Genomic DNA, 41,429 nt, shown 5'->3' with positions numbered 1-41,429 from the left:
CTTCAGCTACATCAGCGTTTGCTCGCTGTGTGGGGGCGCATTCTACAGAACGAAAACGCCCCGTCAAGGGAATATTTCCAAAATTTTCAAAAGCTTCATGCATGCCGGCGAAAGTGCTCGGTGATCACTGCCGAAGAACGCCATGCGCATGAATATATCCGCGTATGCGTCCGATCACCCTTCAAATGGCTCGCAAGGCCATTCTTGGCCGCAGGGCGATTGTTCAACAATACGCACGGTTTTATGCGATAAACGGCGTTCCGGAAAAGTGCGAACCCAATGATGGACAATAAAAGAGGCAAGGGACTTTCATTCGTAAGAAGGATCCATGCACCACGGACGATCGGCATGGGCATCGGCCTGCTCGGCGTCTATGCGGGCATGCTGCCTCTTGATCCCCCGACCTGGGTATGGGTTGCCATGTTCATCAATGGCCTGGCCTGGCCGCACATCGCCTATTTCGTCGGGCTGCGCTCGCGCTCACCCTACCAGACAGAACAACGCAGCCTGTTGATCGACTCCCTGACCGGCGGATTCTGGACCGCCGCCATGCATTTCAATCCCCTGCCCAGCATCACCATCCTGTCGATGATGACCATGAACAATGTAGCCGCTGGCGGACAGCGCCTGTTCCTGCGCGGTGCGCTCGCCCAGGTTTGCGGCATGTTGCTGGGCATGGCGCTGCTGGGTCCAGGCCTGCAACTGGTCAGCACGACCCAGCAGGTCTACGCCTGCCTGCCCATGCTTACTCTTTATCCACTGGCCTTGGGCTGGGTCTGCTATCGCCTTGCCATCCAATTGTCGGAGCACAAGCGCAGCCTGAGTGCCTTGAGTCGCACCGACAGCCTGACCGGCCTGCTCAACCATGGGTCCTGGAAAGACCTCCTGCAGCTCAAGTTCCAGAACTGCCAGCAGCAGCGACGCAGCGCGGTGATCGCGATCATCGACATTGACCACTTCAAGCGCATCAATGACAGCTATGGACATGTGGCCGGTGACGCCGTACTGCGCCACCTGAGCAAGGAGCTGAAGATCAGCCTGCGCGAGAACGACCTGGCCGGGCGCTACGGCGGCGACGAATTCTGCGTGATTCTGCCCGATACCACCCTGCCCCAGGCAGGACGCCTCATGGAACACCTGCGCGAACGGGTCGCGGCCTATCGCGACGACGCCCTGCCGGAATTGCGTATCAGCCTCAGCATCGGCCTTGCCCTTTGCCGCAGCGACTTCGACGACCCGGTCGCCTGGCTCAACGAGGCCGACCGGGCGCTCTACAGCGCCAAGAACAACGGTCGCGACCAGGTCAATTTCGCCGATGACAGCGGCGCAACCACAAGAGTCGCCTATCCTGAGTGAAGTTCGCCCGCGAGGCAGGCTCGCGAAGGCAGTGCAACAGGACCGGCACGCTTCATGGACAGTCCCGCCAGCGCTCACTCCCCTTCATCACGTCCCCGCCTGCATACGCGCAAACTGATTACAGGCATCTCGCTGCTGTTCGTCCTCGCCTGCATGATCGCCTTCGGCGCGTTGTTCAACATCGCGCAACAACTGAATGAGAGCGTCGGGCGCAAAAGCGTCTTTTATGTCGACAAGGCCCTCCAGCAGCGCCTTGAGTCCTCGCGCCGCTTTCTTTCCAGCTATGCGGTGTGGAACGCCGCCTACGAACACCTGGACGGCAAGGTCGACGAACAGTGGGCCTATATCGAAAAAAACGTCGGCGAATCGCTGTACACCGCCAGCGGTTACGAAGGTGTCTTCGTCATCGACGACAAGCGCACCAAGTACGGACTGTTCAAGGGGCAACCCAGCGCAGCGCCTATTGCCAGCTATATGGATGTCGCGGTGCAACCCATCGTCGAGGCCGCCCGCGCACTTGCCCCCGAACGCGGGCAAGCGAGCCGCTACGTCCTGTTCAACGGCTGGCCGGCAATACTGACTGCCGCGGCGATCCGCCCGGATGACGACGTGCTGGGCATCGATCCGCAAACCACCTCGGTGATGCTGTTCATCGACCAACTGACCCAGGCCAAGCTGGACAAACTGGCCGATGATGCCGGCCTCACCGGCTTGCACATCGCCAAGGCCAGTAACGAGGCCCCGCAACTGCCTCTCGACGACCTGGGCTATAGCCTGCAATGGACCCCGCCTCGCCCCGGCGACCAGTTGCTCTGGGGCGTATTGCCAGCCCTGCTCGGGGCCATGCTGCTCCTGGGCTTGCTGATGCTCGGGTTGTTCCGCTATGCCCTGCGTGCCTCACGCCAGATCAACGACAACCTCAGCGCCCTGCAAGCCAGCAACCAGGCCCTGGAAGCCAGCGAACAGCGTTTTCGTGCCGTGGCGGAGGCGGCGTCCGACTGGATCTGGGAAACCGACCGACAGCTGCGACTGACCTATCTGTCGCAACGCTTCGTCGACGTCACCGGCTACAAGACCAGGGACTGGCTTGGCCAGCCGCTGAACCTGCTGCTTGGTTGCGACACCACACCTCTCGGCGCCTGGCTCGACGACCTCGACGAAACCACGGGTCAGCAAGCGGCTCACCTGCGCTGCGTCTATCACGATAAGCACAACCTCCTGCGCTTCTGCCGACTGTCGGCACGCCCCATACAGGTCAAAGGCCAGCGTATCGGTTTTCGCGGCACCGCCAGCGATATCACCGACGAAGTCGCCGCCCATGCCCATATCCAGCACCTGTCGATGCACGATGCGCTGACCGGGCTGGCCAATCGCAACAAGCTCTCGCGCTTTCTCGAGCAGGCGCTGGTCAAGGGCGAGCAGGCTGCGCCACTGACCCTGATCCTGCTTGACCTGGACAGTTTCAAGCCGATCAATGATTCCCTTGGCCACGCTGCGGGAGACGCAGTATTGCTGGAGGTCGCGGCACGCCTGCGCGAAACCACCCGCGACGGTGACCTGGTGGCCCGCCTCGGCGGCGACGAGTTCATCCTGGTAATCGCCAACATGAACAACCGCAAGGAAATCGATCGGTTCTGCGCCCGCCTGATCGACAGCCTGCAGCAGCCTGTCGGCTACGAGGATCAAAGCCTGCACGTGGGCGCCAGCCTCGGCATCGCCCAGACCCGCCTGCAGGGCTACGATCCCGGGGAACTGATCCGCTGCGCCGATATCGCGTTGTACCAGGCCAAGGCCGAGGGCAAGAACACCTGGCGCTACTTCTCAGCGGAAATGAACCAGCAGATCCAGCATCGCCGGCAGCTGGAGAACGACTTGCGCCGGGCGGTGAAGAATCATGAGTTCGTCCTGCATTTCCAGCCACGCTATCACCTGCAAAGCCTGGAGATCGTCTCGGTGGAAGCCTTGGTGCGCTGGCAGCACCCGGTGGAAGGCCTGCTGGGCCCGGACACCTTCATCCCCCTTGCCGAGCAGAGCGAGCTGATCGTGCCCCTGGGGCTGTGGGTCCTGCGCAACGCCTGCGAGATCGCCCGCGACTGGCCCGCCCCGCTGCTGGTGTCGGTCAACCTGTCGCCGGCGCAGTTCTCGCGCAGCGATGTGGTCGGCGATGTACGGCGGATCCTTGTGGAAACCGGATTCCCGGCGCAGCGCCTAGAACTGGAGATCACCGAGAATGTCATGCTCAACGATATCGAAGGCGCGCTGGGGACCATGAATGCCCTGAAGGAGTTGGGGGTACGTTTGAACATGGACGACTTCGGTACCGGCTACTCATCCCTGGGTTACCTGCGCACCTATCCCTTCGATAGCATCAAGATCGACAAGCGCTTCGTCGCCGGGCTCAGCAGCGACAGCAACGACCGCGCCGTGGTCCAGGCGATCATCAACCTGGGCAAGGCCATGGGCCTGACCGTGACCGCCGAGGGCGTCGAGACCGAACAGCAATTGCGCGCGCTGGGCATGGAACAGTGTCATGAAGTCCAGGGCTTCTACCTGAGCCGGCCACTGGAACGTGCCGATTTCGAAGCCCTGCTGCACAGCCACCGGAGCAAGGACGGCCAGGCCGGGTAGCGCTCAGCCAAGCCGTCGACGTTGCGCCATGATCTGCGGCAGATCTCGCCTGCGCTGATAAACCCGAAGCGGCTCGCTGATATTCAAGCGATCATCGACATTCTGTTCCAGCAGTACGTCGATCAGCTCGCGGCTCAAGGTCATGAGCTCGCCTTCGCCGCGCTGCCAGACGAATTCGCTGCTGGGCGTGATGCTGTCGTCGGCCACGTCCATGCCGAACGAGTCTTCGCTGAAGCGCACGATGTGCTTGCCGAGCTTGCGGTGGAACCCGACGAAGCCCTTGAGCTGGTCGGCTGCGGCGCAGATGTCCTGGGAAGTGATGTGCATGTCAAACCTCGCTGAAACACCCATGTGGGTGCTGGTCAAAAGGAATTGGCACGCAGGCGAATGGGCAGACCTCTGACGGGAATGCTCGAGTTCCGAAAGATTACTGGAAATTGCCTACCGCTTGGGTGGAATTTTCTTCGTAGTCCCGGATGCTCGCTACACTAGAAATCCTTGTCGACGTTTCGGTGGCCGTTTTTCCGATGACTAATGCAGCACTTTCAGACAGCGCTACCATAGGCAGGATCAACGTGATCCCGGCCATCCTGCAGGTCATCAGTGAGACCACGGGGCTGCGTTTTGCGGCAGTCGCGCGGGTGACCGAAGCGCGCTGGACGGCACTCGCGGTACTCGACACCTTCGGTTTCGGCATTGCCGTGGGTGGCGAACTGGAAGCCTCCACCACCCTGTGCAACGAGATTCGCGCCGGGCAGAAAACCATAGTGATCGACCACGCCAGCCAGGACGAAACCTACCGCGACCACCCCACGCCACGCCTTTACGGCTTCGAGAGCTACATCGCGGTGCCGGTATTGCGCAGCGACGGCAGCTTCTTCGGCACCATCTGCGCCCTGGATCCCCTGCCCCGCTCGCTCAAGGGCAGTGCCATCCAACCCATGATGGAAGCCTTTGCCCGCCTGCTGTCGATCCAGATCGAAAGCGAAGAAAGCGTCCAGCGCACCGAGATCGCCCTGGAAAAAGAGCGGCAGATCGCCGGGCTAAGGGAAAAATTCATTGCCGTGCTCGGCCATGATCTGCGCAATCCGCTGTTCGCCATCACCGCCGGCGCCGAATTGCTGAGCAAGCGCCTTACCGACGAGCGCTCGCGGACCATCGCCGAGCACATCCTCACCTCCGGTCATCGTGCCACGCAACTGGTACGGGACGTTCTTGACTTCGCTCGCGGCCGCCTCGGCGATGGCATTCCCCTGAATATCCAGCCCTGCGCCGATCTGGACCAGGCGCTGCGCCATGTCGCGGGAGAATTGCAGCGGGTGCATCCGGCTCGACTGATCGAACTGGACATCGGCGACCTCTCCGGCATGCACTGCGATCGCGAGCGGATCTGCCAGGTGCTCTCCAACCTGATCGCCAACGCCCTGCAGCACGGCGACGAACAGGGAGTCATCCGGATTTCGGCGAGGATTGCCGACGATGATTTCATCCTCAGCGTGCACAACAGCGGCGAGCCCATCGCCCCGGCCATCATGGCGCAGATGTTCGAACCCTTTTCCCACCCTGCCTCGGATGCGCCGCAGGTTGGCCTTGGCCTGGGTCTCTACATCGCCAAGCAGATCGCTCTGGCCCATGGTGGCTACATGGATGTGCAATCATCTGCCGCGGCCGGCACCCTGTTCAGCCTGCATCTGCCGCTGGTTCGAGCTGCTCGCGCAGCCGGTCGGACAGCCAGCCCATGAACAGGCGCACCCGCGGCGGCAGATAGTGCTGACGCGCATAAAGCCGGCGCATTTCCCGGAGCACTCATTGTTCGGATCAGGCGAACAGTCTTTCCAATAAGCACGGATTTATCAGCACATAACCGACCAATAGACTGGCCTCACTCCCCGCTCCCAAAAAGAGGTAATGCACATGCCCCGCAAGATTGCACTTATCACCGGCGCCAGCCGCGGTCTGGGCAAGAACGCAGCGCAACACCTGGCGGCCCAGGGCTTCGATATCATCGGCACCTGGCACAGCAAGGCCGGCGAAGCGCAGACACTGGCCTCGACCCTGGAGAACTCAGGTGCCCGCGCCGTCATGCTGCAACTGGACGTTGGCGACAGCGCCAGCTTCGAAGCTTTCGCCAATACGCTGAAAGCCACCCTGAGCAAGGACTTCGGCCGCGACCATCTGGACGTGCTGGTGAACAATGCCGGGATTGGCCTGAACGTGCCTTTCGCCGAAACCAGCGAGGCGCAGTTCGACCAGATGCTGAACATCCAGCTCAAGGGTCCGTTCTTCCTCACCCAGCGCCTGTTGCCACTGATCGCCGACAATGGCCGGATCATCAATATTTCCACGGGCCTGACCCGCTTCACCATGCCCGGCCATGCCGCCTACGCGGCGATGAAAGGTGCGATGGAAGTACTGACCCGCTACCAGGCCAAGGAACTGGGGCCACGCGGGATACGCGTGAACATCCTTGCCCCGGGCGCCATCGAGACCGATTTCGGTGGCGGCCTGGTGCGCGACAACCAGCAAGTCAATGCGGGAATCGCCGGCAATACTGCGCTCGGACGGGTCGGGCTGCCGGACGACATAGGCGCGGCCATTGCCCTGCTCGCCAGCGACGGTGCCGGCTGGGTGACCGGTCAGCGCCTCGAGGCCTCCGGCGGCATGTTCCTCTGATCGTCAGCTTCACCCACCTGAACGCTGGCGGTCATGCCGGCGCTCAGGTTGACGCCTTCCGGCACCTTGTCGAGGCTGATGCGTACCGGGATGCGCTGGGCCAGGCGCACCCAGTTGAAGGTTGGCTCGACTTCGGCGAGCAGCTGGCTGTCGGGGTTGGCGTTACGGTCGGTGATGCCGCGGCTGATGCTCTGCACGTGGCCCTGCATCGGCTCGCCGGCACTCATCAACCAGATTTTCACCGGCGCGCCGACCTTGATCCGCGGCAGCTTGGTTTCCTCGAAGTAGGCCTGGACATAAAAGGTCGAATCATCCACCAGGGCCATCACCGACTGTCCTGCATTGACGTAATTGCCCTCGGCCAGGCGCAGGTTGGTGATATGGCCGTTGCGCGGCGCCTTGACTTTGCTGCGCTCCAGGTTGATCTGCGCCAGCTTGGCATCGGCCTGGGCCTGGCGCAGTTCGCCACGGGCCACGGCGGCGCCGATCTGGGCGTTCTCGCGCAGTTCGGCGCTGATGGCCTGGGGCCCGAGGGCGGCACGGCGGGAGGCCTCATGCTCGCGCAAGCGCAACTGTTGCTGACGGGTGTCGGCTACCGCATTGGCCTTGTCCAGCGCGGCTTCGAAACGGTCACTGTCGATCGACATCAGCAGGTCGCCGGCCTTGACCTCCTGGTTGTCCTTCACGTTCAGCTCGCGCACCCAGCCAGATACATCCGGCGCGACGATCACCACGTCGGCGCGGATCTTCGCGTCGCGGGTCCAGGGTGTGAGCATGTAGTACTGCCATAGTCGGGTGCCGGCGAAGATGGCCACGGCCACCAGGCACAGGGTCAAGGCGATACGCACGATGGTACGCATGAACGAACTCCTCAAAGGTACAGCGTGACCAGGGTCAGCACGCAAACGAACAAGGCACTGTCGAACAGCGCCTCGTGCCAGATCCAGCGCTGCAACGGGGTCAGGCGCAGGATGAAGCGCAGCAGCCCGGTAAGCAGCAACGCCAGCACTACATAAAGAAGAAACGGACTGAGCAGCACCCCGCCCAGCGCCCACTCACGCAAGCCCATGCAGATCCTCCAGGCGGCGGCACCAGCGGCCCCAGCTCTTTTGCAGTTGCACAACGGCGCCCACCGCCAGGCGCAGGGCGTCGCTGGCAGGTTGCTCGCGCAGGGCGGCGATAAAGGTTTCGCTGGCGGCATCCAGGCGCTGCTCGCGCCCAGGCCCCGGGCCTCGCGCCAGCACGTCCTGCAACCGCTCCAGGTACTCGCGTTCGGCCGACGCGAGCGGGGCCCGGGCGATCGCCAGGCACATGCGCAAATGCAGCAACTCATCCCCCATATCCAGGCCATGCAGGCCATCGTCCCAGCGGCTGCGCTCATGCTCCGGCAGGGCGTTGTAGTGCCGTGCCAATTGCAGCAGGCGATCGGCCATGCGCCCGCCGAACCAGGTTTCGGCGCCACGCAGGTCGCGCCGGGTCAGGCGTACCAGGTCGCTCTGGGTCGCGGCGCGCAAGCGCCGGCCATGCCAGGCCGGATTGCGCAGCACCAGCAGTTTGAACGCCAGCACCGCCGCACCGACGCCCATCAGCATGGCCTGGGCATTGTTGAGGAAGCTTTCGACACTGAAGGTCATGGTGTTCAGCGGCGAGACCAGCACGATGAAGTGCAGGCAATAGGACGTGGCCGTAGCGCCGATGCGTGGATTGGCCATGCCCAGCGCACCGAAGAACAGCGGCACGCCCATGCCCAGGCACAGCAGGGCAAAACTGCTCCATTGCGGCAAGAGGATCTGCCCGACCAGGAAGGCCACCGGTAGCGCCAGGAGAATCCCGCGCAGAAAACTCATACCGATCTGCGCGCCGTTTTCCCGGCTGGCGAACAGGCTGCAGACCACGCAGGTCAGCACCAGGCCACCGGGCGCCGCGCCCCAGGCCGTGGCCATCCAGAACGTCGCCATCGCCAGGAATGCCAGCGCACTGCGTGAGCCGAAGAGCAGGCCCAGGGGCACATCACGGTGTACCGCAAGGCTATCGGGAAGATCGGCCGGCGCCTGGCCCTGCTCCACCGCATGCAGTGCCTGCGTCGCGGCGACGGCGTTGTCCAGCAACAGGGTCATGCGCGCCAGGCAATAGTGTTCGGCGGCGCTGTCGCGCAGTTCCAGGGCGGCTTGCCAGACCCGCTCGCGTAAGGCTTGCAAGGCCTCGGTGTCGGGATTGGCCAGCGCGGCGCGGATTTCGTCCAGCCAGGGTTGCAGATGCGCCGCCTCGCGGTCGTCCAGTTGTCGCCACTGGCGCCGTACCGAACGGGCGATACGCAGCAGCACCAGGAGCTTCTGGCTCAGCCCGCGGATGGCCCGGGCGCGCTGGCGGCCAAGACTGCCTTCGAACCAGGCGTGTTCACGCTGGGAGTCCACGGCAACGATACGCCCGAGGATCTCCACGAGGCCCTTGCGCCCCTCCTCGTCGCCGCCGAGGGTCGCGCTGGCCGTCTGCAAACCGCTCTGCCAGGCCTGGCGCGCCTGCACCGCCAACTGTCGCTCGACGCGCAAGGGCCAGAGCAACGCACTGGCCAGGGTGGCGCAGACGATACCGAGACTGATCTCGGTGCAACGGGCCACGGCCTGGTCGAATATCTGCAACGGGTGGCTGATCGCCGGGAGCGCAATGATCGCCACGGTATAGCCGGCCAGGACGAAGGAGTAGGCCCAGGCGCTGCGCAGCAGGGTCGAGCAGGCGGTGCACAGGCCCAGCCATAGCGCCAGGCAGATCAGGAACAGCCAGGGAGTCTGGGCGAAAACGGCCATGAACAGCACCGACATGATCGTGCCGACCAGCGTGCCAAGCAGCCGCGCCAGGCCCTTTTGCAGGACCATGCCGGACAGTGGCTGGGCGACGATGAACGCGGTCATCAGCGCCCAGGACGGCTGTTCAAGGCCCCAGCGCAAGGCCAGCCACAACGCCAGGCCGCCACCGAGCAAGGTCTTGATGGCGAACTGCAAAGCCGCTTTGTCGGGGGCGAACAGCGCATGGAGGGTGATGGGCAATGGTGTGAACCTGAAGGTGGTGGAGTTAACGATAGACAGTGGAGCGAAAAAGATCCGAAACACAATTATTAGCTAGCTAACTATCATTAGTCCAGCACCTTTTCCTAGGGCAACAAAAAACCCTGTGGGAGCTGGCTTGCCAGCGATGACTTTGGTGAATTCACCATCGCAATCGCTGGCAAGCCAGCTCCCACAGGGTTCCGTGTCAAAGCGTACTGCTGGAAAAATAACAGGCAAAAAAAATGGGCGACCGAAGTCGCCCTAAATGCCTTGCGTGCTCGTTGTATCGGGAAGGATCAGCGGTCTTTGCGCTTCTGCGAGTCCTTCCAGATGAAAAGTCCGAAACCGGCGAAGAAAACAAACATCAATCCGACCGTGACGACGCCAGCGACAACCACATTATCGAAGAACATGTCGGCCTCCATTTGCCTGTGCCTGTCCGATGGGTGAACAGTAGCGAATGTGCCGGGAGGGAAAATTGACCGAGGTCAATGGCGCCCGGGGCGGGCGCCGGAGGGGGGGTGCAGGCTTGACCTGCATCAAGATTTTCAGCGTTTGCCGGGTTTGCCCTTGGGCTTTTTCTTCGACTTCTTCGCGGTACCGATCGGCATGGCCTGCTCGAAGGCCTTGCGCACTTCGTTCAGGCGCTTGTCATTGAGGTCATGGATGCGGCGGGCGCGCTCGGCGCCGAAATCGATCAGGTTGTCGTCTTGGCTCATGGTCGGGCTCGGAAGGCGGACAGCGGAGCACTCATCATGAAGGCTCGCGCCGATACTGCAAAGACCCGGCTCAGACTTCGATGTCCACCAGCAGCCCCTGGCGGTTCTCGCCGCCCATCAAGGGAGCGACCGGCACGGTATTGTCGGCGTTGAGGTCATCGCCGGGCGTCGGCAGGTAGGGATCATCGCCCTGCTCTTCACCAGGATGTTGCCCGCCGTGCTGGCCCTGGCGACGGCGCTGCTCTTCGCGCAGCAGGAGCGCAGCCTGCTCCGGGTCGCGGTGCTTGAGGTCGATCGCGCCCTCGCTGGAAGCCGGCTGGGTCGGCACCACGGGCTTGATGTCCGGGGTCGGCTTGACCGGGTCCATCTGCTGCGTAATGGGAGCAGCGCTCAGCGGGATCAGTGGTGGCAGCATGGTGTTCGGTCTCCTGTCACCCGTTTTATCGGCTCGATATCCCTATGCTTGAGCCTAGGACCGGCTTCCCCGGTCGATGTTGCAGGCCCCACCGGGCAATCGACGAACGGGACGCGTTGCCGTGTGGCCGGAATCTTTGGTTTGAAAGGCCGCTATCCGTTAAGATAGCCAGCTTTTTCATGGCGGGAGTCAGGCAGTATGGCGCAGCAGTATCAACCGGGACAACGCTGGATCAGCGACAGCGAAGCCGAGCTGGGTCTGGGTACCGTTCTGGCACAGGATGGCCGCTTGTTGACCGTGCTCTACCCGGCCACTGGCGATACCCGCCAGTACTCCCTGCGCAATGCCCCGCTGACCCGGGTGCGCTTTTCTCCCGGTGACCAGATCACCCATTTCGAAGGCTGGAAACTGACCGTACGCGAAGTCGAGACGATCGACGGCGGTCTGCTGGTCTATCACGGCCTCGACGCGCAGAACCAGGCGCGCACCCTGCCGGAAACCCAGCTCTCCAACTTCATCCAGTTCCGCCTGGCCAGCGACCGTCTGTTCGCCGGGCAGATCGACCCGCTGCCATGGTTCTCGCTGCGCTACAACACCCTGGAGCACACCAGCCGCCAGTTGCAGTCGTCTCTGTGGGGCCTCGGCGGCGTGCGCGCCCAGCCGATCGCGCACCAATTGCATATCGCCCGTGAAGTGGCCGACCGCATCGCCCCACGGGTTCTGCTGGCCGACGAAGTGGGCCTGGGCAAGACCATCGAAGCCGGCCTGGTGATCCATCGCCAGTTGCTCTCCGGTCGCGCCAGCCGCGTGCTCATACTGGTCCCGGAAAACCTCCAGCATCAATGGCTGGTGGAAATGCGCCGGCGCTTCAACCTGCAGGTCGCGCTGTTCGATGCCGAGCGCTTCATCGAAAGCGACGCCAGCAACCCGTTCGAAGACGCCCAACTGGCCCTGGTCGCCCTGGAGTGGCTGACCGAGGACGAAAAGGCCCAGGACGCCCTGTTCGCCGCCGGCTGGGATCTGCTGGTGGTCGACGAAGCGCACCACCTGGTCTGGCACGAGGACCAGGTCAGCCCTGAATACGCGCTGGTCGAGCAGCTCGCCGAAGTCATCCCCGGCGTCCTGCTGCTCACCGCCACCCCGGAGCAGCTCGGCCAGGACAGCCATTTCGCCCGCCTGCGCCTGCTCGATCCGAACCGCTTCCACGACCTGGCCGCCTTCCGTGCCGAGAGCGAGCACTATCGCCCGGTGGCCGAAGCCGTCCAGGAACTGCTCGACAACGGCCGGCTGTCGCCGAAGGCCCATGCCACCATCCAGGGCTTCCTGGGTGCCGAAGGCGAAGCCTTGCTGGCTGCCGTCAACGACGGCGACAGCCAAGCCAGCGCGCGCCTGATCCGCGAACTGCTGGACCGCCACGGCACCGGCCGCGTGCTGTTCCGCAACACCCGTGCCGCCGTCCAGGGCTTCCCGCAGCGCCAGTTGCACGCCTATCCCCTGCCCTGCCCGGACCAGTACATGGAACTGCCGGTGGGCGAGCACGCCGACCTGTACCCGGAAGTCAGCTTCCAGGCCCAGGGCGATGGCGACGAAGAAAACCGCTGGTGGCGCTTCGACCCGCGGGTCGACTGGCTGATCGATACCCTGAAGATGCTCAAGCGGGTCAAGGTCCTGGTGATCTGTGCCCACGCCGAAACCGCCATGGACCTGGAAGACGCCCTGCGCGTGCGCTCCGGCATCCCGGCCACGGTGTTCCACGAAGGCATGAGCATCCTCGAGCGCGACCGCGCCGCCGCCTACTTCGCCGACGAGGAATTCGGCGCCCAGGTGCTGATCTGCTCGGAAATCGGCAGTGAAGGACGCAACTTCCAGTTCGCCCATCATCTGGTGCTGTTCGACCTGCCGGCCCACCCCGACCTGCTGGAACAGCGCATCGGTCGTCTCGACCGGATCGGCCAGAAGCACACCATCGAGCTGCACGTACCGCACCTGCAGAACAGCCCGCAGGAGCGCCTGTTCCAGTGGTACCACCAGGCTCTCAACGCCTTCCTCGCCACCTGCCCGACCGGCAACGCCCTGCAGCACCAGTTCGGCCCGCGCCTGCTGCCGCTGCTGGAAGACACCGATGAAAGCCAGTGGGAAGCGCTGATCGCCGAGGCACGTGGCGAGCGCGAGCGTCTCGAAGCCGAGCTGCACAGCGGTCGCGACCGTCTGCTGGAACTCAATTCCGGCGGTGCTGGCGAAGGCCAGGCGCTGGTGGAGGCAATCCTCGAACAGGACGATCAGTTCGCCCTGCCGATCTATATGGAAACCCTGTTCGACGCCTTCGGCATCGACAGCGAGGACCACTCGGACAACGCCTTGATCCTCAAGCCGAGCGAGAAGATGCTCGATGCCAGCTTCCCGCTGGGCGACGACGAAGGCGTGACCATCACCTATGACCGCGACCAGGCCCTGTCCCGCGAGGACATGCAGTTCCTGACCTGGGAGCATCCGATGGTACAAGGCGGCATGGACCTGGTGCTGAGCGGCTCGATGGGCAACACGGCCGTCGCGCTGATCAAGAACAAGGCGCTCAAGCCGGGCACCGTACTGCTGGAACTGCTCTACGTCAGCGAAGTGGTCGCGCCGCGCTCGCTGCAACTGGGCCGCTACCTGCCGCCTGCAGCGCTGCGCTGCCTGCTGGACGCCAATGGCAACGACCTGGCGCCACGGGTGTCCTTCGAGACCATCACCGACCAGTTGGAAAGCGTGCCCAAGGCCAGCGCCAACAAGTTCATCCAGGCCCAGCGTGACGTGCTGGCGCCAAGGATCAACGCCGGCGAAGCCAAGGTCCTGCCGCGTCACAACGAACGCGTGGCCGAGGCGCAACGCCGCCTGGCGGCGGAAACCGATGAGGAGCTGGCACGCCTGACGGCCCTGCAAGCGGTGAACCCGACGGTGCGAGACAGCGAGATCGTAGCGCTGCGCAAGCTGCGCGAGGATGGCTTGGCGATGCTGGAAAAGGCCGCTCTGCGGCTCGAGGCGATTCGGGTGCTGGTCGCTGGCTGAGTCTGTGTCCGGGACGGCCTCATCGCTGGCAACGCCAGCTCCCACAGGTATAGCGTGCACCGCTGAACCTTGTGGGAGCCGGCGTTGCCGGCGATGAGGCCGGCACTGACACCCGGCTTAAAGAGCCTCGGCGGCCTTGCCCGCCTGCGCAGCCCCCTCCTCCACCATCCCGTCCTTCATCTTCTGCGCATCCCGGGCAAAGGTGCGCGTCGCGAACAGCAGGAATACCAGGGTCGCCGCCAGGGCAAACGGAATCAGCCCCATGGCGTTATGCAGGCCCACCGCCTTGAATGCCTCGGTCATGTCGACCGCACCCGCTTCCAGCATCGCCACCTGGGCGTAATGATCCGACAGGGTCCCGACCACCAGTGGCCCAAGCCCCCCACCCAACAGGTACAAGCCGGCAAAGAACAACGCCATCGCCGTCGCTCGCAGGCGCGGCTGCACCACATCCTGGATCGCGGTGTAGACGCAGGTGTAGAAGTTATAGGCAAACAGCCAGCCAATACCGAACAGGGCAATGAACACGCCGATCTCCACCCGTCCCAGATACAGCGCCGTTCCGGTCCCGACGGTCGCCACCAGCATGCTGAAGGCCCCGAACAGCAGGCGCCCGCCCGGCAGGCGCTGATGGATCTTGTCCGCGACCCACCCGCCCAGGGTCAGTCCGACCAGGCCGGTCACGCCGACTATCACCCCGGTCGCCACCGCCGCGTTCTGCAATGACAGGGAAAAGTAGCGTTGCAGCATCGGCACCATGAACGAGTTGCAGGCGTAGGTGGCGAAGTTGTAGGCCAGGCCCGCGAGCACCAGCCAGCCGAAGGTCGGGATGCTCAGCACCCGGCGCAACGGCCGGTCCAGCGGAGCCTGGGAGGATGCCACCGCTTCCGCCGCGCCGCGTGCCGGCTCGCGGATCATGAACATGAACACCGCCAGCAGCAGCCCTGGCACCGCCGCGATGAAGAACGGCGCACGCCAACTGCCGAAATACTGGACCATCGCGCCGATGGTGAAGAACGCCAGCAACAGCCCCAGCGGCAGACCGAGCATGAAGATGCCCATGGCCCGGGCGCGTCGTTCGGCCGGGAACAGGTCACCGATCAGCGAATTGGCCGCCGGCGCATAGCTGGCCTCGCCGATCCCGACGCCCATGCGCACCAACAGGAAGCTCCAGAAGCTGCCGACCATGCCATTGACTGCCGTCAGCCCGCTCCATACGGTCAGGCCCCAGCCCATCACCTTGCTGCGCGAACCGGTGTCGGCCAGACGTCCCAGGGGCAGGCCGGCAATCGCATAGACCAGGGTGAAGGCCGTGCCGATCAGGCCGATCTGCATGTCGCTGAGATGCCACTCCAGGCGGATCGGCTCGATCACGATGGCGGGAATGGTGCGGTCGAAGAAATTGAACAGGTTGGCCAGGAACAGCAGGAACAGAATGCGCCAGGCATTCGCCGCTTGAGTGGGGCTGTGCATCGGTCGATCCCTCTTTATTGTTGTCGGCGCGTACCGCACGCCGGACAAAATCTAGAGGGCCATTCCCGGTCTGTCTGCGATCATCCACGAGATTGATGGCAGGTAATTGTAACCATTTGCACCGTTATAACCCGTCGCGATAAAAACACCCTTCGATTCAGTGAAATCAATCTGCCATCCAAGCGGATAGCGCACCATACTCAAAACCAAAAGAGTCTCCAGGCGGTTTGGGGACGAGTGCAAACTCGGCTGAACTGAGAGGCGCGCTAATGGAATGGCTGCATATCATGCTCGCCGAGCATCCGGCGGGGCATTTTGCTCTGGCGGCGCGACACGACCCTTGGCTGATCCTCCTCGCCTACCTGGTGATGTGCGCCGGCAGCTTCGCCACCCTCGACATCATCGAACGCATCGGCGACGCCGAACAGGCCAGCGCCCGACGACGCTGGAAACTGCTGGGCGCCTGCTGCCTGGCCTGCAGCGTGTGGGCCATGCACTACATCGGCATGCTGGCCTTCGAGACTTCGCTGGAAGTCCATTACGACATGTTCCTCACCAGCGTGTCGCTGCTGATCATGCTGTTCGCTGCCCTCGGCGCCATGAGCTTCCTCGGCCAGAGCCAACCGAGCAACCGCCACTACACCCTGGCCGCGCTGTGCATCGCCTCGGGGGTGGCGATCATGCATTACACCGGCATGGCGGCCATGCGTTCCCGGGCCGTGCAACTCTACGATCCGACCTTGGTGCTGGGCTCGGTGGTAGTGGGGCTGCTCGCCGCGCTGCTGTCGATGATGATGGCCCGTCAGCTGCGCCAGGGAAACGTAGCGCGCCCGCAACTGTTCAAGTACAGCGCCGCGCTGATCATGGCGGCCGGCATCATCGCCACCCACTACGCCGGCATGCACGCATTGACCCTGGTGCTTCCCGACGGCGCCGCGCCGCAGATCGTGGTCACCGACAACAGCTTGCAACTGAGCCTGACCATCGCCGTGATCACCCTGCTGATCAGCGGCAGTTGCATCAGCGCCGCGCTCTCGGACAAGAAGCTGCAAAGCAAGGAACAGGACCTGCGCCGGGTCAACACCCTGCTCAGCCAGCTCGACCAGGCCCGGGTGTCGCTGCAACAGGCAGCGCACTACGATGCCCTGACCAACCTGGTCAACCGCCGCGGCTTCAACCAGATCTTCGCCGAGCGCCTGGCCGAGCGCACCCAGCAGGGTGGCATGCTCGGAGTGATGTTCCTCGATATCGATCACTTCAAGCGCATCAACGACAGCCTCGGACATGACGCCGGCGACCAGTTGCTCAAGGCCATCGCCCATTTGATCAGCGCCGCCACCCGGACCCAGGACGTAGTCGCCCGCCTTGGCGGCGACGAGTTCTGCATTCTTTTCAGCCTGAACAGCCCCGAAGAGGCGCGCGGCCTGGCCCAGCGCATCCTGAACAAGGTCCGCGAGCCCATCGACCTGGCGGGGCGACGCATGGTCATGACCACCAGTATCGGCATCAGCCTTTACCCCACCGATGGCAACACCTGCGATGAACTGCTCAAGCACGCCGACCTGGCGCTCTACCAGTCCAAGGGCGGCGGGCGCAACAAGGCGAATTTCTTCAGCGACAACCTCAAGACCCGCGCCACCCTGGAACTGCAACTGGAAGAAGAATTGCGCATCGCCTTGCAGGAAGACCATGGCCTGCGCTTGCACTACCAGCCGATCTACGAGTTGGCCAGCGGCAAGGTCAGCAAGCTCGAGGCGTTGATCCGCTGGCAGCACCCGCAACACGGCCTGCTCAGCCCCGACCGCTTTATCGGCATCGCCGAAACCAACGGGCTGATCGCCGACCTCGATCTCTGGGTGCTGCGTCGCGCCTGCCAGGACCTGGCCCAACTGAGCCAGCACGGCTTCGACGAATTGAAGGTGACAGTGAACTGCTCGGCCCTGACCCTGGGCCGTGACGAGCTGGCCAGGGAAGTCGAAGACGCGCTGCACAACGCCGGCCTGCCGGCCTGGCGCCTTGAGCTGGAAGTCACGGAAAACGCCCTGATGGCCAATATCCACAGCACCATCGAGTTGCTGCGGCGTATCCGCCAGCAGGGCGTGTCACTGTCGATCGATGACTTCGGCACCGGCTATTCGTCCCTGGCCTATCTCAAGCGCCTGCCCCTGGATACCCTGAAGATCGACCGCTCGTTCATCCAGGACGTGCCGCATTCCCGGGCAGACAACAATATCGTCCAGGCGATCATGGTGATGGCCCACACCCTGCACCTGAAGGTAATCACCGAGGGCGTGGAAACCGAGGAACAATACAGCTTCCTGCGGCGCCTGGGCTGCGACGCCATCCAGGGTTACCTGTTGAGCCGGCCGGTACCGCTGGAGAACCTGCACGCGGTGCTCGACAGCCTCAACCATCGCGAAGAGCGCCTTACGGCGTGCTGCGATACAGATCGATCAGCGTCGCCGGATCTTTTTCCAGATAGCCCTGACTGCCATGCAAGCGCATCAACTGCGCAGCCAGGCCGCTGACCGGCGTCGCCACACCCTGTTCGCGGGAAAACTTCACGGCGCTATCGAGATCCTTGAGCAACGTCCGCACATGCCATTTCACCGGCTCGAAGCGGCTTTCGGCCATTTGCGGGGCGAGGATCTGCAAAGGTTTGGAATCAGCGAAACCGCCGGCCAGGGCGTCGGCGATCAGGCCGGCGTCCACTCCCGACTTTTCCGCCAGGGCCACCACTTCGGCGATCACCAATGCATTGCAGGCGACGATCATCTGGTTGCAGGCCTTGGTGACCTGGCCCGCGCCCACGCCCCCCATATGGGTAACCCGCTGGCCCAGTGACAGGAGTGCCGGACGTACCCGCTCAAGATCGCTCGCGTCGCCTCCCACCATGATCGCCAGGGTGCCGGCTTGCGCGCCAGGCGTACCACCGGACACCGGGGTATCGAGCCAGCCCATGCCGGTCGCGGCCTTGAGTTGCGCGGCCATTTCCCGGGTGGCGGAAGGTTCCAGGCTGGAGAAGTCCACCAGCAATTGCCCGGGCCGGGCCTTGCCGGCAATGCCATCCGGGCCGAACACCACCTCGCGCACCACCGCAGTGTCGGCCAGGCACAGCATCACCACGTCGGCAGCCTCGCAGAGTTCGCCGGGCGCCTGCACCTGACGTGCGCCGGCAGCCACCAGGGGCGCGCATTTGTCCGGCGAACGGTTCCATACCGTCAGCTTGTGGCCCGCCGCCAGCAAGCGGCGACACATGGGCAACCCCATCAGGCCGATACCGGCAAAACCCAGGGACAAAGGCAATGAATTGCTCATCTACAGCTCCAGACAGTTAAAGAAGTTGACGGGTCGGACGATTCAGAAAAAGGCGCGACAGGAAAACCCCTAGCATTCATAGGGTAAAACCTGATCGCTTACGCCGGAGACGCACTGATACAGTCGCGAAACTTTCCAGGGATGGCTCAATGATATCGACTGCTGAAAAGCCTTCCCCCCAGGCACATGGCGCAAAATGACCTCCAAGAATACTCCTGCCAACGTGATTTCCGAGCTGCTTTCAGCCACTGCGCCCACCGCCAATGGCGCGCGCAGCTACTACAGCCAGCCAACCCTGAGCCCGCAGCAATACCTGTATTTCACCGAACCCGACACCCAGCGCATCCTCGATAACCTCGACGGCCTGCGCGACCTGGTGTTTCCGCCAAGCCTGCATGTCGAGGACGACGCCCAGCTGCGCCTCGACCAGCAGTTCCCCTCGGTATGCCTGATCGGCCTCGGTCGCTGCGGTTCGAACATTGCCCTGGATGTCGCCGAGCTGGTGTACAACGCACGGACGTTCTACCTCAACGAATTCAAGAGCGACGACCGGGTCGGCAACGATCCGTCCTACAACCCGGCGCGCTGGATCCGCAACAACCTGCGCCTGGTCCAGGCCAAGAGCGCCAAGCCGGTGTTCCTGGTGGAACCGCTGGTCATGCTCGGCGACCTGGACAAGGACATCGCCGGGCGCATCCGTTTCTCGCGCAAGGGCGAGAAAAGCGGCTTCCTGCGCGACTACAGCAAGATGAAGATCATGGACCTGTCCGAGGTCCATGCCGGTGGTGCCGGTAACGCGCCGATCCTTGGCCAGTACCTGGCGAAGATCATCCTCAACAAGGAAACCCACCGGTTCTCCAGCGCCGACTGGAAACTGATCCACTCGTACCTGATCGATTCCTGCGGGATCAAGGCCAACCAGTCGCGGCTGTACTTCTATATCTTCAGCGCCGGCGGCGGTACCGGCTCGGGCATGGCCTCGGAATTCGGCCTGGCCCAGCAATTCTCGTACATGAACAAGACCTTCGACACCAAGCCGGCCGACGAACAGGACGGCGAGGCCGGGCATTCGTTCGTCTTCGAACCGATCTTCACCAGTGGCATCTGCGTACTGCCGAACATTTCCGATCACCGCAGTGAAATGTCAGAAGCGCTACACATCAACGCCGGCAGGCTTCTGTGCAAATACCTGTCAGAGGAATGGGACTTCTCCTACAACTTCGACAACGAAGACAGCAGCGAAGCCAGCGTGATGGGGCGGATTCGCCCGTGGAACGCGATGATGCTGATTTCCAACGACATCATGCGCTACGCCGAAGAAAGCGACGACGGCAACATCCAGAATATCGACGTCAACGCCATGGAGAAGCACGCCAACCAGTACATCTCCCAGCAGATCTTCAACATCCTCACGGCCCAGGCGGTCACCACCGACTACGACCAGAACTACTTCCGGCGCGCCGGCATCGATATCGGCGAGACCATCCGCCTGGATGCCAACGACCTGTTCATGAGCCTGGCCGGCCCGGTGGCGATCGCCTACGCCGAGTCGGTAGTCCCGGAAACCCCGGGCAACAGTTCGGAGAAAGGTTTCAAGGTGTTCGAGAAGGAACCGCCGCGCCTGGACATCGACGACCTGTTCTTCCGCTCCATCGACCTGCCGCACTTCAACAAGGACACCCAGGCCATCGAGGGCATCAGCCTGTTGCCGATCGAGTCCAGGCGCTACCGCGCGGCCCTGGAGCAGTACCGCAAGTCCGGCTGCGACGCCGCGGCACTGCACGACCTGCATTTCTTCAAGAATTGCTCGTCGGTGGTGTCCATCGTTTCGCTGCCCAAGGACTACAAGCTGTCCTACATGGACCTGAACCGGCTCAAGACCCACCTCAACAGCCTGTTCCCCAACACCACGCTGAAACGCTATGCGCTGGTGATCGGTGCCTCGGCCAACCTGTCGCTGACCACCCTGATCGCCAAGAGCCCATGCCTGTCGGACGACTTCCTGACCTTGATCGTGGCCTTCATCAAGCGCTGCTTCGCCAGGATGCCCTATCGCTTCGACGACACCCTGGACAACGCGATTCTTGAATTCATTACCCGGGAAGAATTCGAGGAAGAGCGCATCGACGAATTGCTCAGCGAATTCGAGAACCCGGCGAAGATCCTCGACACCAACTGGTACGCGATCAAACCGATGTACGAGAAGAAGTACCGCGAACTCATCAACGACAAGAACAAGTTCGTTTCCATCAACGATATTCGCTTGTCGCGGGAGTGCGTGAAAAAGGCCATCAAATACTTGCGCGAAATTTATCGCCACCGGATTGGCAAGACCAAGGTCATTTCGCTCAATAGTCATACTGGCAAAGTCGACTACTAAAAAAGCGCGACGCGGACTCTGTGGGAGCTGGCTTGCCAGCGATGGCTTTAGTGAATTCACCATAGCTATCGCTGGCAAGCCAGCTCCTACAGGGTCCGCGTCGTTTTCAGGGCTCGGGAACTGTTACCGCCCCCAAGTGGTTCATCAGGCACTGTTACCAACCGTCACCCCACTTGATCGACCTCGCGCACCAAAATGGACTCGTTGTGCGTTTTTACGCACCCGATTGGCGCCGCCTCAGGCCGACGGCCGAACCTGAATCACGATGAACGGCTGCACCACCACCGCCCAGATCTCTGGATCGCGGCTCTGCAGGTCGAGGGCCTGCTCGGAGCTGACCGGGCCGACAGTGCCAGCATCACGCCACTGTGCAAAGGTTTCGCTGCGGTTCTCGGCCATCGCCTGTGCGACTTCGATCAGGTCAAGGGAAGGGTCGACCCAAATCAGGTCACCCTTTGCCCAAAAACGCTCCAGGGCTTTCCACTCGATTACCGCCGTCTCGCCGAGCAGTTTGGCATAGAGGGTGCTTGGTTCATCAGTCATGGGTTTCACCAAAAGTATTCAGGTCATTCGAAAGGCCGGTATTTTTGCAGAAAAACCCAGTTTCAAATAAGTAATTGGTCGACAGGTCCAGCAAAGCCAAACGTTTCCGGAACTTCCGGACAGCAAGAAGACGCTTTTTTGTATCTTTATGTCGATCAGGCGACACCCCTTGTTTTTGCCTCGGCGGGCCTGCTTTTCAAGCGATGAAGCGGCGCTCTACACTGTACCGGTACAGTTGCCAGGGCATTCACCGGGGATGAAACCGGAATGCGGGCTGCGATACGGCGTAGCCGTACCGGGTCCGTCGGGTCCTCTGCCATGGCGCAAGGACGATAAAAATTACAACAGAATGAGTGGAGCACTATGAGTAAAGTTTCCAAGCTGTTCGCCGCGATGGTCCTGGCCGGCGTTGCCAGCCATTCCTTCGCCGCCGATACCATCAAGATCGGCATCGCCGGCCCGAAGACCGGTCCGGTGACGCAATACGGTGACATGCAGTTCATCGGTGCCAAGCAAGCCATCAAGGACATCAACGCCGCTGGCGGTGTCGACGGCAAGATGCTCGAAGCCAAGGAATACGACGACGCCTGCGACCCGAAACAGGCCGTGGCAGTCGCCAACAAGGTGGTCAACGACGGCGTCAAGTTCGTCATCGGCCATCTCTGCTCCAGCTCCACCCAGCCAGCGTCCGACATCTACGAAGACGAAGGCGTGATCATGATCACCCCGGCTGCCACCAGCCCGGAAATCACCTCCCGCGGCTACAAGCTGATCTTCCGCACCATCGGCCTGGACAGCGCCCAGGGCCCGGCCGCCGGCAACTACATCGCCGATCACGTCAAGCCCAAGGTCGTCGCGGTACTGCACGACAAGCAGCAGTACGGTGAAGGCATTGCCACCGCGGTCAAATCGACCCTCGAGAAGAAAGGCACCAAGGTTGCCGTCTTCGAAGGCCTGAACGCCGGTGACAAGGACTTCTCCTCGATCATCCAGAAGCTCAAGCAGAACAACGTCGACTTCGTCTACTACGGCGGCTACCACCCGGAGCTCGGCCTGATCCTGCGCCAGGCCAAGGAAAAAGGCCTGAACGCCAAGTTCATGGGTCCGGAAGGCGTCGGCAACGACTCCATCTCGCAGATCGCCCAGGACGCGTCCGAAGGCCTGCTGGTGACCCTGCCGAAGTCCTTCGATGCCGATCCCGAGAACAAGAAGATCGTCGAAGCCATCAAGGCCGACGGCAAGGACCCTAGCGGTCCGTTCGTGTTCCCGGCCTACTCGGCTGTCGAGCTGATCGCCCAAGGCATCAAGAAAGCCGGTAGCGAAGATACCGACAAGGTGGCCGCAGCCATCCACGCCGGCACCTTCAAGACCCCGACCGGTGAACTGTCCTACGACGAAAAAGGCGACCTGAAGGACTTCAAGTTCGTGGTCTACGAATGGCATTTCGGCAAACCGAAAACCGAAGTTTCCCCTCAGTAACACCGTCTGATACTTGACCGAAAAGCCCACTGTGCGAGCAGTGGGCTTTGTTTTACGAGGTTCATGGGCCCGCTTCCCGCGATCCGGGATCGGGTTCACCTGAAAATCTTAAAACCGTCACCAGCGGTTCCCTGGCAACGCATCGGCCGAAGTGGCCCCAGACCACAAGGCCATGCCGGGCAAGCCCCGCCAGCGAAATGCATATTCAGGTTTTTAGGAGCGCTGTAATGCCTGAGATCTATCACTTTTTCCAACAGCTGGTTAATGGCCTGACCATTGGCAGCACCTATGCCTTGATAGCCATTGGCTACACAATGGTTTACGGCATCATTGGAATGATCAACTTCGCCCACGGCGAGGTGTACATGATTGGTTCCTACGTGGCCTTCATCGTCCTTGCCGGACTGGCCATGATGGGCATCCATTCGCTGCCGCTGCTGATGACCGCCGCGTTCATCGCGACGATCGTCGTTACCAGTGCCTACGGCTACAGTATCGAACGGGTCGCCTACCGGCCGTTGCGCAACAGCAACCGCCTGATCCCGCTGATTTCCGCCATCGGCATGTCGATTTTCCTGCAGAACACCGTACTGCTTTCCCAGGACTCCAAGGACAAATCCATTCCCAACCTGATCCCGGGGAGCATTTCCTTCGGTCCGGGCGGTGCGGAAGAAGTCCTGGTGTCCTACATGCAGATCCTGGTCTTCGTGGTCACCCTGATCGCCATGACCGGCCTTACCCTGTTCATCTCCCGCTCGCGTCTGGGCCGGGCCTGCCGGGCCTGCGCCGAAGACATCAAGATGGCCAACCTGCTGGGGATCAACACCAACAATATCATCGCCCTGACCTTCGTCATCGGTGCCGCCCTGGCAGCCGTGGCCGCAGTGCTGCTGAGCATGCAGTACGGCGTGATCAACCCCAACGCCGGCTTCCTGGTGGGCCTGAAGGCCTTCACCGCGGCAGTCCTCGGTGGCATCGGCAGCATTCCGGGCGCCATGCTCGGCGGCCTGGTGCTGGGTGTGGCCGAAGCCTTCGGCGCTGACATCTTCGGCGACCAGTACAAGGACGTCGTGGCGTTCGGCCTGCTGGTTCTCGTCCTGTTGTTCCGTCCGACCGGCATCCTCGGCCGTCCGGAGGTTGAGAAAGTATGAACAGAAACCTCAAATCGGCGTTCTTCAGCGCCCTGCTGGTCTGGGCCGTGGCCTTCCCGGTGCTCGGCCTGAAACTCAGCATCGTCGGCATCAACCTGGAAGTGCACGGCCAGGGTCCGTTCACCCTCGGCGTGATCGCCCTGTGTTCGGTGCTGATGTTCCTGCGCGTGCTGCTGGACAAGCAATGGAGCGCAATGATGCGCTCGCGTCGGGACGGCCCGCTGGTGCCACCCAAGGTCAGCAACTGGCTGACCCTGCCCAAGACCCAGCGCTACATCATCCTCGGCCTGATCGTGGTCGCCCTGGTCTGGCCGTTCTTCGGCTCGCGCGGCGCGGTCGACATCGCCACCCTGATCCTGATCTACGTACTGCTCGGCCTCGGCCTGAACATCGTGGTCGGCTTGGCGGGCCTGCTCGACCTCGGCTACGTCGGCTTCTACGCCGTGGGTGCGTACAGCTACGCGCTGCTCTCGCACTACTTCGGCCTGAGCTTCTGGATCTGCCTGCCGATCGCCGGCCTGATGGCGGCCACCTTCGGCTTCCTGCTGGGCTTCCCGGTGCTGCGCCTGCGCGGTGACTACCTGGCCATCGTGACCCTCGGTTTCGGTGAGATCATTCGGCTGTTCCTGCGCAACCTCACCGATATCACCGGCGGTCCGAACGGCATCAGCAACATCGAGAAGCCGACCTTCTTCGGCCTGACCTTCGAGCGCAAGGCTGCCGAGGGCATGCAGACCTTCCATGAGTTCTTCGGGCTGGAATACAACTCGATCAACAAGGTGATCTTCCTTTACCTGGTGGCCCTGCTCCTCGCCCTGCTGGCGCTGTTCGTCATCAACCGCTTGCTGCGCATGCCGATCGGGCGTGCCTGGGAAGCGCTGCGCGAAGACGAGATCGCTTGCCGCGCACTGGGCCTGAACCCGACCGTGATCAAGCTCTCGGCGTTCACCCTGGGTGCCTGCTTCGCCGGGTTCGCCGGCAGCTTCTTCGCCGCGCGCCAGGGCCTGGTGACACCGGAATCCTTCACCTTCATCGAATCGGCGATCATCCTCGCCATCGTCGTGCTCGGCGGTATGGGCTCGCAGTTGGGCGTGATCCTCGCGGCCATCGTGATGATCCTGCTGCCGGAGCTTATGCGTGACTTCAGCGAATACCGCATGCTGATGTTCGGCGCCCTGATGGTATTGATGATGATCTGGCGTCCGCAGGGCCTGCTGCCTATGCAACGTCCACATATGGAGCTGCGTCGATGAGCCGCGAAATTCTGAAAGTCAGCGGCCTGAGCATGCGCTTCGGCGGCTTGTTGGCGGTCAACGGCGTCGGCCTGACCGTCAAGGAAAAACAGGTGGTCGCCCTGATCGGCCCGAACGGCGCCGGCAAGACCACGGTGTTCAACTGCCTGACCGGTTTCTACAAGCCCAGCGGCGGCACCATCCTCCTCGATGGCCAGCCGATCCAGGGCCTGGCCGGTCACCAGATCGCCCGCAAGGGCGTAGTGCGGACCTTCCAGAACGTACGCCTGTTCAAGGAAATGACTGTGCTGGAGAACCTGCTGATCGCCCAGCACCGCCACCTCAACACCAACTTCTTCGCCGGTCTGTTCAAGACCCCGGCTTTCCGTCGCAGCGAGAAGGAAGCGATGGAGCGTGCGCAGTACTGGCTGGACAAGGTCAACCTGACCGAGTTCGCCAACCGTACCGCCGGAACCCTGGCCTACGGCCAGCAGCGCCGCCTGGAAATCGCCCGCTGCATGATGACCCAGCCACGGATCATCATGCTCGACGAGCCGGCCGCGGGCCTCAACCCCAAGGAAACCGAGGACCTCAAGGCGCTGATCGCGTACCTGCGCGAATCGCACAACGTCACCGTGCTGCTGATCGAGCATGACATGAAGCTGGTCATGAGCATTTCCGACCACATCGTCGTGATCAACCAGGGCACGCCCCTGGCCGATGGCACACCGGAACAGATCCGCGACAACCCTGACGTGATCAAAGCCTACCTGGGGGAAGCGTAAATGCTGCAGTTCGAAAACGTTTCCACCTTCTACGGCAAGATCCAGGCGCTGCACTCGGTCAACGTGGAAATCAACCAGGGCGAGATCGTCACCCTGATCGGCGCCAACGGTGCCGGCAAGTCCACCCTGCTGATGACCCTGTGCGGTTCGCCGCAAGCCCATAGCGGCAGCATCCGCTACCTGGGCGAGGAACTGGTCGGCCAGCCGTCCTCGCACATCATGCGCAAGAGCATCGCCGTGGTCCCGGAAGGCCGCCGCGTGTTCTCGCGCCTGACCGTCGAGGAAAACCTGGCCATGGGCGGCTTCTTCACCGACAAGGGCGACTACCAGGAGCAACTGGACAAGGTCCTGCACCTGTTCCCGCGCCTGAAGGAACGCTACAGCCAGCGTGGCGGCACCATGTCCGGCGGCGAACAGCAGATGCTCGCCATCGGCCGGGCGCTGATGAGCAAGCCCAAGCTGCTGCTGCTCGACGAGCCATCGCTGGGCCTGGCGCCGATCATCATCCAGCAGATCTTCGACATCATCGAACAGTTGCGCCGTGATGGCGTGACCGTGTTCCTGGTGGAGCAGAACGCCAACCAGGCGCTGAAGATCGCCGACCGCGCCTATGTGCTGGAGAACGGGCATGTGGTGATGCAAGGGACCGGGGAAGCGCTGTTGACCGATCCTAAAGTGCGCGACGCTTACCTGGGGGGTTGATCTCCCGGGCCCTATCGCTGGCAAGCCAGCTCCCACAGGGTGGGGACTGGCTTGCCAGCGATGAGCCTTACAGACACAGCAGATTTCCCTGACACAACTTCACTTGTAATCCCCCCTCACCCTGCATACCGTTGGAAACTTTTCAGGCCGAGATCCCGGAGTTTTCCTCGATGCGTATCGCCCCCTCGCTGTTCGTCGCCGCGCTGCTGCCGCTGTTCGCCGGTTGCCAGTTGCTCGCCGACCAGCCGGAAACCAGCGTCTCCACCGCCGGCATGACCCGCCTGCAAGGCGAGCTCAGCGCCGCCAATGGCCAGTTGCTGTTCAAACCCTGCACCGAAAGCCGCCGCTTCGTCGTCCAGGACGCCGGCAATACCGGCCTGCTCCAGGAAGCCGCGACCCTCGCCGCCACTCCGGGCGTACTTTTCGCCGACCTGCGCGGCACCCTTTCCTCCAGTAAAAGCGAAGGCGCCGACGGCCAGTTCAACGTGCACCAGTTGTACCGGCTCGATCACTCGGCCAGCGCCTGCAGCGACCCCAATTTCAAGCGCCTGACCCTGCGCGCCGCCGGCCACGAGCCATTCTGGAACCTCAATGTCAGCGGCCAGGGCATGGTCCTCAACCGTCCGGACCAGCCACCACTGGCCCTGCCCTATCTGGAAGAGCAGATGCCCGGCGGCGGTATCAGCGTCAGCAGCGAAGCCAACGGGCAAAAGGTCGAGCTGTGGCTCGCTCCGCAACGTTGCGTCGACAGCGCCACCGGCGGTGTCAGCCACCTGACCGCGCAATTGCGCCTGGACGGCCAGACCCTCCAGGGCTGCGGTTACTTCGGCGGGTCGCGCAACGACTGACCGCCGGCGCGCATTCAGACTGCCTGCCAGGCCGGCGAAAGCTTTATACTCTCGCGTTTGTGTAAAGCCGCCGGCCCTTCCATGGCCGGGATACTGGACCCTGTCATGCTACGAATCACCGAACTGAAGCTGCCGCTGGATCATCCCGACGAAGCCCTGCGCGAGGCCATCGTGCAACGCCTGGGCATCGACGACGCCGAGCTGCTCGACTTCACTATCTTCAAGCGCAGCTACGACGCGCGGAAGAAGAACACCGAACTGCTGTTCATCTACGCCATCGATCTGAGCCTGCGTGACGAAGCCGCGGTTCTCGCGCGGTTCGCCGACGACCACAACGTCGGCATCGCCCCTGACGTGAGCTACAAGCCGGTGGGCGTGGCGCCCGAGGGCGGCCTGGCCGAACGGCCCATCGTGGTCGGTTTCGGCCCTTGCGGTATCTTCGCCGGCCTGATCCTGGCCCAGGCCGGCCTGCGCCCGATCGTGCTGGAGCGCGGCAAGGAAGTCCGTCAGCGGACCAAGGACACCTGGGGCCTGTGGCGCAAGAGCGTGCTCAACCCCGAGTCCAACGTGCAGTTCGGCGAAGGCGGCGCCGGGACCTTCTCCGACGGCAAGCTGTACAGCCAGATCAAGGACCCGAAGCACTATGGCCGCAAGGTCCTGCACGAATTCGTCAAGGCCGGCGCCCCCGAGGAAATCCTCTACGTCAGCAAGCCGCATATCGGTACCTTCCGCCTGACCGGCATGGTCGAGAACATCCGCGAGGAGATCATCGCACTCGGTGGCGAAGTGCGCTTCGAGCACAAGGTCACCGACCTGCTGATGGAAGACGGCCAGCTCCATGGCGTGGTCCTGCATACCGGCGAACAGCTGCATTCGCGCCATGTCGTCCTGGCCCTTGGCCACAGCGCCCGCGACACCTTCCGCATGCTGCACCGCCGTGGCGTGTTCATGGAAGCCAAGCCGTTCTCCATCGGTTTCCGCATCGAACACCCGCAATCGCTGATCGACAAGGCGCGCCTGGGCAAGTACGCCGGCCACCCGAAACTCGGCGCCGCCGACTACAAGCTGGTGCACCATGCGAAAAACGGCCGTTCGGTCTACAGCTTCTGCATGTGCCCGGGCGGGACCGTGGTCGCCGCCACCAGCGAGCCGGGCCGTGTCGTGACCAACGGCATGAGCCAGTACTCGCGCAACGAGCGCAACGCCAACTCGGGCATCGTCGTCGGCATCACTCCGGAACAGGATTATCCGGGTGGCCCGCTGGCCGGGATCGAGCTGCAGGAGCGCCTGGAAGAGCGCGCCTATGAACTGGGTGGCAGCAACTACCACGCGCCGGCTCAACTGGTGGGTGATTTCGTGGCAGGTCGTCCGTCCACGGCCCTGGGCAGCGTAGAGCCCTCGTACAAGCCGGGCATCAACCTCGGCGACCTGGCGCCGAGCCTGCCGGACTTCGCCATCGAAGCCCTGCGCGAGGCGATCCCGGCCTTCGACCGGCAGATCAAGGGCTACAACCTGGCGGACGCAATCCTGACCGGCATCGAGACCCGGACCTCGTCGCCGCTGCGGATCACCCGGGACGAGACCCTGCAGAGCCTGAACCTGAAGGGGTTGTTCCCGGCGGGTGAAGGGGCCGGGTATGCCGGGGGCATTCTGTCGGCGGGTGTCGATGGCATCCGGATTGCCGAAGCCGTGGCCCGCAGTATGCTCGGGCTGACCGAGTAAGGCTCTCGGGCCTCATCGCCGGCAACGCCGGCTCCCACAAGGTTCGCGGCGCACACCGAACCTGTGGGAGCCGGCGTTGAGGCCATCAGCAACAACACAAATGATCAGATCCCTTCGCGCAGTACCGACTCCGGCAACCCCTCTCCACGCTCCACACACCCCGCCACCGCCGCAATCAACGGTTCCAACACATACCCCTGCTGCCCCAGCCATTGCTCATCGTAATAAGTCGTCGCGTAGCGCTCCCCGCTATCGCACAGGATCGCCACGATCGATCCCGACTCGCCCGCCGATTGCATATGCAGCGCCGCCTGCAAAGCCCCGACCAGGTTGGTCCCGCTCGAACCGCCGACACGCCGTCCCAGACGCTGCGCCAGGTAGTGCATGGCCGCCAGCGACAGTGCATCCGGCACCTTGACCATCGCATCGATCACCGCCGGCAGGAACGAGGCCTCGACCCGCGGCCGACCAATGCCCTCGATGCGCGAACCGCAGTCCAGGCGCAGCGAACGATCGCCACTGCGATAGCAATCGAAGAACACCGAGCGCTCGGCGTCGGCGCATAGCACCCGCGTCGCGTGTCGGCGGTAGCGCACGTAGCGGCCCAGGGTCGCCGTGGTCCCGCCGGTACCCGGGCTGGAAATCAGCCAGGCCGGTTCGGCATGCCGCTCGAAGTGCATCTGGCTGAAGATCGACTCGGCGATATTGTTGTTGGCGCGCCAGTCGGTGGCACGCTCGGCGTAGGTGAACTGATCCATGAAGTGGCCGCCGCTTTCCCGGGCCAGACGCTCGGACTCGGCGTAGATCTGCGTCGGGTCCTGGACCAGGTGCGGCTGGCCACCATAGAACTCGATCTGCGCGATCTTTTCCCGCGATGTGGTGGCCGGCATGACCGCAATGAAAGGCAAGCCCAGCAGCCGGGCGAAATACGCTTCGGAAATGGCCGTCGAACCGCTGGACGCCTCGATCACCGGCGCTCCGGGGCGCAACCAGCCATTGCACAAGGCATAGAGAAACAACGAACGGGCCAACCGGTGCTTGAGGCTGCCGGTGGGGTGGCTGGACTCGTCCTTGAAGTACAGGTCGATATCCGGAAAGCCCGGCATGGACAGGGGAATCAGATGGGTATCGGCACTACGCTGGAAATCGGCATCGATGATGCGAATGGCTTCACGGACCCAGGTGCGGTGATGATTCATGGGGCGGTTCTCATGCGTCAGGGGCAAATGGCTGTAGAAACGACTACCGTCCATTTAGGCAACTTCCTACATCCTTGCCAGAAAAGCCCGATAGCCATGAAAACACCGAAACAGCTTATAACAAAAAAGAATATAATTTTTATTTTAATGAATATCACAACGGGTTAGGGTGTTCGACCTTTTTGTCATTCGATGGAGGAGCGACCTTGCCTCTACGTAGCACATTCACCCGGTTCTTCCAGCTCGAAGCCGCCAGCGGCCTGTTGCTGATCGCCGCTGCGGTGCTGGCCCTTATCGTCAACAACTCGCCGCTGTCCTGGCTCTACAACGGCCTGCTGGAGGTACCGGTGGCCGTGCAGGTGGGTGCCCTGAGCATCGCCAAGCCGCTGCTGCTATGGATCAACGACGGCCTGATGGCGCTGTTCTTCCTGCTCATCGGCCTGGAGGTCAAGCGCGAGCTGGTCGAGGGACATCTGTCCAAGCCGTCCCAGGTGGTCCTGCCCGGCGCGGCAGCCCTTGGCGGCATGCTGGTGCCGGCGCTGATCTACTGGTTCATGAACCGCGACAACCCCTCCGCGATCGCCGGCTGGGCCATCCCCACCGCCACCGACATCGCCTTCGCCCTCGGCGTGCTGGCGCTGCTCGGCAAGCGCGTGCCGGTGTCGCTGAAGCTGTTCCTGATGACCCTGGCGATCATCGACGACCTCGGCGCGATCATCATCATCGCCCTGTTCTATTCCGGTGCCCTGTCGACCCTCTCGCTGATGCTGGCAGCCGCCTGCATCGCCGCACTGATCGCGATGAACCGCCTCGGCGTGGTCAAGCTAGGTCCGTATCTGGTGATCGGCCTTGTCCTCTGGGTCTGCGTACTCAAGAGTGGCGTGCATGCAACCCTGGCGGGCGTCACCCTGGCGCTGTGCATCCCGTTGCGCACGCGCAATGCCGAAACCTCGCCCCTGCTCACCCTGGAACACGCCCTGCACCCGTGGGTGGCCTTCGGCATCCTGCCCTTGTTCGCCTTCGCCAACGCCGGCGTGTCCCTCGCCGGGGTGACTCTTGAAAGCTTCACCCACGCCGTGCCCATGGGCATTGCCGTGGGCCTGCTGGCGGGCAAGACCCTCGGGGTGTTCGGCCTGACCTGGATCGCCATCAAGCTGGGCCTGGCCGCCCTGCCGGCCGGGGCCAACTGGGGGCAGGTCCTCGGCGTGGCGATTCTCTGCGGCATCGGCTTCACCATGAGCCTGTTCGTCGGCTCCCTGGCCTTCGTCCCCGGCGCCAGCGAGTACGTGGGCATGGACCGCATGGGTATCCTCACCGGTTCGATCCTTGCGGCCATCATCGGCTACACCATCACTGCCCTCTCCAGTCCGAAACAGCCAACCAGCTGACGATCGAGAGGCGCAAAAAAACCCCGAGCGGCTCAAGCCGACCGGGGTTTTCTTTTGCCGCAAGCCTTAGTGACTGACGCGGCTGGTGCCGTTTACGGTCATGATGCGCACGCGCTCGCCGACCCGGAAAATCTCGTTTTCCTGAACCTGCTGCACATAGGCACGCATGCTGCCGTCGTCTTCGCGCACGGTGATTTCCACGCCCTGGGTACGGGTCAGACCTTCTTCGGCGGCAGAGCCGGCCAGACCACCGGCAACCGCACCGATCACAGCGGCGACGATACTGCCGCGGCCGCCACCGATGGCGCTACCGGCAACCCCGCCGACCACCGCACCTGCACCACCGCCGATTGGCGTCTTGGTGCCTTCGATCTTGACCGGGCGCAGGGATTCGATGGTGCCCATGCGCACGGTCTGCACGCGGCGCGCCTCGTCACGGGAATAGGAATCACCGGACAGGTTCGAGGCACAACCGCCCAGCAACAGCGACATCGTGGTGAACGATGCGACCAGCAGTACAGATTTACGCATAGGAATCACTCCTTAAGACAGGTGCCCATTAGACTGCGCGCGTTGACGACTGTCACGACGTGCGATGGATAAAATTGCTTTCATTCAGCTCCGGTACAGGGGCATTCGGTCTGAACCGTCAGAAACCTGCAGGAAGAATAGACATGGATTACTTCATCATCGCCATCACCACCCTGGCCGGCTTGTATTTCCACGGCTGGCTCTATGTGCGGATCAGACGATGGACCGATCGTGACCTGGCGCTGTCCTTCGCCGGCAAGGACGAAGACAAGCGCACATTCATGCTGCAAAGGTTGGATGCCGCAAGAGCGCAAAAGGTCAAGCGAAAGGAACTGGCGGCCTGGCTGGAACGCGAGGCCGCCAACTACGCCGGTTAAGGAGCCAGGCGCTCACGCAGCCAGTTGCCCTGCTCCAGGCGGTAATTCAGGCGGTCATGCAGACGGCTGGGGCGTCCCTGCCAGAACTCGATGCGCTCCGGCAGCAGCCGGTAACCCCCCCAATGCTCCGGGCAGTGCGGCTGGGTATCGCTGAAGCGCTGCTCGGTAGCCTTGAGCAAGGCTTCAAGCTCGCCACGGTCGGCGATCACCCGGCTCTGCGGCGAGGCCCAGGCGCCCAGGCGACTGCCCAGCGGGCGTACCTGGAAATACGCGTCGGACTCCTGCGCCGACACCTTCACCACCCGTCCTTCGATACGCACCTGACGCTCCAGCGCCGGCCAGAAAAAGGTCATGGCGGCGAACGGGTTGGCCAGCAGATGCTGGCCCTTGGCACTCTCGTAGTTGGTGAAGAAGGTGAAACCGTGCTCGTCCAGGCCCTTGAGCAGCAGAACACGGCAATGCGGTCGGCCGTCGGCATCGACGGTGGCCAGGGTCATGGCGTTGGCCTCCACCGGCGCCTGCTCGGTTTTCACCGCGTCGGCGAACCACTGGTGGAACAGGGCGAACGGCTCGGCCGGGGCTTGCGCCTCGGCCAGGCCGTCACGGGTGTAGTCACGGCGCATATCAGCCAGTGTCTGGGTCATCTACAGCGTTCCTTGAGGATCAGTTGGTCTTCGCAGGGCTGTTGTTGACTGCCACCTTCTTGGCGGCAGGCTCGGCTTTTTTCGCAGCCGCTTTGGCTGGAGCCGCTTTTTTAGTGGCCGCGGCGGTTTTCGCCGGGGCGGTTTTCTTCGCCGTGGTGGCCTTGGCCGGGGCTTTCGCGGCAGCCTTGGCCGCCGGTTTTGCTGCAGGCTTGGCGGCAGCGGCGGCCGGCTTGACGTCCTGCACCGCGACCAGCTCGGCCGGGCTTGGGGTCGGTTGCTTATACTTGGCCACCAGGGCGACCAGCGTCTCTTGCGGGGTCAGGATCATTTCCACGCGGCGGTTCAGGGAGCGGCCCTGGAGGCTGTCGTTGGCCGCACGCGGAGCGACCGAGCCCATGCCGCGCAGGGTCAGGCGGTCACGCTGCAGGCCACTGAGACGGAAGATCGCCGACACCGATGCGGCGCGCTCCAGGCTGAGTTTCTGGTTGGTGGCGGCAGCACCACTGCTGTCGGCATGGCCGAGGATCAGCACGGCGGTTTTCGGATCGGTTTCGATTACCTTGGCCACCTTGGTGATCGGGCCGAGACTGATCGGCAGGAGCATGGCCGGACGGTCCGGGTTGTAGCCGCTGTCCACCGGCAAGGTCACCACCAGCACGTCTTCGCGGCGCTCCAGCTCCAGCTTGCTGTCCTTGATCGCCTCGCGCACCTTCGGCTCGTAATTATCCAGCCAGGCCTGGGTGGCCTTGACGTCGACCTTGGGCACCGCAGCAACCTTGTCCGCAGGCTTGTCATCATTGCCGCCGAACGGCCACCACCAGTTGCCGCCCTCGGACTTGGCTTCGGCCTTGGCCTCGGACCGGGCAACCTTCTCCTGCACCGCTTCCTTCACTTCCTGGTCAGCCACCTTGTCCGAGCCGAACGGCCACCAGCCGTGGCCACTGTCCGCAGCGCCTTTCTGGGGATTCTGGGCGCAGCCAGTGATGGCCAGGCACAGGGCGAGAGCTAAGGTTTTATGTGAAGACATCAGCGATACACCATGAAAATGAAGGAAAAATGGAAAAGAGCTGGTCACAGAATAGCCAACCGTGCCCGCGAGTACAGTGGCACCCGATCAAAGGCAGTCGGCGAGAACCCGCACCAGTTTCTGCGCGCGCGGATCCATGAGGATATAGGGGCCCAGGGTATTGGTGACGAACCCGAAGGCAACGTCATGTTCCGGATCGGCAAAACCTACCGAGCCTCCCGCCCCGGGGTGCCCGAAGGCGCGAGCACCAAGGCCGAAGGTGGCGTTGGCCACGGTGGGCTGGTCGAGCATGCAACCGAGGCCGAAACGGGTCTGGGTCAGGAGGGTCCTGTCGTCGCCAAGGCTGTGTTCGCGGGTCAATTCGTCGAGCAGTTCCGACTCCAGCAGGCTGCCGTCCAGAAGACCGGCGTAGAAACCGGCCAGGCTGCGGGCATTGCCGTGGCCATTGGCCGCCGGCTGTTGCATGCGCCGCCACTCGGGCTTGTTGGTGCTGGTGAGGATCGCCGGGGGATTGGTGAAGGCCCGGGTCGACAGGGCCTGGGGTTCGGTCATGGTGACCTTGAGCAGGCGCTGCGCCGCTGCATCGCCCAGGTTGCCCTTGCCCCGGGCAATATGGGCGACGCGGTGGAATTCGGCATCGTCCAGGCCGATGTGGAAATCCAGCCCCAGGGGCCTGGCAGTGCGGGCGACGATGGATTCGCCGGGGCCGCGGCCATCGGCACGGCGGATCAGTTCACCGACCAGCCAGCCATAGGTAATCGCCGCATAGCCATGCGCGGTCCCCGGCTCCCACCAGGGGGCTTCGGCGGCCAGGGTGTCGACCATGGTCTGCCAATCATAGAGGGCTTCGGCAGGAAGCAGTTCGCGGATCGCCGGGAGGCCGGCGCGGTGGCTGAGCAGTTGGCGCAGGGTCACCGATTCCTTGCCGGCCTGGGCGAACTCGGGCCAGTAGCGGGCCACCGGGGCGTCCAGTTGCAGCTTGCCCTCGCCCACCAGTTGCAGGGCGGTCACCGCGGCAAAGGTCTTGGTGCAGGAAAACAGGTTGGCGATAGTGTCGCTGTGCCAGGCCTCACGGCCGTCCTTGTCGGCGGTACCGGCCCAGAGGTCGACTACCGTCTCGCCACCGACCTGGATGCACAGGGCCGCACCGCGTTCCTGGGGATCATCGAAAAGTGCCGCAAAGGCCTCGCGTACCGCCTCGAACCTGAGTTCGAAATGACCCTGGATCTGCACCCGTTGACTCCCCTGGAAAGCGTTTGAAAAGTGGCGTGCATTGTTTCAGCCCGCGAAGGATTTTGGAACAGACATGGGTCGGACAATGACCACTATTCATGTGGGACGGCGCGGACCCTGTGGGAGCGGGTTCACCCGCGATTGCGATAGTGGATTCACCATCGCAATCGCGGGTGAACCCGCTCCCACAAGGGTTGCGAGCTATCTGGCGGGCTCGGTCTCGGGCTTGTGCGCCACACCCACGATCTGCTTCCCGACCTGCAGATTGGCCTTGCGCACCTGTTCGATGAAGCCCTGGTACGGCACGTCGGTGATTGCCACCAGACCGAAGTGACCGTTTTCACCATCGAGCAGACGCCCGCTGGCCGGCTGGTCGAAGAACTGGAACCAGTGCACGCCGACGATCGCCGGCTCCTCCAGCGCCGCCTTGAGGAACGCGGCGTAAGCCGGCCCGCGGTCCTCCTCCCGTGCCACCTCCATCGGCCCCGGCCAGAACGGACCGCGATCGCGAGAGCCGAAGTGGAACTCGGAGACCAGCACCGGTTTGTCCAGCTCGCGCAAGCGGGCGAAGTCGTAGCCATCCTGGGGTTTGGGCGTATAGAAGTTGAAGCTCAGGACATCGCAGTACTGGGCGCAGGCCGCCACCGCTTCCGGTGTGGTCACGGCGAAACGACCGCCCAGCAGCAGATGGTTGGGCGCATGCCATTTCAGGGCATCGGAGATGGTCTTGAAGTAGGCATCGGCGAAGGAGCGCTGGAAGTGCTTGAAGTCTTCTTCGATCTGCGGGTGCTCGGCGCTTGGCAGCGGCGCCTCGAAGCCCGGATCTTCCATCAGTTCCCAGGCGGTCAGCTGGATACCCCAGGCCTTGGACAGGCCTTCCTGGTTACGGTACTTGTCGCGCAACTGCTTGAGGAAGGCGCGCTTGGCCGGTACGTCGGTGGTCAGGCGCAGGGTGCCGTAGGCCAGGCCATAGCGGGATTTCGGGTCATCTCCCGGGGCAGCCCAGGCCAGTTCGTTGTCGGCGAAGTAGCCGATCAGGAACGGGTCGTCACGATGATCACGGGCGGCGATGGCCACGGCACGCTCGGTAGCCATGGCGAAACGCGGGTCGAACGGGTCGGGCATGGCGCCCCACCAGTCCATGCCGGTGCTGATGCTGGCGTAATCGCCGACGATTGCCAGCGGCAGGGTGTAGGGCACCCGCTCGGCCTGTTCCAGGCTCGACTCGCTCCAGTTGCCAAGGGTATTGAAGCCCCAGGCCTGCAGGCGATCGAGGGTGTGGGTTTGCCAGCGGGCGGCATCGAGGACAGGCTGCGGGCAGGGTTTGGCGTCTGCCGTCGGTGTCGGACACGGCTTGCCGTAGGCCCTTTCCAGGTTGGCGGCATAGAAATCGAACCAACGGCCCTGGTTGAAGTTGCGGCCTTTCGACGAGGCATTGCCGTCGTTGTTGTTGCCTTCGCCGTAGAAGGCGGCCAGCGGCGAGTCGGCTTTCGGCAAGTCGCTGAACATGCTTTCGCGACCGGCGACATAGGTGCGCCCGGGCTCGTCATTCACCGCATTGACGCCCAGGGAGTAGAACGGATGCCCTTCCGGGGTCACCAGGTACCAGCGGCCATCGCGCTTGACCGTGCGGAAGAAGCCCTTGGCATCGAAGGTCTGGCCGCCGGTCCAGCCGCCGAAGCGGTCCAGCGGTTGCTTCTCGCGCTCGGCGAGCCAGGTCTTGAGTTGTTGCTGTTCTTTACCGGCCGCGGCCTTGAGCTGTTCATCGCTAGCGACCTTTTCCGGCCAGCGGCCCCGGCTGTATTGGCCGTAGCCGTCGATAAGCTGGCCATAGGCGGCCTGTTGCAGGCGCTCGTCATCCTGCACGTTGATCCGCTCGATGAGCACGCTCTGGGCGACGTTGGGCTGGTTCATCGACAGGCTGATGGCGCTGACCTGGCTCAGGTCCAGCTCGCCGCTGCTGCTGGCAACGATCAGGCGCTGGCCCTCGTACGTCCACGGCATCGGCGGACCGGCGCGCATGCCCTGGCTCAAGGGCGAAGCGGCCTGCAGCGGGATCACCACGGTCTGCGCCGGGCCGGCGGGCAGGTCGATGCGGCTGGTGAGGGTCTTGCCATCGGCGCTCTGCACAGTGACGTTCAGGGTCAGGGCCCAGTCCATGCCGCTTTGCAGGCGCAGGGTCAGGGTTTTCTGCGCGGACCAGTCCCACACGCCGGTCTGCGGGCTCATGCGCAGGCTGGGCCGCTGCACCGGGTTGAACACCACCCGCCGCAGCACCTCGCCCTCGGCCGTCTGTTCCGCGTTGTACTGCGGCAGGCTGGCATCCTCGGTCGCCACGTTGACCACCGAGGTCGGGCGCACGAAGTTGAACAGCGTCTGTTGCGCAGCCAGCAAGGGTTGGCTGAGCACTAGCAGGAAGGCGGCAGGAAGGGTACGGCGCAACATGGGGCTGGAGTTCTCCTTGAGGGGCCCTTTCAGGGGCCTTGGTTCCGGTGATAGACAGCGGCAAGCGCAAAAGATTGTTCAGGATGATCGCAGACTCTGTGGGAGCGGGTTTACCCGCGATGGCGTCGGTGAATTCACCACAGCAATCGCGGGTAAACCCGCTCCCACAGGAATCGCGTCAGCCTTCAGGAAATTTCCCGACGGAACGGCGGCAGCGCATTGAGAATAGCCTTCCCATAGCGCTGGGTGACCACCCGACGGTCAAGCAAGGTGATGGTCCCGCGATCCTGCTCGGTACGCAGCAAACGCCCGCAGGCCTGGATCAGCTTCAAGGAGGCATCCGGCACGGAGATCTCCATGAACGGATTGCCTCCCCGCGCTTCGATCCACTCGGCCAGCGCCGCTTCCACGGGATCGTCAGGCACGGCAAAAGGAATCTTGGCGATCACCACGTGCTCGCAGTACGCCCCCGGCAAGTCCACGCCCTCGGCGAAACTGGCCAGGCCGAAGAGTACGCTGGACTCGCCGTCATCGACCCGTGCCTTGTGCTTGTTCAGGGTTTCCTGCTTGGACAGGTTGCCCTGGATGAACACCTGCCGGCGCCAGTCGCGGTCCAGGCCGTCGAACACGTCCTGCATCTGCTTGCGCGAGGAGAACAGCACCAGCGAACCCCGCGAGCCCTCCACCAGTTCCGGCAGGTCACGGATGATCGCGGCGGTGTGGGCGGCGGCGTCCCGCGGGTCGGCGCGCAGGTCCGGAACCCGCAGCACGCCGGCGTCGGTGTGGTGGAACGGGCTCGGTACGACCGCCGTGACCGCGGCCTTCGGCAGGCCCGAGCGCATGCGGAAACGGTCGAACGTACCCAGTGCGGTGAGGGTCGCGGAGGTGACCAGGGCACCATGGGCGACATTCCACAGGTTGCGCCGCAGCATCTCGGCCGCAAGGATCGGGCTGGCATTGACCTCGATATCGAACAGCGCGCCGCTTTCGGCCAGGGTCAGCCAGCGCGCCATGGGCGGGCTGTCTTCCGGGTCCTCGGCGGTGAAGGCGGTCCACAGCTCCCAGTTGCTGCCGGCGCGGGTCAGCAGGGTGCCGAACAGCGGGTACCACTCCTCGGCCTGATGGCTCGGAATACCGATATTGACTTCGCCATCCATGCCTTCCTTGAGCAGGTCGGCCAGGCGGGTGAACAGGTCGTTGAGGCGGGCGAAGCCCTTCTTCAGCTCGATGCCGATCTCGCGGATATGCTCCGGGACCACCCCGCCGATAAAGCGGTAACGCGGGCGTTCACGGCCTTCGGCATCCTCGCCGGGGCGGAAATCGGCAACCTGCTCGCAAGCGGCGAACATGAATTGCTGGTGGTTCTTGATCTCCCGCGCCAGCTCGGGAACCTGCTCGATGTACTTGCCCAGGTCACCCGGCAACGGGTTCTGCGCCAGCAGCTTGGTCAGGTTCTTCGCGGTCTGCTCCAGCCAGTCCGCCGTGGAGCGCAGGCGGCTGTAGTGGGCGAAATGGCCGATGGCCTTGTCCGGCAGGTGATGACCTTCGTCGAACACATAGATGGTGTCGCGCGGATCCGGCAGCACCGCACCGCCGCCCAGGGCCAGGTCGGCCAGGACCATATCGTGGTTGGTGACGATCACATCGACCTTGCCCATGCCTTCGCGGGCCTTGTAGAAGGTGCACTGGCCGAAGTTCGGGCAGTGGCGTCCGGTGCACTGGCTATGGTCGGTGGTCACCCGTGCCCAGTCCTGGTCTTCGAGGGCGGTGGGCCAACTGTCGCGGTCACCGTCCCAACGGTTGCCGGCCAGCTTCTCGATCATGCTGTTGAACAGTTTCTGGCTGGCTTCGTCCACCTCGATCCTGAAGCCTTCTTCCTCGAAAAGCTGGGCCGTGGCGCTTTGCGCATGGCCTTCCTGGAGCAGCAGGTCGAGTTTGGACAGGCACAGGTAGCGGCCGCGCCCCTTGGCCAGGGCGAAGCTGAAGTTCAGGCCGCTGTTGCGCATGAGGTCGGGCAGATCCTTGAAGACGATCTGTTCCTGCAGGGCGACGGTAGCGGTGGCGATCACCAGGCGCTTGCCGGCAGCCTTGGCCGCGGGAATCGAGGCGAGGCTGTAGGCCACGGTCTTGCCGGTACCGGTACCGGCTTCCACCGCCACTACCGCCGGTTCGCCGCTGCGCCGGCCTTCCTCATCGCAATCGATGTCGCCGAGGACCTTGGCCACTTCGGCGATCATCAGGCGCTGGCCATAGCGAGGCTTGAGGCCCTTGGCCTCGAGAAAACGCGTATAGGCGCCCTGAATCTGGGACTTGAGTTCGTTGCTGATCATGGTCTCGGGCGCCCGCGAAGGGCTGGATATATTTTCAGTGTTTCGAATGAGCGGGCTATCATACCCGCCAATTTCCCTTTGCGCTGAATGGAGTGCCCGATGACCGCCTTTGCCCTTCCCTATAGCCTGCATGTGCTGGCCGCCCTGGTGTGGGTCGGCGGCATGTTCTTCGCCTGGATGGTCTTGCGTCCGGCGGCCGCCACGGTGCTGGAGGGCCCGGCCCGCTTGCAATTGTGGCTGGAAGTGTTTTCCCGGTTCTTCAGTTGGGTATGGATCGCGATCCTGGCTCTGGCAGTCAGTGGTGTCGGGATGTTGCATATGCACTTCGGCACCCTCGACACCGCGCCGCGGCATGTGCAGGTGATGATTGGCGGCGGCATCGCGATGTTCGCGCTGTTCATGCGCATCCAGAGCCTGCTGCTACCGGAAATGCGCAAGGCAGTGGAGGCCGGGGACTGGGCAGCGGGCGCTGCCGTACTGGGAAAAATCAGGAAGATGGTGGGGATCAATCTGCTGCTGGGGATTGCCGTGGTATTGGTGGCAGCTACCCGGCTTTCCTTCTGACTTCAGGGCCTCATCGCTGGCTTGCCAGCGATGAGGCCCTGAAGAACAAAGAAGATTCAGAGGCGCTGAACACTCAACTCGCCAGCAGCCCCAGCCATCCCAGGCTGCCCTTCCAGCCCGGGCCGGCCATCGGCCCCGGCCTCGGTGCGATACACCAGGCAGCCCTTGCTCGCCC

35 protein-coding genes (1 of these 35 cut by a window edge) are annotated in these 41,429 nt (G+C 63.2%); 17 read left to right on the top strand and 18 right to left on the bottom strand.

Annotated elements, in window-relative coordinates:
- Positions 1-282: 282 nt before the first annotated feature.
- The gene (locus ACKLLE_RS21540; protein WP_420059031.1) at positions 283-1,356 is read left to right on the top strand and encodes a diguanylate cyclase; all 1,074 of its coding nucleotides are present in this window, start codon (positions 283-285) and stop codon (positions 1,354-1,356) included.
- 54 nt (positions 1,357-1,410) lie between these two features.
- On the top strand, positions 1,411-3,984 hold the full coding sequence (locus ACKLLE_RS21535) for a bifunctional diguanylate cyclase/phosphodiesterase (RefSeq protein WP_420059030.1): 2,574 nt from the start codon (positions 1,411-1,413) through the stop codon (positions 3,982-3,984).
- A gap of 3 nt (positions 3,985-3,987) precedes the next feature.
- Here the strand turns inward: ACKLLE_RS21535 and ACKLLE_RS21530 are convergent, their stop codons facing one another.
- The gene (locus ACKLLE_RS21530; RefSeq protein ID WP_009408346.1) at positions 3,988-4,311 is read right to left on the bottom strand and encodes a DUF2025 family protein; all 324 of its coding nucleotides are present in this window, start codon (positions 4,309-4,311) and stop codon (positions 3,988-3,990) included.
- Positions 4,312-4,511: 200 nt separating this feature from the next.
- On the opposite strand from ACKLLE_RS21530, the gene ACKLLE_RS21525 reads away from it, so the two are divergent.
- On the top strand, positions 4,512-5,726 hold the full coding sequence (locus ACKLLE_RS21525; protein ID WP_420059029.1) for a GAF domain-containing sensor histidine kinase: 1,215 nt from the start codon (positions 4,512-4,514) through the stop codon (positions 5,724-5,726).
- Between the two features lie 172 nt (positions 5,727-5,898).
- Positions 5,899-6,657, top strand: coding sequence for an SDR family NAD(P)-dependent oxidoreductase (locus ACKLLE_RS21520; RefSeq protein ID WP_064303741.1), 759 nt, complete (start codon positions 5,899-5,901; stop codon positions 6,655-6,657).
- On the opposite strand, the gene ACKLLE_RS21515 is transcribed toward ACKLLE_RS21520, so the two are convergent.
- The 6 genes from ACKLLE_RS21515 to ACKLLE_RS21490 form a co-directional block, all read right to left on the bottom strand.
- A complete protein-coding gene (locus tag ACKLLE_RS21515; RefSeq protein ID WP_064303740.1) occupies positions 6,621-7,517 on the bottom strand; it encodes an efflux RND transporter periplasmic adaptor subunit in 897 nt (298 codons plus the stop codon). The genes ACKLLE_RS21520 and ACKLLE_RS21515 overlap by 37 nt on opposite strands.
- Positions 7,518-7,528: 11 nt before the next feature.
- Positions 7,529-7,726 carry a DUF1656 domain-containing protein gene (locus ACKLLE_RS21510; RefSeq protein ID WP_420059028.1) on the bottom strand — a complete coding sequence of 66 codons (198 nt, stop codon included), beginning with the start codon at positions 7,724-7,726 and terminating at the stop codon, positions 7,529-7,531.
- Positions 7,713-9,701, bottom strand: a complete 1,989-nt coding sequence (locus ACKLLE_RS21505) for an FUSC family protein (protein ID WP_420059027.1) — start codon at positions 9,699-9,701, stop codon at positions 7,713-7,715. Before ACKLLE_RS21505 ends, ACKLLE_RS21510 begins: the two co-directional genes overlap by 14 nt.
- Before the next feature lie 296 nt (positions 9,702-9,997).
- Entirely contained in the window at positions 9,998-10,114 is a 117-nt protein-coding gene (gene ccoM / locus ACKLLE_RS21500; RefSeq protein WP_042122864.1) for a cytochrome c oxidase subunit CcoM, read from the bottom strand.
- 135 nt (positions 10,115-10,249) lie between these two features.
- A complete protein-coding gene (locus ACKLLE_RS21495) occupies positions 10,250-10,420 on the bottom strand; it encodes a hypothetical protein (protein ID WP_009408356.1) in 171 nt (56 codons plus the stop codon).
- A gap of 70 nt (positions 10,421-10,490) precedes the next feature.
- The gene (locus ACKLLE_RS21490) at positions 10,491-10,835 is read right to left on the bottom strand and encodes an aspartate-semialdehyde dehydrogenase (protein WP_420059026.1); all 345 of its coding nucleotides are present in this window, start codon (positions 10,833-10,835) and stop codon (positions 10,491-10,493) included.
- 198 nt (positions 10,836-11,033) lie between these two features.
- On the opposite strand from ACKLLE_RS21490, the gene rapA reads away from it, so the two are divergent.
- On the top strand, positions 11,034-13,883 hold the full coding sequence (gene rapA / locus ACKLLE_RS21485) for an RNA polymerase-associated protein RapA (protein ID WP_420059025.1): 2,850 nt from the start codon (positions 11,034-11,036) through the stop codon (positions 13,881-13,883).
- 117 nt (positions 13,884-14,000) lie between these two features.
- On the opposite strand, the gene ACKLLE_RS21480 is transcribed toward rapA, so the two are convergent.
- The gene (locus tag ACKLLE_RS21480; RefSeq protein WP_420059024.1) at positions 14,001-15,356 is read right to left on the bottom strand and encodes a spinster family MFS transporter; all 1,356 of its coding nucleotides are present in this window, start codon (positions 15,354-15,356) and stop codon (positions 14,001-14,003) included.
- Between the two features lie 269 nt (positions 15,357-15,625).
- On the opposite strand from ACKLLE_RS21480, the gene ACKLLE_RS21475 reads away from it, so the two are divergent.
- Complete coding sequence (locus ACKLLE_RS21475; RefSeq protein WP_420059023.1) at positions 15,626-17,884, top strand: putative bifunctional diguanylate cyclase/phosphodiesterase; 2,259 nt, start codon at positions 15,626-15,628, stop codon at positions 17,882-17,884.
- On the opposite strand, the gene ACKLLE_RS21470 is transcribed toward ACKLLE_RS21475, so the two are convergent.
- Positions 17,784-18,674 carry an NAD(P)-dependent oxidoreductase gene (locus ACKLLE_RS21470; RefSeq protein WP_420059022.1) on the bottom strand — a complete coding sequence of 297 codons (891 nt, stop codon included), beginning with the start codon at positions 18,672-18,674 and terminating at the stop codon, positions 17,784-17,786. The two genes, ACKLLE_RS21475 and ACKLLE_RS21470, sit on opposite strands and share 101 nt — an antisense overlap.
- Before the next feature lie 196 nt (positions 18,675-18,870).
- Here ACKLLE_RS21470 and ACKLLE_RS21465 point away from each other — a divergent pair, with 196 nt between their 5' ends.
- Complete coding sequence (locus ACKLLE_RS21465) at positions 18,871-21,054, top strand: hypothetical protein (protein WP_064303734.1); 2,184 nt, start codon at positions 18,871-18,873, stop codon at positions 21,052-21,054.
- 237 nt (positions 21,055-21,291) lie between these two features.
- Here the strand turns inward: ACKLLE_RS21465 and ACKLLE_RS21460 are convergent, their stop codons facing one another.
- Positions 21,292-21,597, bottom strand: a complete 306-nt coding sequence (locus ACKLLE_RS21460) for a DUF2288 domain-containing protein (RefSeq protein WP_009408363.1) — start codon at positions 21,595-21,597, stop codon at positions 21,292-21,294.
- Between the two features lie 363 nt (positions 21,598-21,960).
- On the opposite strand from ACKLLE_RS21460, the gene ACKLLE_RS21455 reads away from it, so the two are divergent.
- The 7 genes from ACKLLE_RS21455 (at position 21,961) to ACKLLE_RS21425 (ending at position 29,516) form a co-directional block, all read left to right on the top strand.
- Entirely contained in the window at positions 21,961-23,076 is a 1,116-nt protein-coding gene (locus ACKLLE_RS21455; protein ID WP_009408364.1) for a branched-chain amino acid ABC transporter substrate-binding protein, read from the top strand.
- Between the two features lie 227 nt (positions 23,077-23,303).
- Entirely contained in the window at positions 23,304-24,227 is a 924-nt protein-coding gene (livH, locus tag ACKLLE_RS21450) for a high-affinity branched-chain amino acid ABC transporter permease LivH (protein WP_009408365.1), read from the top strand.
- Positions 24,224-25,480 carry a high-affinity branched-chain amino acid ABC transporter permease LivM gene (locus ACKLLE_RS21445; protein ID WP_009408366.1) on the top strand — a complete coding sequence of 419 codons (1,257 nt, stop codon included), beginning with the start codon at positions 24,224-24,226 and terminating at the stop codon, positions 25,478-25,480. Before livH ends, ACKLLE_RS21445 begins: the two co-directional genes overlap by 4 nt.
- On the top strand, positions 25,477-26,244 hold the full coding sequence (gene livG / locus ACKLLE_RS21440; RefSeq protein ID WP_420059021.1) for a high-affinity branched-chain amino acid ABC transporter ATP-binding protein LivG: 768 nt from the start codon (positions 25,477-25,479) through the stop codon (positions 26,242-26,244). Before ACKLLE_RS21445 ends, livG begins: the two co-directional genes overlap by 4 nt.
- The gene (locus ACKLLE_RS21435) at positions 26,245-26,946 is read left to right on the top strand and encodes an ABC transporter ATP-binding protein (protein ID WP_009408370.1); all 702 of its coding nucleotides are present in this window, start codon (positions 26,245-26,247) and stop codon (positions 26,944-26,946) included. It begins immediately after the preceding gene.
- A 170-nt stretch (positions 26,947-27,116) separates the two neighbouring features.
- Positions 27,117-27,794, top strand: a complete 678-nt coding sequence (locus ACKLLE_RS21430; protein WP_420059020.1) for a COG3650 family protein — start codon at positions 27,117-27,119, stop codon at positions 27,792-27,794.
- A 105-nt stretch (positions 27,795-27,899) separates the two neighbouring features.
- Entirely contained in the window at positions 27,900-29,516 is a 1,617-nt protein-coding gene (locus ACKLLE_RS21425) for an NAD(P)/FAD-dependent oxidoreductase (RefSeq protein WP_420059019.1), read from the top strand.
- Between the two features lie 104 nt (positions 29,517-29,620).
- On the opposite strand, the gene ACKLLE_RS21420 is transcribed toward ACKLLE_RS21425, so the two are convergent.
- Positions 29,621-30,715, bottom strand: coding sequence for a PLP-dependent cysteine synthase family protein (locus ACKLLE_RS21420; protein WP_420059018.1), 1,095 nt, complete (start codon positions 30,713-30,715; stop codon positions 29,621-29,623).
- A gap of 206 nt (positions 30,716-30,921) precedes the next feature.
- Between ACKLLE_RS21420 and nhaA the strand changes: the two genes are divergently transcribed.
- The gene (gene nhaA / locus ACKLLE_RS21415) at positions 30,922-32,103 is read left to right on the top strand and encodes a Na+/H+ antiporter NhaA (RefSeq protein ID WP_420059017.1); all 1,182 of its coding nucleotides are present in this window, start codon (positions 30,922-30,924) and stop codon (positions 32,101-32,103) included.
- A gap of 66 nt (positions 32,104-32,169) precedes the next feature.
- Here the strand turns inward: nhaA and ACKLLE_RS21410 are convergent, their stop codons facing one another.
- A complete protein-coding gene (locus ACKLLE_RS21410) occupies positions 32,170-32,634 on the bottom strand; it encodes an outer membrane lipoprotein (RefSeq protein ID WP_009398593.1) in 465 nt (154 codons plus the stop codon).
- Positions 32,635-32,777: 143 nt separating this feature from the next.
- Between ACKLLE_RS21410 and ACKLLE_RS21405 the strand changes: the two genes are divergently transcribed.
- Positions 32,778-33,011: a hypothetical protein gene (locus tag ACKLLE_RS21405; RefSeq protein ID WP_420059016.1), complete on the top strand. Its 234-nt coding sequence runs from the start codon at positions 32,778-32,780 to the stop codon at positions 33,009-33,011.
- On the opposite strand, the gene pdxH is transcribed toward ACKLLE_RS21405, so the two are convergent.
- From pdxH to dinG, 5 genes are all read right to left on the bottom strand, one after another.
- On the bottom strand, positions 33,008-33,655 hold the full coding sequence (gene pdxH / locus ACKLLE_RS21400) for a pyridoxamine 5'-phosphate oxidase (protein ID WP_064303729.1): 648 nt from the start codon (positions 33,653-33,655) through the stop codon (positions 33,008-33,010). The genes ACKLLE_RS21405 and pdxH overlap by 4 nt on opposite strands.
- 19 nt (positions 33,656-33,674) lie before the next feature.
- The gene (locus ACKLLE_RS21395) at positions 33,675-34,682 is read right to left on the bottom strand and encodes an OmpA family protein (protein WP_420059015.1); all 1,008 of its coding nucleotides are present in this window, start codon (positions 34,680-34,682) and stop codon (positions 33,675-33,677) included.
- 87 nt (positions 34,683-34,769) lie between these two features.
- The gene (locus ACKLLE_RS21390) at positions 34,770-35,915 is read right to left on the bottom strand and encodes a serine hydrolase domain-containing protein (protein WP_420059014.1); all 1,146 of its coding nucleotides are present in this window, start codon (positions 35,913-35,915) and stop codon (positions 34,770-34,772) included.
- 201 nt (positions 35,916-36,116) lie between these two features.
- A complete protein-coding gene (locus tag ACKLLE_RS21385) occupies positions 36,117-38,360 on the bottom strand; it encodes a beta-galactosidase (protein WP_420059013.1) in 2,244 nt (747 codons plus the stop codon).
- Positions 38,361-38,545: 185 nt separating this feature from the next.
- The gene (gene dinG, locus ACKLLE_RS21380; RefSeq protein WP_420059012.1) at positions 38,546-40,690 is read right to left on the bottom strand and encodes an ATP-dependent DNA helicase DinG; all 2,145 of its coding nucleotides are present in this window, start codon (positions 40,688-40,690) and stop codon (positions 38,546-38,548) included.
- Positions 40,691-40,789: 99 nt separating this feature from the next.
- Here dinG and ACKLLE_RS21375 point away from each other — a divergent pair, with 99 nt between their 5' ends.
- Positions 40,790-41,254 (top strand): CopD family protein, encoded by a 465-nt coding sequence (locus ACKLLE_RS21375; protein WP_420059011.1) that lies wholly within the window; start codon positions 40,790-40,792, stop codon positions 41,252-41,254.
- 56 nt (positions 41,255-41,310) lie between these two features.
- On the opposite strand, the gene ACKLLE_RS21370 is transcribed toward ACKLLE_RS21375, so the two are convergent.
- On the bottom strand, positions 41,311-41,429 hold the 3' portion of the coding sequence (locus ACKLLE_RS21370) for a collagen-like protein (RefSeq protein WP_420059010.1). The gene runs 640 nt beyond the window's last position; only the last 119 of its 759 coding nucleotides appear in the window; its start codon lies beyond the right edge, outside the window; its stop codon occupies positions 41,311-41,313.

The sequence above is a fragment of the Pseudomonas bharatica genome, assembly GCF_048586865.1.
Lineage (GTDB): Bacteria > Pseudomonadota > Gammaproteobacteria > Pseudomonadales > Pseudomonadaceae > Aquipseudomonas > Aquipseudomonas bharatica.
Note: the sequence above shows the minus strand (reverse complement) of the source record. Positions and strands in the feature narration are given on the sequence as shown.

Excerpts from the sequence above, each read along its gene's own strand:
- ACKLLE_RS21460 (WP_009408363.1), bottom strand. The coding sequence starts at position 21,597 with ATGACTGATGAACCAAGCACCCTCTATGCCAAACTGCTCGGCGAGACG.
- ACKLLE_RS21490 (WP_420059026.1), bottom strand. The coding sequence starts at position 10,835 with ATGCTGCCACCACTGATCCCGCTGAGCGCTGCTCCCATTACGCAGCAG.
- ACKLLE_RS21510 (WP_420059028.1), bottom strand. The coding sequence starts at position 7,726 with ATGGGCTTGCGTGAGTGGGCGCTGGGCGGGGTGCTGCTCAGTCCGTTT.
- dinG (WP_420059012.1), bottom strand. The coding sequence starts at position 40,690 with ATGATCAGCAACGAACTCAAGTCCCAGATTCAGGGCGCCTATACGCGT.
- ACKLLE_RS21420 (WP_420059018.1), bottom strand. The coding sequence starts at position 30,715 with ATGAATCATCACCGCACCTGGGTCCGTGAAGCCATTCGCATCATCGAT.
- pdxH (WP_064303729.1), bottom strand. The coding sequence starts at position 33,655 with ATGACCCAGACACTGGCTGATATGCGCCGTGACTACACCCGTGACGGC.
- ACKLLE_RS21375 (WP_420059011.1), top strand. The coding sequence starts at position 40,790 with ATGACCGCCTTTGCCCTTCCCTATAGCCTGCATGTGCTGGCCGCCCTG.
- ACKLLE_RS21385 (WP_420059013.1), bottom strand. The coding sequence starts at position 38,360 with ATGTTGCGCCGTACCCTTCCTGCCGCCTTCCTGCTAGTGCTCAGCCAA.
- ACKLLE_RS21495 (WP_009408356.1), bottom strand. The coding sequence starts at position 10,420 with ATGAGCCAAGACGACAACCTGATCGATTTCGGCGCCGAGCGCGCCCGC.
- livH (WP_009408365.1), top strand. The coding sequence starts at position 23,304 with ATGCCTGAGATCTATCACTTTTTCCAACAGCTGGTTAATGGCCTGACC.
- ACKLLE_RS21525 (WP_420059029.1), top strand. The coding sequence starts at position 4,512 with ATGACTAATGCAGCACTTTCAGACAGCGCTACCATAGGCAGGATCAAC.
- ACKLLE_RS21520 (WP_064303741.1), top strand. The coding sequence starts at position 5,899 with ATGCCCCGCAAGATTGCACTTATCACCGGCGCCAGCCGCGGTCTGGGC.
- ACKLLE_RS21475 (WP_420059023.1), top strand. The coding sequence starts at position 15,626 with ATGGAATGGCTGCATATCATGCTCGCCGAGCATCCGGCGGGGCATTTT.
- ACKLLE_RS21480 (WP_420059024.1), bottom strand. The coding sequence starts at position 15,356 with ATGCACAGCCCCACTCAAGCGGCGAATGCCTGGCGCATTCTGTTCCTG.
- ACKLLE_RS21410 (WP_009398593.1), bottom strand. The coding sequence starts at position 32,634 with ATGCGTAAATCTGTACTGCTGGTCGCATCGTTCACCACGATGTCGCTG.
- ACKLLE_RS21535 (WP_420059030.1), top strand. The coding sequence starts at position 1,411 with ATGGACAGTCCCGCCAGCGCTCACTCCCCTTCATCACGTCCCCGCCTG.
- ACKLLE_RS21435 (WP_009408370.1), top strand. The coding sequence starts at position 26,245 with ATGCTGCAGTTCGAAAACGTTTCCACCTTCTACGGCAAGATCCAGGCG.
- ACKLLE_RS21540 (WP_420059031.1), top strand. The coding sequence starts at position 283 with ATGGACAATAAAAGAGGCAAGGGACTTTCATTCGTAAGAAGGATCCAT.
- ccoM (WP_042122864.1), bottom strand. The coding sequence starts at position 10,114 with ATGTTCTTCGATAATGTGGTTGTCGCTGGCGTCGTCACGGTCGGATTG.
- ACKLLE_RS21445 (WP_009408366.1), top strand. The coding sequence starts at position 24,224 with ATGAACAGAAACCTCAAATCGGCGTTCTTCAGCGCCCTGCTGGTCTGG.
- rapA (WP_420059025.1), top strand. The coding sequence starts at position 11,034 with ATGGCGCAGCAGTATCAACCGGGACAACGCTGGATCAGCGACAGCGAA.
- ACKLLE_RS21515 (WP_064303740.1), bottom strand. The coding sequence starts at position 7,517 with ATGCGTACCATCGTGCGTATCGCCTTGACCCTGTGCCTGGTGGCCGTG.
- ACKLLE_RS21470 (WP_420059022.1), bottom strand. The coding sequence starts at position 18,674 with ATGAGCAATTCATTGCCTTTGTCCCTGGGTTTTGCCGGTATCGGCCTG.
- ACKLLE_RS21455 (WP_009408364.1), top strand. The coding sequence starts at position 21,961 with ATGAGTAAAGTTTCCAAGCTGTTCGCCGCGATGGTCCTGGCCGGCGTT.
- ACKLLE_RS21530 (WP_009408346.1), bottom strand. The coding sequence starts at position 4,311 with ATGCACATCACTTCCCAGGACATCTGCGCCGCAGCCGACCAGCTCAAG.
- ACKLLE_RS21405 (WP_420059016.1), top strand. The coding sequence starts at position 32,778 with ATGGATTACTTCATCATCGCCATCACCACCCTGGCCGGCTTGTATTTC.
- ACKLLE_RS21425 (WP_420059019.1), top strand. The coding sequence starts at position 27,900 with ATGCTACGAATCACCGAACTGAAGCTGCCGCTGGATCATCCCGACGAA.
- ACKLLE_RS21465 (WP_064303734.1), top strand. The coding sequence starts at position 18,871 with ATGACCTCCAAGAATACTCCTGCCAACGTGATTTCCGAGCTGCTTTCA.
- ACKLLE_RS21430 (WP_420059020.1), top strand. The coding sequence starts at position 27,117 with ATGCGTATCGCCCCCTCGCTGTTCGTCGCCGCGCTGCTGCCGCTGTTC.
- livG (WP_420059021.1), top strand. The coding sequence starts at position 25,477 with ATGAGCCGCGAAATTCTGAAAGTCAGCGGCCTGAGCATGCGCTTCGGC.
- ACKLLE_RS21395 (WP_420059015.1), bottom strand. The coding sequence starts at position 34,682 with ATGTCTTCACATAAAACCTTAGCTCTCGCCCTGTGCCTGGCCATCACT.